This is a genomic window from Luteimonas sp. MJ250, from assembly GCF_039548455.1.
Classification (GTDB): Bacteria; Pseudomonadota; Gammaproteobacteria; order Xanthomonadales; family Xanthomonadaceae; genus Luteimonas.
This window is the reverse complement of sequence record NZ_JBCLVB010000003.1, coordinates 169,285-225,839: the sequence shown is the minus strand read 5'-3', so window position 1 is coordinate 225,839 and position 56,555 is coordinate 169,285. Positions and strand designations below refer to the sequence as shown.

Sequence of the window (56,555 nt, the reverse complement as noted above, 5' to 3'; positions counted from 1 at the left end):
TCGATCGCGGCCTGCCCGGCCTGGCCGAGCTCTGCGGCGGCGTCGCCTTCCTCGAAGCCTTCGCCCGCGAGGACGCCGCCGTAGGCGACGAAGACGGCTTCATCGGCCGTCCCGGGGCCTTCTACCGGCGCCGCTTCGAGGCCGTGGGCTTCCGCGCACTGGGCTCGCACTGCTGGCTGGCCCCCGGCCTGGCACCCGGGGCAACCGCCCTCGAACTGGCCTGAACGGGGGCTCCGGCCATGTGACGAAAGGCCGACACGGGCCCAGGTCCGCCTGCGTTATGCTGCAGCGCGCAACAAACGAGCACGCCCGCCGATGATGTACCAGCTGCACGAATTCAACCGCACCCTGCTTGCCCCGTTCACCGAACTGGCGCAGGCCAACGCGAAGATCTTCGGCACCGACGGCACCTGGCTGTCCGCGGTCCCCGGCGCCGGCCGCCTGGCCGCGGGCAACGAACTCCTGCACCGCATCGGCAAGGACTACGAAAAGCCGCCCTTCGCCATCCACCAGGTGGTCAAGGACGGCCACGACGTGCCGGTGGTGGAAAAGGTCGCGCTCGACAAGCCCTTCTGCCGCCTGCTGCGCTTCAAGCGCTACACCGACGACGCCGAGAACATCCTGGGCATGAAGGACCAGCCCACCGTGCTGGTGGTCGCGCCCCTGTCCGGCCACCACGCCACGCTGCTGCGCGATACCGTGCGCACGCTCCTGCCCGAGCACAAGGTCTACATCACCGACTGGGTCGACGCGCGCATGGTGCCGAAGGAGGCCGGGGCCTTCACCCTCGACGACTACGTCGCCTACATCCAGGAGTTCATCCGCCACATCGGCGCCGAGCGCCTGCACGTGATGAGCGTCTGCCAGCCGACCGTGCCGGTGCTGGCAGCGGTCTCGCTGATGGCGTCACGCGGTGAAGAACTGCCGCGGTCGATGGTGATGATGGGCGGCCCGATCGACACCCGCGAGTCGCCGACCGCAGTCAACAACCTGGCGGCGAAGAAGCCGCTGTCGTGGTTCCAGAACAACGTCATCCACGTCGTGCCGCCCAACTACCCCGGCCACGGCCGCCGCGTGTACCCGGGCTTCCTGCAGCACACCGGCTTCGTGGCGATGAATCCCGAGCGCCACTTCATGTCGCACTGGGATTTCTACCAGGACCTGGTCAAGGGCGACCAGGAAGACGCGCAGTCACACCGCAAGTTCTACGACGAGTACAACGCCGTGCTCGACATGCCCGCCGAGTATTACCTGGACACCATCCGCGTGGCCTTCCAGGAGCACCTGCTGCCGCGCGGGGAGTGGGACGTCGCCGGCGAGCGCGTCAACCCCGCGGCGATCCGGGACTGCGCGCTGATGACCATCGAAGGCGAGCTCGACGACATTTCCGGCCTGGGCCAGACGCGCGCCGCGCATGATCTGTGCAGCGGCATCGCCGATGCCGATCGCGCGCACCTGACCGTGGACGGCGCCGGCCATTACGGCATCTTCAGCGGCCGCCGCTGGCGCACACAGGTGTATCCGCAGGTGCGTGACTTCTTCCTGGCGCATGATGCGGCGCCGGCCAAACCGGCTGCAGCGGCCAGGCGTCCCGCGCCGGAACGCGCCGCCAAGGCGGTACGCAGCGGTGCCGAGCGCCGCTGAAGCGCGGCGCCGACCGCTCAGGAATACCGGGCGGTCTTGACCAGCAGGTGCTTGGCCAGCAGCCCGTGGCCACGACCGATGGCGCGAGCAAGATGCAGGGTGGCGAACAGCAGCAGCACGCCGCCGAGCAGCATCGGAAGCAGTAGCGCGCCCTCCACCGGTACGCCGTCGAGGCCGTAGAGCACCACGTGGTTGCTGTGCAGCCAGGCGTCGCCGATGCCGGTCCACGACGCGATCGGCGCGAGCACGAAGCTGATCCCGATCGCCAGCAGGGTGGTGGCCAGGGTGAAATAGATGATGCCCAGCGGCAGCATCAGCAGCATGTACAGCATCGTGCTCCAGGTGCGCGGGTCGGTGAACATGTCGCCAATGCGCTGCCAGATGCTGCGCCCGCGCGCCGTGTACAGCGGCCGCCGCGGCATGCGCTCGCCCAGCATCACTTCCACGATCCGGCCCTCCACCAGCGACAGCACCCGCACCGAGCCGAAGAACAGGATCAGCAGCGGGATGCCGATGATCGTGATCGACAGGCCCAGCGTGGTCGAGAAGCCGGCCACCACCCAGGTGAAATAGAAGATGCCGGTGGCCAGCGCCAGCACCATGTAGAACAGCGAGGCATAGGTGCGGGGATCGGCGACCACGCCGAAGAAGCGGCCGAACGCCGACTTGCGCCGCGGCGGTACCGGCGAGCGCAGCGCGGTCTGCACCGTGGCCTCGGTATCGCGATAGATGTCGGCCACTTCATCCGGGGCGCCGTAGCTCGATGCGACCGCGGCGATGACCTCGGCCTCCGACCTGTCGGGGTTCTCGGCAAGCTCGGAGCGCAGGTATTCCTCGGCGTCGTACAGCGCGTCCTGGACCATGGCCGGGTCGGCGCCGGCCAGTGAGCGCCGCAGCTGTTCGAGGTACTCGGGAATGGTGCGCGGCAGGCTGTTCATCACGGGGTCCCCTCCAGGACGGTATCGACGGAATCGCGGGTTGCGCGCCAGGCGGCGGCCCATTCGCGCAGGGCGGCCTGCCCTGCCTCGGTCATGCGGTAATAGCGCCGCGGCGGCCCCGACTCCGAGGGCCCGACGTGGCTGGACAGCAGCCCGGTCGCCTCCAGGTTGCGCAGCACCGGGTACAGCGCGCTCTGCTTGCCGCTGAGTACGCCCTCGCCGAAGCGCTCCAGGGTCTTGGCGATCTGGTAGCCGTACATCGGCTCCTCGGCGCGCGAAAGCACCGCCAGCAGGGCCAGGGCGACCACGCCCGAACTCAGCTCGCGCTGGAACTTGCGCATCGCGGCGTCGATGTCGGGCGGGGGCGGCTGTTCGACCATGGGGGGATGCTAGTGCGAACTTCCATATAGTGAATGTGCCGATAGTCAGGACCACCAGCGGATGCGCAACAATCGAGGCCACCCGACCGGAGCCACGACGTGCACCCAAGCCACCGCATCCGCCCCCTGGCCCTGCTGGCCGCCCTGCTTTGCAGCGCTGCCGCGTCCGCCGGCTCCGACCCGGCCAACCGACCATCCGATGCCGGCCCGGCTGCCCCGACCGCCCGGCCCGCCGCGGCGCAGGCCGAAGTCCAGGCGCAACGCCCGAGGACAACGCAGGAGCTGCTCGATGCCTCGCTGCCCGCCGACTGGCGGCGCCCGGATCCCGCGAACACCCTGTACATGGAGCTGGCCGGCGGCCGGGTGGTGATCGAGCTCGCGCCGGACTTCGCACCGGAGCACGTCGCCAACATCCGCACGCTCGCCAAGGAAGGCTTCTGGGACGGGCTGACGATCTACCGCTCGCAGGACAACTTCGTGGTCCAGTTCGGCGACATCACCGACGAAGGCGGGGTGCCGAAGCCGCTGGGCGGCGCGAAGGCGGCATTGCCCTCGGAGTTCTCGCGCCCGAGCGAAGGCCTCGCCTTCCACGCCCTGTCCGATCCCGACGGCTGGGCGCCGGAGACCGGGTTCGCCGCCGGCTTTCCCGCCGCGCGCGATCCGACTGAAGGCCAGGCCTGGATGGCGCACTGCTACGCCACGCTCGGCGCCGGCCGCGACATGGCCGCGGATTCCAGCAACGGCACCGAGCTCTACGTGGTCATCGGCCAGGCGCCGCGCCAGCTCGACCGCAACATCACCCAGGTCGGCCGGGTGCTGCAGGGCATGGAGCTGCTGAGCGTGGTGCCGCGCGGCACCGGCCCGCTCGGCTTCCACGAGCAGGCAGCACAACGCGTGCCGATCAAGGCCGTGCGCCTGGCGTCCGAAGTCCCTGCGGCCGAACGCACCGAGCTCCAGGTGCTGCGCACCGACACGCCGCTGTTCGACGCCGTTGTCGAGTCGCGCCGGAACCGCCGCGACGACTGGTACCTGAAGCCGGCCGGCCACATCGACCTGTGCAACATCACCGTGCCGGTGCGCACGCCGCCGGCGACCTGAGCGGGGCGCCCACCCGGCACGTCCGTGGCGGCGTGCCCGGTGCATGGCCCGTCACGCGGCCTTGGCCCGCGGCTTCCTAGCCTGCAGTCCCGGCCCCCCACGGCCACCGACCCCCAGAGGATCCCCCGCGATGGCCCTGCTCAGAATCCGCCTCACCGGCAGCGACGACACCACCCGCGCTGTCATCAACCTGCTGCAGAGCCTTGACGGAATCGAGCACGTCGAAGAGATCGACGATCTGATGCCCCAGCTCGACGACGCCGACTCGAGCTCGGCCGGCCTGAGCGACGTCGGTGGACCACAGGGACATACGATCGAAATCGACGCCCCCAATCCGTCGACCGCGCGCCGCGTGCGCGAAGCGGTCGAGGCACTGGCGTTCGACCTCGACGCACTGGTCGAGTTCGAGGAAGAAGACGAGGACTGAATCCGGCAGGATCGCCGCGGGAGCGGCCACGGCTGCTCCCGCAAAAAGCGGTCAGTCGGAAACGGGCGCCAGCCGCAGGTCGTGGAAGTCGAAGCTGAAATCGGTCAGCGGCGACACCGCTTCCATCCGCGCCTGGCGCACCTTGCCGTCGTGGTCGAGGCTGAAATCGACGAAGGCATCGGCGTTGAGCGTCCGGTCGCGCCAGCGCACGATGAAGCTGTCGTGCTGCCAGTGCTCCAGGTCGCCGACCAGCTGTGGGGTACGGCTGAAGCGCATCTCCAGGCCCTGGCGGCCTTCGGCCACGATGACGTCGCCATACCAGGGATCGCGATAGGTGTCGGCATAGCCGGCCAGCGGCAGCGAAGGCTTCGAACGCGCATCACGGGCGGCCTGGTGCTTCGCCCAGTCCTCTTCGGCCTTGTCGCCGCCCTTGGCGATCGCCGCGGAATAGGCCGCGACCCAATCGGTCTCCGGCGCCTGCATATAGGCATCCAGCACGTGCATCGTGATCGCATTGAACGCAGCGCCGACTTCCTGGTTGGTCAGCACCACCACGCCCAGGTCCAGCTCCGGCACCAGGGTCAGGCGCGAGACCATCCCCGGCCAGCCTCCGGTGTGCCAGACCAGGCGCTGCCCGCGGTAGTCGCTGAGGCTCCAGGCCTCTCCGTAGCCGGCGAAGTTGGGCTTCGTGGCGGCGAGTTCGGGCACCGCCGGTTCGCGGACCGGGATCGGCGTCACCAGCGACCACATCGCCTCGTGGCGCTTGGCGCTGAACAAGCGCCTGGCATCGTCGCCATCGGCGGCACCGTCTCCGGGCACGCCTTGTTCAAGCACGCCGCCGTCCAGCTGCACCCGCATCCACTTCGCCATGTCGTTGACGCTGGAATAGATGCCGCCGGCGGCGGTGTTGTTCGACCACGACATCGCCGGCACCGGTTGCGGATCGCCGGCAAAACCCGGCCGCGCATGCCCCATCGCGACGTTGGTATCGCTCGGGCGCAGCGCGTTGCTGTCGATGCGGGTATCGGCCATGCCCACCGGCGTGAACAGCCGTTCGCGCACGAAGTCGGCATAGGGCTGGCCGGACACATCCTCGATCACCAGCTGCGCCACCGCGTAGAGCACGTTGTCGTAGGCGTAGCGGTCGCGGAAGCCGCCTTCGATCGGCACCTGCGCCAGGCGTTCGACCACGTCGCGGGTGCTGTAGTCCGAGGGCGGCCAGAACAGCAGGTCGCCGGCCCCCAGGCCCAGGCCGCTGCGGTGCACCAGCAGGTCGCGGATGCGCATCTCGCGGGTGACGTAGGCGTCGGACATGCGGAACCACGGCAGGTGGTCGATCACGCGGTCGTCGAGCTTGAGCTTGCCCTCGTCGGCCAGGATCGACAGCGAGGCCGAAGTGAAGGCCTTGGTGATCGATGCGATCGAGAACAGCGTATCGGCGTCCACCGCTGCGGGCTTGCCGACCTCGCGCTGGCCCCAACCGCCGGCGAACACCACCTCGCCATCCTTCACCACCGCCACCGCGATGCCGGGGACCTTGAAGGCCCCGCGCACCGCTTCAACCTGCGCATCAAGGCCGCCAAGCGGCGCGGGCGGCGCCTCCTGCGCGGCCGCGGCCGGTGACAGGAAGAGGGCCGAAGACAGCAGCAGGGAGACGACGAGGACGGGGTCTGGCGTGCGCATGGACGGGGCTACCGGCGTGGACTGCCCTGCAGTATCGGCCACTGCGACCTGCACCGGAACACGCGGGGCTATGATCGCGCTCCGGTCGGGGCGCTCCGGCGCAAGGCACCGCTGCGATGGATTCCCTGTTCGAGAACGCGGTCGCGCCGGTCGACCGCATCCATACCGGCATCGGCGGCTGGACCTACGCGCCCTGGCGCGACAATTTCTATCCCAAGGGCCTGGTGCAGCGACGCGAGCTGGAATACGCCAGCCGCAAGCTGTCGGCGATCGAGATCAAGCCAGGCCACAGCGGCGCCCCGCGACGTCTTCGTGTACTTCATTTCCGCGGCCAAGGAACGCAACCCGGCGGCGGCGATGACCCTGCACGAGCGGCTGGCCGACAGGAGTTGATCGCAGCAGCCTCCGGACCCTGCAGGCATCCGCGATAATCGCCTCCCCGTCCGCGACGACGCACCATGACACCGACCACCAGGGCCCAGCTGCAGGTCCATCTCTGCGTACTGCTGTGGGGCTTCACCGCCATCCTCGGCAAACTGATCACGCTGCCGGCGCTGCCTCTGGTCTGGTGGCGGATGCTGCTGGTCGCCGCCGCCCTGGCGCTGGTGCCGCGGGTATGGCGCGGGGTGCGCGCGATGCCGCGCCGGCTGCTGCTGTCCTACGCCGGCATCGGCGTGCTGGTGGCGCTGCACTGGCTGACCTTCTATGGCGCGGTCAAGCTGGCCAACGCCTCGGTGGCCGCGACCTGCATGGCGCTGGCCACGGTGTTCGTGGCGATGATCGAGCCGAGGCTGGCGAAGCGGCGCTTCTCGCGCGCCGAACTCGCGCTGGGCGTATCCGTGCTGCCGGGCGTCGGGCTGGTGGTCGGCGGCATCCCCGACGGCATGCGCATCGGCGTGGCGGTGGGCGCGGTGTCGGCGCTGTTCGTCGCGCTGTTCGGTTCGCTCAACAAACGCCTGGTCGACCATGCGGACCCGCTGGTGGTGACCGCCATCGAGCTCGGCGCCGGCGCGATCGCGCTGACCCTGCTCGCGCCGGTGATGCCGCTGCTGTTCCCGGCCTTCGCCGGACCGCTGTTCGTGCTCCCGGGCGCGGCCGACGCCGGCTACCTGCTGCTGCTCGCCTTCGCCTGCACCCTGTTCCCGTTCGCGCTGTCACTGGTGGCACTGCGCCACATGAGCGCGTTCTCCGCGCAGCTGGCGGTCAACCTGGAGCCGGTCTACGCCATCGTGCTGGCGATCGTGCTGCTGTCCGAACAGCAGGAGCTGAGTCTGCCCTTCTACCTGGGGGTGGTGATCATCCTGGCCGCGGTGCTGGTGCACCCGATGCTGACCCGCCCGCGGCGCATCACCCATCCCGAGGCGCTGGCGGTGGCGGAATCGCGCGACGTCACCGACTGATCCGTGGCAGGCTGGCGGCCCCGTCCCGCCGCGCAGCGCATGTACCTCGAGCATTACGGGCTCACCGAGCCGCCATTCTCGATCACGCCGGACCCGCGTTTCGTCTTCCTGGGCGAGCGCCACCGCGACGCGCTCGCGCACCTGCTGTTCGGCATCACCCAAGGCGGCGGCGGCGGGTTCGTGCAGCTCACCGGCGAGGTCGGCACCGGCAAGACCACGCTCAGCCGGCTGCTGCTGAACCAGATTCCCGACAACGCCCGCGTGGCCCTGGTGCTCAACCCGCGCCAGGATCCGGTGCAGCTGCTTGAAACCGTGTGCGAAGAGCTGCGCATCGACCTTGACGGCCGCCGCGGCAACGCCAAGGCACTGGTCGATGCGCTCAACGTCCACCTGCTCGAAGCCTATGCGCAAGGCCTGCGCGTCGTGCTGCTCATCGACGAAGCGCAGGCGCTGCCGGTGGACACGCTGGAGCAGGTGCGCCTGCTGACCAACCTCGAGACCGACACCCAGAAGCTGCTGCAGGTCATCCTCATCGGCCAGCCCGAACTGCGCGACATGCTGGCCGAGCCGGGCCTGCGCCAGCTGGCGCAGCGCATCACCGCGCGCTTCCACCTCACCCCGCTCGATGCCCCCGGCACCGCGGAGTACCTGCGGCATCGCTTCCGCATGGCCGGTGGCCAGCACTTCCCCTTCGATGCCGGCGCGGTGCAGCGCATCCACCTGCGCAGCGGCGGCATCCCGCGCCTGGTCAACGTGCTCGCAGAACGCGCCCTGCTGGCAGGCTATGCGCGCGATCGCGCCACGATCGATGCCGCGCTGGTCGAAGAGGCCGCACGTGAAGCGCTGCCGCCCGCGGTGACGTCGGGCGCGCGGCGCACGGGCCGGCTGCTTGCGGTCGCCGGCGTCGGCGCCGTGGCGGTGATGGCGATCGCCGTGGCTGCGCTGTGGCCGCGGGGGGCCGACCGGGACGCCGTCGCCTCGGCCGGGATCGGATCCGCGGCGCCCCGCGGTCCGGCGACGGGCGCTGCCTCGCTCGCGAGCATTTCCACCGTCGAGGCACCGATGTCCGCGGCAGCGGCCGCCGTGGACGCCGCCGGCCTTGCCACCCGCATCGCCGGCGCCGCGGACCAGGCAGCCGGGAACGCCGCGTGGCAGGCCCTGCTGCTCGCCTGGTCGCTGCCGCACACGGCCGAGGACGCGCGCGCCGCGAGCGGCTGTGCACCGGTGCTCGCCGCCGGTACGTACTGTGTCCGCGGCAGCGCGCACCTCGACCGCCTGGTCGCCATCGGTCGTCCGGCACTGCTCCAGCTCGACGCCGCCAATGCGAGCGCCTGGGCGCTGCTGCAGGGCTCGGACGGTCGCCATGCGCGCCTGCTGCTGGGTGATGCGGTCATCGACGTCGACCGAGCGACGCTGCAGCAGGCATGGAGCGGGCGCTATTCCGCCGTTTGGCGCTCCTCCGCGGGACTGCTGCCGGCGCCCGCCCGCGGTGCGGCTGGCGCATCCGTCGACTGGCTGCGCGAGCGCCTGGTGCGCGAAGGCGTAGCGGCCGCGGCGGCGCCGGGCACGGGATTCGATGACGCCCTGGTGGACTCCGTGCGGCGCTTCCAGCGTGCGCGCGGGCTCGCGGTCGACGGGGTGGTCGGCCCGGAAACGCTGTTCGCACTGGCCTCGGGCGACGCCGGCCCTCGCCTGCTCCGTCGGCTGGACTGAGGCACGCGCATGTCACTCATCCTCGAAGCCCTGCGCAAATCCGAAGCCGAGCGCCGCCGCGGCGAAACACCCGGCCTGCGTGCAGAGCTGCCGCCCGTCGCGCGCGCGGCCCGGCGCAGCCTGCCGCCCTGGATCTGGATCACCTGCGCAGCGCTCGTGCTTGCGCTGCTCCTGGTCGCGCTGTGGCTGCGCGGCAACGGAACCGCGATCGAGGATGGCCTCGGCGACCATGGCGCACGTGCAACCAAGGCCCCGGCGGCGTACGCGGTGTCCGCAACGCCATCGGCCAGCATGCCAGCGGCCGGCGATTCCGATCCCTTCCCGCGGGTCGACAGGATCACGCCGCCGGAGCCGCCGTCGCGCATGCCGCCTGAGCCGGACGCGGCAGCCCCATCGCCACCCGCCGGACCGGCGCAAGCCGCGCCCCCGGCGGCTGCCGGCGACACCGTGGCTGCCAGCGACACCGCGGACACCGCCGACACCGCCCCGGCCCCGCGCCCTGTCCTGGCGCCTGCCAGCGGTGCGGTGCGCATCACCCAACTTCCGTCGGCCCAGCGCCAGCGCCTGCCGGCAATGAAGCTGACCATGCACATGTGGAACGAGGATCCGGCCCGCCGGTTCGTGGTCATCGACGGCCAGCGCAAGTCCGAGGGCGATCGCGTGGGCGAAGCCGGCATCACCGCCATCGATCGCGACGGCGTCCTGCTCGAACTCGACGGCCGCCCGATCCGCGTTCCCCTGCCCTGACCCGGCCTACCCCCGGCCGCGCCCTGGATGCGTGACAAACCTCCTCCGCCCGCGAATCACTCCCTGTCACGCAGAATCAGGGGATCCGCTTCCGGGATGGACGCCATCAGCAGCCACCGCCAACACGATGGCGCCGAAGAGTTCTCGGCGCTGCTGCAGCAGCATCGCGGCATCGTCTTCAAGGTCGCAGGCACCTACGCACGCGACGCGGACGATCGCGAGGACCTCGCACAGGACATCGCCGCCCAGCTCTGGCGTGCCTGGCCGCGCTACGACCCGTCCCGCAGCTTTTCCACCTGGATGTACCGGGTGGCGCTGAACGTCGGCATCTCGCACCTGCGCGGCGACGGCTCGCGCCGCCACCTGGTGCCGCTGGAGGAGGGACTCCGCGAATCCGTCGCCCCCGACACGGTCGACCACGAACGCGACCAGCAGTCGCGCTTGCTGCACGGCTTCATCGCCACGCTCGAACCGCTGAACCGGGCGCTGCTGCTGCTCTACCTCGAGGACCGCAGCACGCGGGACATGGCCGAGGTGCTCGGCATGTCCGAAAGCAACGTCACCACCCGCATCAGCCGCCTCAAGCGGCGCATCCGCGACCACGTCGCACCCACCGGCACCCCTTGAATGGACATCACCATGGAACTCGACGAACTCAAGCAGGCCTGGCAGGCGCTCGGGCGCCAGCTGGAACGCCACGATGGCATCCAGCTGCAGATCCACCGCGAGCGCCGGCTGGACGCCGCGCGTCGGGGACTGCGCCCCCTGGTCTGGGGACAGGTGCTGCAGGCGGCCCTTGGAGTGGCGCTGGTGGTGCTTGGCGTCGCCTGCTGGACGCGCAACCTGGATGTCCCCGGACTGCTCGCCGCCGGCATCGCAGTCCATGCCTTCGGTCTGGTGAACATCGTCTTTGCTGCAATCACCATCGCCCTGGCAACGCGCATCGACTACGGCGCGTCCGTGCTCGACATCCAGCGGCAACTGGCACGCCTGCTTCGCGTCCACGGCCTGGGCGCCGCGATCTGCGGGCTGCCGTGGTGGATCATGTGGGTCCTGGTGGTGGTCGCAGTGGCCGGACTGGGCGACGTCCGCGCCGCTGGCGGGACGCCGGGCTGGATCAGCCTCAGCCTGGGCGCGGGCATTGCCGGTCTGATTGCGACGGCGCTCTATGCCTGGCTGAGGCCACCCCGCATGGACGACCCCGCGGCGCCGCGCTGCGACGGCGGCGACGGCATCCGCCGCAGCCGGCGCATCCTCGACGAGGTCGCCGGCTTCGAAGGCCGCTGAGCGCGATCAGAACAGCGCGACGAGGACCAGCAGGATGCCGACCAGCGACACGCCCCAGATCAGGCTGCGTACGTACGGAATGCCCGAGGCATACGCGGGGATGTAGGCCAGCCGGGCCCAGAAATACAGCTGCGCACCCAGCGCGGTCTGGTCGCCGGTGCGCTCCGCGAGCACCACCGCCAGCACGGCGGCAGCGAACATGGGGAAGGTCTCGAGGAAGTTCTTCCAGCCGCGGTTGACGCGCCCGGCCACCGGGCCGAGCGGCTTTGACTGGCCATCGCGCGCGCTGGCATTCCAGGCCAAGCCGCGTTCGGAGGTCTTCATCGCGGCGTCCAGCACCAGGTGGACAAGGCCGAGCGCGATCGCCCAGGCCAGCATCTGCAGTTCAGTGCCCATCGGTCTCTCCCTCGTGCGCCGGCGGCGCGTCCCGGCCGAGGTTAACGCCATTCCACGCACTGCGTTACGCTCCTTCCTCCATGCGACAGGGCACCCGGATGCAGCACATCGATTTCGAACTCGAGGGCGACTACGTCGAGCTCAACCAGCTCCTCAAGCTCGCCGGCCTCTGCGACAGCGGCGGCGCCGGAAAGGCCCTGGTGGCGTCGGGCGCCGTGCGCGTGGATGGCGTGCAGGAGTCGCGCAAGACCGCGAAGATCCGCGCCGGGCAGGTGGTGGCCCTGGGCGACGCCGAGGTCCACGTCGGCGCCGGCACGGCACCGTGACCGCACTGGTGGCCACGGTCCTGCTGGCGGCCGCGGTCGCGGCCTGGGGCGTGTTCGCCTACAACCGCCTGGTGCGCCTGCGCAACCAGGTCGCGACGGCCTGGGCGGACATCGACGTGCAGCTGCAGCGCCGACACGACCTGGTGCCGCAGCTGGTCTCCGCCGTGCAGGGCTACGCCGTACACGAAGGCGCGGTGCTCGAGGCGGTCACCGCGCTGCGCACGCGCGCCCTCGGCCTGCAGGACCCGGGCGAACTGGGCCACGTTGAAGCCGAACTGGAACAGGCGCTCGGCCGCCTGCTGTTGCTGAAGGAGGCCTACCCCGACCTCAAGGCCAGCGAGAACTTCGCACGCCTGCAGACGGACCTGGTGGAGGTGGAAGAGCACCTGCAGTACGCGCGGCGGTACTACAACGGCGCCGTGCGCGACCTCAACGACACCGTGCAGCGGGTCCCCGACGTGCTGGTTGCACGCGGCTTCGGCTTCCGCGAAGCGGCGTTCTTCCAGGCCGGTGCCGACAGCCGCGCGGCGCCCGTCGTGGAGCTGTCACGGTGAACCGGCTGGCCGCGGTCGCCTCCACCTGGCTGCTGGCGGCGTCCGTGCTGCTCGCGCCCGCACCGGCCGCGGCCGACGAGCGGGTCCTCGCCTATGACAGCGTGGTCGAGATCCAGGCCGACGGCAGCCTCGACGTGACCGAACACATCCTCGTGCGCGCGGAGGGCACCCGCATCCGCCGCGGCATCACCCGCGATTTCCCCACCCGCTACAAGGACCATCGAGGCAACAACGTCGTGGTCGCCTTCGAAGTTGAAAGCGTCGAGCGAAACGGCCACGAGGAACCCTGGTTCACCGAGCGCGTGGCCAATGGCGTGCGCGTCAACACCGGCAACGACGACCTGCTCCAGGTGCCGGCCGAATATACCTACACCCTGCGCTACCGCACCGATCGCCAGCTGGGCTTCTTCGAAGACCACGACGAGCTGTACTGGAACGCGATCGGCCAGGGATGGGATTTCCCGATCGAAAACGGGACGGTCGAGCTGCGGCTGCCCGAGCCCGTGGCGATGGCCGACCTGGCCGTGGAAGGCTATTCCGGTTCCCGCGGCTCACGCGGACAGGATTTCGAGGCGGTCATCGCGGCCCCCGGCGTTGCGCGCTGGACGCTGACCCGGCCGCTGGCGCCGGGCGAAGGCCTGACCACGGTGCTGTCGTTTCCCAAGGGCATCGTCGCACCGCCGTCGTCGACGCGCGACGCGTTCTGGTTGCTGCGCGACAACCTGTCGATCCTGGTCGCGCTGGCCGGGCTTGCGGGGCTGCTGCTGTTCTGCGTGCGGCGCTGGCGCAAGATCGGACGCGACCCGTCACCTGGCGTGGTGATCGCACGGTACGAGCCGCCCCGTGGCGAGTCACCGGCGGCGCTGCGCTACATGACGCGCCGCAGCCACGATGCCCGCGGATTCTCCGCCGACCTGCTCGCCTGCGCGGTGCAGGGCGCGGTCGGAATCCATCGCGACGAAGGCATGCTCGGCGACAAGTGGAAACTCGAGCGCAGCGACGACGGCGCGCCGGGGATCGACAACCCGGACCAGCGCGGGCTGCTGGAGGCCCTGCTGCCCACGCCGGGCGCGATGCTTTCCCTGGACAAGAAGAACGCCACCCGCATCCAGCGTGCGATGCAGGCGCATCGCAAGGGCTTCGACGATCGCTTCCAGCCGGCGATGTTCACCCATAACGCCGGCAGCATCGGCATCGCGGTCGCGATCCTGTTCGCGACGTTCGCGCTGGCGATGGTCGCGATGGTGTCCACCGACGGCGGCGGCCTGCCCTGGGTCTTCCTGCCGCTCGGCCTGATGCTGGCGACAACGATCGCGTTCGCGCTGGTGATCGGCGCGCCGACGCCCGCCGGGCGAGAACTGCTCGACGAGATCGAAGGCTTCCGCCGCTACCTGGGCGTGGCCGAGCAGCACGATATCGCGCGCGTGCAGGCGCCGGAGGCGGCCGGGGGCGATGCGTCCGAGCCGGCGCTCGACGCCGGGCGCTTCGAACGCCTGCTGCCCTACGCGGTCGCGCTGGACGTCGAGGACGCGTGGACGAAGAAGTTCACCATCGCCGTCGGCAGCGCCGCCGCGGCCGCCGCCACCGCGGCCATCACCTGGTACCACGGCCCCGGCCTCGGCAACATCGGCAACCTGACCAGCGCCGTCGGTGGCGCGCTCAGCTCGCAGATCGCGTCGTCGTCAACACCGCCCGGAAGTTCGTCTGGTGCGGGGGGCGGCGGCTTTTCCGGCGGTGGCGGCGGTGGTGGAGGCGGCGGTGGGCGCTGACGGCCGGCGGCGGCGCGGGCTGTTCGCCTGGTTCGAATCCCGCCTCGAGCCATTCCCCGACGCGCCGCCCCAGCAGCCGCCGCGCGGGCTGGTCGCGTTCTGCCTGCACTACACCCGCGGCGCCGGCGGCTGGCTGGCGCTCATGGGCGTGCTTGGCGCACTGATCGCGGTCGCCGAACTTGGCATGTACGTCTACCTCGGCGCGCTGGTGGATCGCCTGGGCGAACATACGCCCGCCACCTTCCTCGCCGCAGAGGGCACGCGCCTGGCGTGGATGGCGGCGCTGGTCGCGATCGGGCTGCCGCTATTGGTGTTCCTGGACAACCTGGTGCAGCTGCAGGTGCTGCTCGGCAACTTCCCGATGCGCATCCGCTGGAACGTGCACCGCTACCTGCTGCGGCAGTCGATGGGCTGGTTCCAGGACGAGTTCGCCGGGCGCATCGCCACCAAGCTGATGCAGACCTCGCTCGCGGTGCGCGAGACGGTGGTCAAGCTGCTGGACGTGGGCGTGTACGTCCTGGTGTACGTACTCGGCGCGATGCTGGCCGCGGCGGCGGCCGACTGGCGGCTGATGCTGCCCTTCGCCGGCTGGCTGGTCGGCTATGTGCTGCTGATGGTGTACTTCGTGCCGCGCATGGAGCGGGTCTCGCGCGAGCAGGCCGACGCGCGCTCGGACATGACCGGGCGCATCGTCGACAGCTACACCAACATCGCCACGGTGAAGCTGTTCTCGCACTCGCGGCGCGAGCAGGCCTATGCGCGCGAGGCGATGGACGGCTTCCTCGGCACCGTGTACCGGCAGATGCGCCTGGGCACGCGCGTCGGCGCCGGCAACTACGCGCTCAACATGGCGCTGGTGTTCACGGTCGCGGCGATCGGCCTGTGGCTGTGGCTGGGCGGCGCGATCAGCGCCGGCGCGGTGGCGGTGGGCCTGGCGCTCGCGCTGCGGCTGGTGGGCATGAGCCAATGGATCATGTGGGAGCTGTCGGCGCTGTTCGAGAACATCGGCACCGTGCAGGACGGCATCAATTCGATCTCGCTGCCGCCGACCGTCGACGACGCGCCCGATGCGCCGGAGCTCGCGACGGTCGAAGGCGACATCCGCTTCGAGGGCGTGGGCTTCCACTATGGCAAGGGCTCGGGCGTGATCGAGCACCTGGACCTGCACGTGCGCCCGGGCGAGCGCATCGGCGTGATCGGGCGCTCCGGCGCCGGCAAGTCGACGCTGGTGAACCTGCTGCTGCGCTTCCACGACGTCGAGACGGGGCGCATCCTCGTCGACGGCATCGACATCGCCAGCGTGCAGCAGGACAGCCTGCGCGCACGCATCGGCGTGGTGACCCAGGACACGTCGCTGCTGCACCGCTCGGTGCGCGAGAACATCCTCTACGGCCGTCCCGACGCCAGTGAGGCCGAGATGCTGGAAGCCGCGCGCCAGGCGGAATCGCACGAGTTCATCCTCGAACTGTCGGACTCCAAGGGCCGGCGGGGCTACGACGCCCACGTCGGCGAGCGCGGCGTGAAGCTGTCGGGCGGCCAGCGCCAGCGCGTCGCCATCGCCCGCGTGCTGCTGAAGGACGCGCCCATCCTGGTGCTGGACGAAGCGACCTCGGCGCTGGACTCGGAGGTCGAAGCAGCGATCCAGGGCAATCTGTACCGGCTGATGGAAGGCAAGACGGTGATCGCGATCGCGCACCGCCTGTCGACCATCGCGGCCATGGACCGGCTGGTGGTGATGGACCAGGGCGCGATCGTAGAGCAGGGCACGCACGACGAACTGGTGGCCCGCGGCGGCATCTACGCCCAGCTCTGGCGCCGCCAGTCCGGCGGCTTCCTGGCCGATTCCGAGGCCTGACTTTCGCCCCTCAGCTGTAGCTGCTCCTACAGGAGGGTTACAGCGAGCCGCTGGCACCGGAGCCGGACGTGGCTTCGATGCGTGCTGATGCCGACTCGTTGTCCCGTGTAGCGTCGTCCGCCTTCTCCGCCGGCGCGCGACGCTGGAAGAAGGCGCTGCGGACCACGTCGAATTCGCTCATCGGGCTGTCGTCCGGACAGGTCGCGTCGGGGAATCCGAACTCTTCGCGCAGGGCCAGGCCGCAGTCGTTGAGCTCTTCGATGTCGCGATCCGGCATCTTGCACTGGCGGTCGAAGTTGCGCTGGAAGCCGTCGCGGCGGCGCACGAAATCTTCGCCGCACTTGCGCATCAGCTGCAGCCGGTCCAGGTCGTCCTGCGCCGGATTGGTGCCGTCCAGGCCGTATTCCAGCAGCTCGTCGGCGCTGAGCAGGCGCAGGTTGCGGTTGGGCACCGCCATCATCATGTCGGCCACCGCCACCGCCACGCCGTTGCGCGCAAGGTACTCCTTCACCCGTCCGTAAACGGCCTGCAATTCCTCGTTGAGCTGAGCGCGCGAAGTCGCGGTGGAGCTCATGCGGATGATGCGGTGGATCCCCACCGGGCCCGAGATCATGCGCACGTCGCCGGCGCCGAGGATCAGCACGCAGGCACTGTGGCAGTTCGCGCCCTCGCGCACCCAGATCGTCCAGCCGGAAGCGCCGATGGCGTCGCCGGCCTTGATCGCGTCCTCCACCTGGCCGCCGGTGGAATTGATGTCGAGCACGCGCTTGCCGATGTCCATGCGGTCGGCGATCGCCGCCACGCGTTCGACCAGCGCGGTGAAACCGGCGTTGATCTTGCCTTCGTAGCGCAGGCGCAGCAGGCCGACGTCCTGGCAGGGCTGGAGGGTATCGGCGACGTTGAGGAAGGACAGGTCGGTGAGCGGCTCGCCGTCGCCAATGGTCGCGTAGTCGAGTTCGCAGCTGATCGAGGCGTCGCCATCAACCAGGGCCGCCTCGGGCCAATCGGTCCCCTTGCTGACGTCGTAGGGCTTGGGCGGTGCTTCCACCGGGGCGCTGATGAATTCGCCCATGCCGTTGGCCTCGGCGATCGCAACGGAGTCCGGTTCAGGGGCGGGTTCGGGCGACTGGGCGCTGCAGCCGGCCAGCAGGGCACAGAGGGCGAGCGCGCGGAACAGGGTGGGCATGGGCGGGCGTGGTCGGGGTCCATCCCCAGTCTAGGGCCAGCCGGCGCACGGGAAGGGAATGCCGCGTGAACCCGGGCGCCGCGGTCAGCAGAAATCCCGGGATTCGGCGTGCAGGCCGCCGAGCAGCGGCGACAGGTCCTCGAGGTCGCCGGCGATCAGGTGCTCCACGCCATCCACCCGCTCCCAGCGCCCGCGCACCGCCAGCAGGGTCGAGCCCAGCAGCGCCTTGCGCCGGCGCTCGGCCACGCGCGGCCAGACCACCACGTTCACCATGCCGTGTTCGTCCTCCAGGGTGACGAAGATGGTGCCGCTGGCGGTCTGCGGCTTCTGTCGCTGGGTGACGATGCCGGCCACCGCCACGTGGCTGCCGTGGCGGCGGCCCTGCACTTCGTGCGAGCCCAGCAGGCGGCGCGCGCGCAGCTGGTCGCGCAGCAGTGCCAGCGGATGCGCGCGCAGGCTCAGGCCGATGTTGCGGTAATCGGCAAGGACGTCCTCGCCGGTGCCGGGGGCCGGCAGGGCCACCGCCTCCTCCACCGGGCTCCCCGGCAGCAGCGGCCGCTGGCGTTCGATGCCGGCGACCTGCCAGCGCGCGTCGTTGCGATGGCCGGCGATGGACTGCAGCGCACCCGCTTCGGCCAGCGCGGTGCGCGCCTTCGCGTCGAGCCCGGCGCGGCGGCAGAGGTCGGCGACGTCGCGGAACGGGCGGCGACCGCGGGCGGCGACGATGGCCTCGCACATGGGCCGGGAAAGGCCCGCGATCTGCCGCAAACCGAGGCGGATCGCCGGCTGATGTGACAACCCCGACTGTGGGAGCGGCCATGGCCGCGATGGCATCGAAGCACGGGCATCACCGTGATTACGGGACTCCGGATCGCGGGACGCCGGAGCTTCGACGAGGGTGCTGTCCCAGTCGCTGTGGGCCACGTCCACCGGCAGGAACTCCACGCCGGGCCGCGCGGCCTTGCCGCGCCGCGCGTCCTGCACGATCTGGCTCGACGAGTAGAAGCCCATCGGCTGCGAGTTCAGCAGCGCGCAGGCGAAGGCCGCGGGCTCGTGGCGTTTCAGCCAGCAGCTGGCGTACACCAGCTTGGCGAAGGACGCGGCGTGGCTCTGCGGGAAGCCGTAGGAGCCGAAGCCCTTGATCTGCTCGAAGATCTGGTCGATGAACTCCGACGAATAGTTCTTCTTCTCCATCAGCTCGCGGATGCGCAGCCGGTGCGGCTCCATGTCGCCGCCGTGGCGCCAGGCGGCCATCGAGCGGCGCAGGCCGTCGGCTTCGCCGGGCGAATAGCCGGCGTGGATCACCAGCTCCATCACCTGCTCCTGGAACAGCGGCACGCCCAGGGTGGCACCGAGGATCTCCTCGATGCCCGGCGAGGGATAGGTCACCGCTTCCTGGCCCATGCGCCGGCGCAGGTAGGGATGCACCATGCCGCCCTGGATCGGCCCCGGCCGCACGATCGCCACTTCCACCACCAGGTCGTAGAACCGCTCCGGCTTCAGCCGCGGCAGCATCGTCATCTGCGCGCGCGACTCGATCTGGAACACGCCAACGGTGTCGGCGAGCTGGATCATGTCGTAGGTCGGCCTGTCCTCCTTCGGGATGGTGGCCAGCTCCAGGTCGCGGCCACGGTGCGCGCGCACCAGGTCCAGGGCCTTGCGGATGCAGGTCAGCATGCCCAGCGCCAGGCAGTCGACCTTGAGCAGGCCGAGCGCCTCCAGGTCGTCCTTCTCCCACTGGATGATGGTGCGCTCGTCCATCGCCGCGTTTTCCACCGGCACCATCTGCCACAGCGGCGCATCGGAAATCACGAATCCGCCGACGTGCTGCGAGAGGTGCCGCGGCCTGCCGCGCAGCATCGCGGTGACCGCCAGGATGCGCGCGATGAGCGGGTTGTCGATGTCGAAGCCCACGTCCGCCAAGCGCCTGTCCATCGGCGTCTCGCCGTTGCCCCGGCCGAAGCAGCCGGCCAGCAGCGTGACCTGGTCGGGCGGCAGGCCGAAGGCCCTGGCCACGTCGCGCACCGCGCTTTTTCCCCGGTAGCGGATCACGGTCGCGGCCAGCGCGGCGCGCTCGCGGCCGTACTTGCGGTAGACGTACTGCATCACCTCTTCGCGCCGCTCGTGCTCGAAGTCGACGTCGATGTCGGGCGGCTCGTTGCGCTCCTTCGACAGGAAGCGCGCCATCAGCAGGCGGCTCTCCGCCGGATCGACCGCGGTGATGCCGAGCGCGAAGCACACCGCCGAGTTGGCGGCCGAGCCGCGGCCCTGGCAGAGGATTCCCTGGCCGCGCGCGAAGCGGACGATGTCTTCGACGGTGAGGAAGAAGGCTTCGTAGGCCAGGTCGGCGATCAGCGCGAGCTCGTCCTCGATCTGCGCGGCGATCTTCGGCGGCACGCCCCGTGGCCAGCGCGTGCGCATGCCGGCTTCGGTGAGCGTGCGCAGGTGGCTGGCAGGCGTCTCGCCCTCGGGCACGAGTTCGGCGGGATAGCTGTACTTCACCTCGGCCATGGAAAAACGGCAGCGGCGCGCGAGCGTGACGGCGTTGTCCAGCAGCACGCGCGGATGGATGTTGCCGAGCGTGTAGCGGTGGCGCAGGTGGCGTTCGCCGTTGCGGAACAGGTGCGCGCCGGCCTCGGCCAGCGGCAGGCCGTGGCGGATGGCCACCAGGGTGTCCTGCAGCACGCGCTGGCGGCGCGTGGCCATGTGCACGTCGCCGGCGGCGAGCGGCGTGATGCCGAGGTCCGCGGCCATCGCCAGCAGCTGCGCGAGGCGCAGGTCATCGTCCTCCTCGCGGTGCAGCTCGATGGCGAGGTGGGCGCGGTCGCCAAAGACGCGTCGCAGCCAGGCGCCTTCTCCCGCATCGGGCACGCGGCCGGGCAGCCACAGCGCGAACAGCCCCCCCGCGCACGCCAGCGCGGCCGCAGCCACTTTACGGGGCAATCCAGGCTTGCAGGGCAGGCTTTCAATGTCGGCGCGGGAGAGACGGTATTCGCCCTTCGGCGCCGCGCGGCGGGCGATGGTGATGAGCCGGCACAGCTGCGCATAGCCCGCGGCATCCTCCACCAGAAGCACCATGCGCAGACCGTCGGCAAGGCGGAACTCCGCGCCCACCACCAGCTTCACACCGGTGAGCTTCGACGCCTCGTGCGCACGCACGATGCCCGCCAGCGAGCACTCGTCGGTGATCGCCAGCGCTTCGTAACCGCACTGCGCGGCGCGGGTGAACAGCTCTTCGGCGCTGGCCGCGCCACGCAGGAAGCTGAAGTCGGACAGGCAGTGCAGCTCGGCATAGGACGGCAGCTCCGCCGCCGCTTGTGTGGCAGCGGCTACAGCCGCGATATGCGTTCGACCAGCATCGCGGCCATGGCCGCTCCCACAGGGGCCAGCACCGCCGGGATCGTTGGCGGCATCGGCCGCAGATTCGAATTCCATCCGCAGCTGCATCTGGCGCTGCATGCGCACGATGCGCGGCGGACGCGCGCCCGGAGTATCGGGCGCGACGCCGGGTGGCAGGTCGCGGTGGTCGTCGTCGCGGCTCATGCGAACCATCCGTGCAGCATCCAGTCGCCCTGCACGCCCGGCGGGGCGAAGGCCCAGGCGCGCTGGCCACGCGAGGTTTCCAGCACGTAGTAGTCGCGGCGCGCGTCGTCGCCGTCCCACCAGCCGCTTTCCAGGCGTTCGGGGCCGGAGACGATGCGCAGCCGCGGGTCGCGCAGCGGCACCGGGCGCGGCAACAGCCAGGCGGGACGCGGCGGGCGCAGCGGTGCGGGCGTGGCGCAGGCCGCATCGCCATCCTCGCCCGAACCGGCGTGTCGCCAGGCGCGCTCGGGACGCGGGTCACCGGAAGGCGCGACGCGATGCACGGCCTCGTCGCCAAGCCGGGCGCGCAGTCGCTCACGCAGTCGTGGCCAGGGCACCGCCTGCGCCGGGCGGCTATCGAACAGGTCGCGTTCGGCCGGCACGAAGGGCGGCAGCTCGCGCGCCAGCAGGCGCACCGCCACCACCGGTGCCGGCAGCGCCACCTGCTCCAGGCGATTGCGGGTGAGCTCGAACAGCAGCGCCGCATCCCGCTCGGCCGCGAGCAGGCCCACCGGCACCTCGGTGAAGCGCACCGCGTCCTGCTGGACCTGGTCGGCCTCGTGCGAGGGCAGCGCGTGCCGCGCCTCATGCTCAAGGCGCAGGGTGAAACGCTGCACGCCACCATCGCGGGCGGACAGGTAGGTGGCCAGGTCGGCGATCAACCGGCGCAGCGGGAACAGCAGCGCCTGATGGCTCTCGACTTCGAAACCGAGTTCGACGCGACTGTCGAAGCGGTCCGGCGGCGCGTACAGCTCGAGCGGATCATCGGCCTCGCCGTGCAAACGGTCGAGGTGCTGCAGCAACTCCACGTCGAAGCGCCGCCGCAGGCTGTCGCGCGGCAGCGTGCGCAGCGCGCCGAGCGTACGCACGCCCATGCGCTGCAGGCGCTCGCCGGCATTTCCCGGCAGCGCCGCGCGGCGCACCGGCACCCGTGCCAGCGCATCGCGCATCGCGCCTTCGGCGGTGACCGCAAAGCCGTCGCGCAGCCCTGCGAACACGAGTGCCGCCCGCGGCGTCGGCGCCAGGGCGATGCGGTGGCTGAAGCCGAGGCCGTCGAGCTCCGCGCGCAGCCGCGCTTCGAAGCGCGGCCACGGCCCGAACAGGCGGAAGCTGGCGCGCGCCTCGAACACGATCGCCCCCCGCCACTGTGCGCTGACCTGCGAGCTGTGCCGATACGCCCAGGCGGCGAGGAAGCGCTGCCAGCGCGCCTCCGACGCCGGCTCGTATTCGACCATCGCCACGTCGGACAGCAGCGCGTGCGCCGCCGACAGCCGCATGCCCGGCTTCAGCCCGGCGTCGGAGGCGCCCGCGTTGACCGCATGCAGATGCCGCAGCTGCGCCGGCCCCGAGACCAGCGCCAGCGGTCGCGACGGATCCGGCATCCGGCGAAGAACGGCGTCCAGCGCCAGCCGCGGCAGCGCGATGCAGGCCCAGAGCACGGCGCTTCCTAGGCCCGGAGGCCCGCAAAAGCCTGCGATGGCACGTTGCCGCCGCGGCATTTGCGCACGTGCCAAGCGTTGCCGTCGGCTCCCGCCGCGACGTACTCCAGCCGCAGCGCCGCCGGCGAGGGATTGACCGCGTGCTTGGCATCGCGGAACGCGAACCCCAGGCAGTCGCCGCTGTCGGCGGCCACCTGCAGCCGGCGCAGCGCCTGGGCATCGGCCTGCAGCGGCCAGCCGAGCACCGCCGCGCAGGCCGCGCTGCGCAGGCACTGTTCGAAGGCCCACAGCGCGCCGCGCGCATCGGCCTGGATGATTTCCAGATGCCGCAGGTCCACGCCCGCCGCCTGCCACGCCGGCGCGTACGGCAGGTAGGGCGGCGCCACCAGGGCCACGATGCCGCCGGCCTGCGTCAGCCGCGCCAGCGTGGGCAGCAGCAGCGACAGCTCGCCGACGCCGTCTGCCGGCAGCAGCAGTTCGGTCAGCGCGGCCCGCGGCCAGCCGCCCTGCGGCAGCAGCGCATCGAGCACCGCATGACCGGTGGATTCACCGTCTGCCGCCACCGCCGGCGCACGCCCGGCACGCCACACCGTACGCGCCGAAAGCATGGCGTCGATGTCGGGCAGCGCCCCGATGGACGGCGGCACGATGGACGGCAGCGCGCTCATTCCGTGCGCACCAGCCCGCAGTACAGGCCCTCGATGGCGAAGTCCGAGCCCGGCGGCACCTCGATGGGTGCGTAGTCCGGATTGCGCGGCAGCAGCCGCAGCCGCGAACGCGTGCGCTCCAGGCGCTTGATGGTGATCTCGCCGTCGATGCGCGCCACCACCACCTGGCCGCTGCGCGCATCGCTGGCGCGCTGCACCGCCACCAGATCGCCGTCGAAGATGCCGTCGTCGCGCATCGAGTCGCCCCTCACCCGCAGCAGGTAATCGGGCTTGCTGGAGAACAGCGCGCGGTCGAGCAGCACGTGGCGCTCCACTCCGGCATCGGCCCCGATCGGCGAACCCGCGGCCACCCGGCCCAGCACCGGCAGCTCCAAGCGGTCGTCGCGGACCTTCAGCCGTGTACCCGGGACGTGGCGCGTGCGCCCTGCCCGGTCCGCCGCGCCGATGCCCTGCGCCATGCCGCCCACCACCCGGATGCCGCGCGCCTCGTTCGGCCGCACCTCCAGGTAGCCAGCCTGCTGCAGCCGGCGCACGTGCTTGTGCGCCGCGCAGGCCTGGCGGAAGCCGAAGGCGTCGGCGATCTGCTGCAGCGTGGGCGGCGCGCCCTCGGCCCCGGAATGGGCCTGGATGAAGCCGAGCACGTCGCGCTGTCGGGGAGTGAGGTCGTCGGTCATGGGTAAAAATCTATTTACCTTGGCGGGCATAAGCAAGCCCGGCTGTCGGACGGATTCCAACCGGCTTCGGTCTCAGGGAGCGAGACCTCCCCGGGATCAACGACTTGGGCGAGACACCTCAGGCGGCGCGACAGATCCTCAACAGCCCGCGTACTTCCAGTTCCGCGTCTTCCCCTCCGCGATCCACTCCACCGCTTGCGCCACGCGCCGGGCAGGCCGCATGCACGCGCCGGCGCAGTTCCTCCAGGATCGGCCGGGCGAAGTCCGCCTGGCGGGCGATGTAGGCATCGATGCGCGGGTCACGGCTGGTCATGGTGATTTCCGGTCGGCGGGCTGGCCTGGTCCCGCAGCGCCAGCCGCTCCGGCCTGAGCGCACCGCTGCTGTAGGCCAGCTGGATCATTTCCTCGAAGAAATCCACCTTCGCCGCAGTGCTCAGCGCCACCCACTGCTTCAGCTGGAGGCGCTCGAGCGCGGCGAAGTCCAGGGACTCGTCAGCGGCCATACATAACCCCGGGGTCCTGGTCGCGGATTGTCCGCAGTTTGGCGATGTCTTCACGATCACGCTCCCGCCCCGTCTCCTGCTTCATCCGGATGAGGTGTTCGATGCTGGCGACCGGCACGGACACACCGTCCAGATCCTTTCGCACGGCATCCCGGAGAAGATCGCCGAAATCGACAGGCTCATGGATGAACACGTCCACCGACCGGAGCGGGTTCGCCGGATCCCAGAGGGGGAACACCAGCATGTTCCGCTGCTGCCATTCCGCGCGCTTTCCCGGATCGCAGAAGTCCTCCATTGCCACCGGCAACCTCGGCCGCAGACCGATGCTCCCCAAGGCTGTCATGGCCCGTCCGGCGTTGACCGGTGACAGACCGACCGCCAAGTCCAGGTCCGCCGTGGCCCGCAGATAGCCATGCAAGATCACGGCAAGCCCGCCCACGACCACATAGTCGGCCCCGGCGTCGTTGAGCGCACTGAAAATCTGGCGGACGTTGAAAGCCATGGCCGAACTATAAATGAGCGAGCTGACCGCGGTGTCCGGATCACCTCGCCCCAAACCCCGCCAGCTTCAGCCCCAGCCACACCGCGGCGATCCCCAGCACCACGCTGCCGCCGGCGTACAGCGCGGCGGTCGCGACCTCGCCCCGGCGGAGCAGATACACCGCCTCCAGGCCGAAGGCCGAGAACGTGGTGAAACCGCCCAGCAGTCCGGTGAACAGGAACAGCCGCGCGTCGGGCCCGAAGGCCTCATGGCGTTCGGCCAGGCCCGCCAGCACGCCCACCGTCAGGCAGCCGAGCACGTTCACGGCGAAGGTGCTGAACGGGAAGCGCTCCTGCACCGTCAGGTGCAGCACCAGCCCGCCGAGCTTGTAGCGCGCGACCGCGCCGAGGAAACCGCCGAGGCCGACCAGCAGGACCGGATGCATGTCAGCGCTCCACCGCCAGCGGCCGCACATGTTCCAGCAGCGCCAGCAGCGTCCGCCCCGGTTCCTCCCACGGGATCATGTGCGCGGAGTGCTCGAACCACACCGCGCGCTTGTGCGGCGCCTGCACCTGGTCCAGCCACTCCGCGGTCGGCACCGAGGGCGTGGTGTAGTCGTGGCGGCCGAGGAACATCAGCACCGGGATCGGGAACTCGTGCACGCCGCTGAAATCCACCTGCAGGAACTCGTCCAGTACGTGCTTGAGCGTGAACACGTTGCCGGCGAAGAACGCGCGCCGGTCCTCGCAGTCGTAGGCGGGCGACAGCAGCGAGGCACCGTAGTAGTAATCCTGCTCCGCGTCGCGGTAGGCATTGAGGCCGCCGTAGTGCTGCGGCCATTTGCGCGCAATGATGATCCGTTCCCGCGTGATCGGCGCATCGCCCGGATACGGCGCGATCGACTCCAGCTCGGCGACTGCCTCGGCATTGCCCTCCGCGCGCGCCCGCTCCAGCCCGTACTCGAAGCTCAGCCGTTCGTTGCGCCGGGTGTCGATGACCTGGCCGATGCCGACGTAGGCGTGGAACAGGTCCGGCCGCTTGAGCGCCGCGTGCATCGCCACCACCGTGCCCCAGCTGTGCGCGGCCAGCACCAGCTTGTCCTTGCCGTAGCGCGCGCGCAGGTGCTCGGCCACCTCGATGGCATCACTGACGAAGCGGTCGATCGCCATGTCGCCGGCGACCACGTCCGGATCGTTGGCGCGGTGGGTCTTGCCGGCGCCGCGCTGGTCGTAATGGGCGACGGTGAAGAACTCCTCCACCGGCCGCTGCCACTGCCAGGCGCTGGGCATCGCCGGCGACGACGGCCCGCCGTGCACGAACAGGATCATCGGGTTCCCGCGGTCCTTGCCGCGCACCTGGATCCACTGCTCGATGCCGCCGATGCGCTCGGCGTAGGTGTCCTGCACGCCGGCGGGCGTGACGATGCGCTGCAGGTCGGCGACCACCGCGCGGGCCTTGTCGAAGGACTCGCCGGAGGGGCAGGCCGGCTGGGCGTTGGCGAGGACAGGGAGTGCGAGCAGCAGCAAGGCGAGCAGTCGCGTCATGGCGGGGCTCCGTGCGGTGGAGTGCAAAGCGTACTGCGTCATCCCGCCTTCGCCCCAGCGTTGCCGCCTGCTATCCCGTCGCGCGCGGCGGCGACCAGACCATGTGCAGGGTGCCGTCGGTCTCCGCCTCGATCGTGAAGCCGAGGCGCGCGTAGAGCCGCCGCGCAGGGTTGTCCGCGTAAACCCGCAGCTGCAGCCGCGGATGGCCGCGCTGCAATGCGATTGCCTGTGCCTGGCGCAAGGCCCAGCCCCCCACGCCTTGGCGCTGGTGCGTTGGCACGATCTGCAGGTCGCGCAGCGCCAGCACCTCGCCTTCGGGGAGCAGTCGCAGCAGACCGATGGCCTCGCCGCCGGCGACGATAATCAGGTTCTCGAACTCCGTCCAGCTGGCGCGGAAGCGCGCCGGATCCCAGGCGATGCCACGCGTTGCGCGGTAGCCGGCCATGTTGGTGCGGCTGAGGTGCTCGCAGAAGGCGAAGTCGTGTGCAGTGGAGGGACGGAGCGTACAACCGGCCAACGACGTTTCGGACATCGGCTCAGAACTCCGCGGCCAACTGCGCCAGCAAGCGCTCCATTGAGCCACCCACGGCGCTGTGCATCCGCCGGAGATTGCCGATCACATTCACGCCATCGCGCTCGGCGCTTGCAATGCGGCCGGTCGCGATATCCACCAGCAGCCCGCGCCCTTCCAGATCAGACAGGTTCGCTACGGGGCATTCATCCGCGGCACGATGGATCAACACGAGTCGGGAGAGGCGGTCATGGGCGTCGGGCGTGAGGTCGCGACCCGGACCTGGCGCGTCGAACTCGACACCCATTGGCACAGCCCAATCCGCTGCGGCATCGCCGTTGTGTGCTCCGTAAGCGCCGAGCGTGGTGCGCCATCCCTGCCGATCGAACACCCGGCCTTCCGCCAGCCCCGCAACGACGCGCACCGAGAGTCCCTCCGTCGATGACGCCGGCAACATGCCGCGGAAGGGTGGCAAGCCCGTGGCTGCCTCGATGCGGTCGATCACGGATCCGGGCTCCGGCTCGAGCAGGGCAAGAAAGCTGCCCTGCGCTCCTGAGCCGGTACTCCAAGTGCCCGACGGCCCGCCCAGGTTGAAATCGATCGCCGGCAGTGCCCGACCGGTCGAGGTGCAATGAAGCTGCAGCTCGAGCAGGCCCCTGATCGAGATTCCGGGATGAACCTGACGCAGCTTGAAGGCATGCGTTGCATGGCGCCGGCGGACGATTTCGACAATCGCACGCCACGCGAGCGCAGTGACCAAAGTCACGCGGGACTTGGCGGGGTCGAGCATCGGACTATCGGGCATTTGCTTCAGGCCGCTTCCTGCCCGCCAAGAAATTCGTTGAGCCTTGCCGCGATCCTCTGGCGCCGCTCGTCGAGAAACCTCCTGTAGGCATCCACATGAAGAAGGTCATCCGTAGTCGGGATGCACTGTGCTTCAAGCCCGGCCGCGCCGGCGCCGGCCCGATACTTCACCAGGTACTCGGCCGGCGCCTTGTCGCTGATCTGCCGGTTGGTCTTTCCGGAGATGAAAGACAGATTGGCGATGTCATCGGCCTCACGCGCGCTTCGGCCGGCGGCCCGGAGCACGGCCTTCGGGAAGATGTGGTGGAACTGCAGCCGGTCCTGCGTGCCCTTGTGGTCGAGCGAGATGCGGAGATTGGAACGCCAGTCCGTGGCACCCGCAGCATGAAACGCGAGGAACATGGTCTTGAACAGCGCGCTGCGCTGGTTGCGTCCTTCCAGCTCTTCGGCGGTGATATCCAGCCGGCCGAACTGCAGCCGCACGCGGTCGATCATCTCCCGGACCCCGCCGCCCTGGCGGATCGAGCCGAGGTCCTGGTCGAGGATGGTCTCGCTGGAGCCACGGGAAAAGCGGCCCTTGGCATTGGCTACGAGCGTCCAGTAGCGCAGCTGCGCGGATTCCTCCGGTGAAAGCGTGTAGTCGCGCCGGTGACCGTACGAGGCGATCGCGATCAGGATGAAGGGCGACGACAGCAGCGCCGGGCTGCTGATGCCGACGTTGCTGCGCATGAAGTTGAGTGCGAACTCCATGCCGCGCCTGCACTCCTTCCACGCCGCCTGCAGCGTCGCGACGTCCACATTGCCGACCGTCTGGAAGCGCGACTGACCGGTGGCGAACGCCACCAGGTTCTTCAGATGGATGCCCAGGTCGAGGTCGAAGCCCATGGCGGCGCAGGCCTTCTGGAACGCCTGGAACTCGGCCAGCGAGTTGCGCCACTTGGCCGTGATCTGGGCCAAAGCGAGATCCGAGCTGCGCAGCTTCGCACCGAGAGAATTAACCCGGACGAAGATCTCGGTGACCTCGTCGTAGCCCATCGAGCTTTCCAGCACGTCCATGCGATAGACGTACTTCCTGATGTCACGAAGGCGGGCTAGCCGTTGGCTGTACTTCTCGCCTCGCGGGTCATCGAGGTCGGTGACCCCGGCCTTGCGCAGGAACTCCCGGTCGCTGGTGCTTCGGAACACGTCGGACACCTTCACCCAGTGCGGAAGCTGCTCCAGCTTCCGGGTCGCCACCACGAAGGCCATCTTGTTGAAGCGCTGCATGAGTTCGTCGGCGCTGGAGTCGGCCGAGTCCGGATCGTCCTCGCCGCCCTCCTCGTCCACGTCGGCCTCTTCATTGACCTCGGTGACGAATGCAAGCTTTTCGGGATGTTCGAGATTGAACAAAAGCTCGATCGGACGCTTGCGGCCGCGGACCATGACCGGCTCGCCGCGGATGACCGCGGACAGCGAGGTCAGGCGCTGCTGTCCGTCGAGCAGCAGCTGCGTGGTCTGGTAGGGGTTCGCCTGCTGGCTGATCGCGAACTCCTGCAGCGGCACGTCCTCGGTGGTTTCCCAGAGCAGGATGGCTCCGGACGGATAGCCGCGATACAGCGAGTCCATCAGGTCACGCACCCGCGGCGACCGCCAGACGTAGCGACGCTGCATCCCGGGCAACCGCAGCCGCCCGCGTTCGATCATGTTGACGAGTTCTTCCACCGTGGCGTCCGCCCTTGCCATCCTTACTCCCCCTTTCTGCTTGCATTGCCGGCAGTACGCCGTCGGCCGAGAAAAATGTGTCGCGAGGAAGCGCTCGACCGCGTCCAAATCCACTGCTTGTCGAACGGCTCACCGTCCACCGCGGATTTCACGAGGCTTCTCGATTCAGCTGGCCGGCCATCGAGGCGGCATCTTCACGGCGCAGGAACAGATGCCGGACCTTGCAACTTCCGAACTCCCTTTCCAGCTCGTGCATGCGTACGGGATGGTTCCCGTATCGGAACCTCCTCGTCCCGGTCGTCGACGCTGGCAGCTCGTACACCCCGAAGCTTCGAGGCGAGGTCAACAAACCGTCTGGCCGGACCGCGTGCGAGGGGATCGCCCTGCTCTCCAACGTATCCAAGGCAGGGTCGCCTACTCGGAGACTACGGGCGGGCGATGCCGTGGGTCGGCGATGACCCTCGCCGGATTCCCATACAGCACAAGAACGCGCTGCCCCACACCAAGCGCTGGCTCATCACCCTGCACGATCGTCATCAGGGCGCCATTGGACGTCTCGACCACGTACTCCCGCCCAGCCTGCGAAGACGCGCTACGTTCCATCGCTGCGCCGGCAACCGCGCCAACCACCAACCCGCCAATGGCACCCACGGCTCCTGCGGCATCGCTGCCGCCAATCTGGGAACCGGCCACGGCACCTGCCGCGCCGCCCGCCATGGCACCCCCGCCTCTGGAGCCGTCGATATGGACAACCCGGGAACTGACGATCACGCCGCCGACGGACCGGTTGACCTGGCCGACGCTTCCCACGGAATAGCTGTCCGGTCGCACGTTGGGTGTACATGCCGAGGCCAGGAGAACGCACAGCACGATTGCAACGAACCTCACGGCGAGACAGCCGCTTCGCTTGTCGGAAACATGGGCCGGCTCACATCAACGGTTTCGAGCGCCTGCAGGAACTGTCCGATGTTGTTCTGGACGGAGCGGTTGATCGACTCACGCGCCCGGATCACACCGGCGAAGGCGTAGCCTGCGGGCACGACGCCGGCAGCGGACACGTCCTGGGTATAGATGATCGAACCGTCCTTGCGGTCGATGAGCTCATACCGCGCCGTGGTCCGGGTCGTCATGGAAGCTCCGAAGGCAGGGACATCGAGCTCAAGCACCTTCACCGAAAGGCTGACCTTGCGCGCCGAATCGTCGGTGAAGATCGCCATCCGGTTCAAGGCTTCCGTCAATGCGGCCTGCCACATCTGCGGAACCTCATGCTGGGCGGCGGCCGGGATCTTTCCCGTCGCCTCGTCCGGACGCGCCAGCGACACCGTCAAGGACCTCATGTCCGCGTCGATCTTGGTTGGCACATGGCCGACATTCGGTACCGAGAAATTGAGCGGCGGGTTCGACGCACAGCCCGTCATGAACAGAGCCACCAGAACAACCCAGAAATACTTCTTCATTGCTACTCCCCCTTATTGGATCAACGTGGTCAATCAACCCTTTTACGGAATCGCCGACGGCGCGATTCACCCGGATACATAGTTCCCGTCCTGCTCCTGCGCACGCCCCAGCGCCACCAGCATTTCCACCAGCTTAGGCAGGCGCTTCTTCCACGGGCCACGCGCAGTAAACCGCGTGGCAATCTCATCGAGTGAGAGCGGTACCGGGCTGGCGGTGAGGACCTCGGCGACGGCGCGAACCTGATCCACCGTGTCCTTGGGCCAGGGCTGAGGCTTGCTGGCCGGGATGGACACGGCTTCGTCGCCGGCATCAAGCTGATCCGCGTCGCTGCCAGTGGTCAGGCGCGCCTGTTCGGGTTGGCGCTCACGGGCGACGTCGGGATTCTGGAACTCAGGGCGCAGCCAGCGGATGTGGCCGCGGGCTTCCTCCGCGGCGCGCTCGGCGTTGAGGGCGACCAGGCGCTCGAGGACGGCTTCATCCAAGGCGCGCTTGGCTTCCTCGCGCGTGTATGCGGGGCCGCCATCGACATGGCGCTCGGTCGGCCGCAGGTCGCGTTCGCTATCGGCGAGCCGCTGCAGCGTGTCGGGCGACTCGTTGCCGTGGGCGACGCGCAGCAGCGGCAGCAGGTCGCCCCAGCTGTAGGCGTAGAGCACGGCCTCATCGAGCTCGTCGTGCAGCTGGCGCAGCACGGAGACCAGGCCCTGCTCGTGGATGGTGCGCTCCTTGGCGGTCAGCACCTCGCCGCTGCGCAGCTTGTCGAGCACGTTGTACATGCCGGTCAGCGTCAGGCCGGGATGGGTGGCCTGCTGGCGCTTGCGGTGGGCGTCGACCTGTTCGGCGAGGTTGCGGATGCGGTCGGACGGGTATTCGCCGAGCGTTGTGAACTCGCCCCGGCGGCCGTGTTCGTCTTCAAGGGCGTAGCTGATCGGGCCACCAATCTTGTCCGCGGCCTGGAGGTCCGGGAAGGGGAAGGTCTCGAAGCAGCGGGACTTGTTGTAACGCGGATCATTCCCGACACCAAGACGACCGCCAGCAGCCAAAGCCCAGACGACGTGCGCCACGCTCCCAAGCACGCCATGCGCGACAGCGTCGTCCAGAGCTATGCACACAAGCATGTTGTCCGGTGCAATATCAGCGTCCAAAAATTGGAAAACACGGTGCTTTGCGGTCTCTACAGTGACGATGTAGCGGGTGAGGCCGGCGAGTTGGTTGCGAAGTTTTTGATTTGGCTCACCGAACACCCACCAGTTCCGTCGCCGTGACTCACGATTGTTCGTGTCGCGCTCAGGCTTTACTCGTTCCAGCACGTGCTGATACACGGCCGGGAACCGACGTCGTGCCTCATCGGCCTCTAAACCGAATAGGTCAATGACATAGACACCCCGCGACACCTGCGTGAGATCACGTCCATTCCTGTAAGGGCGAAGGTGAGGCTCCAACCCTTCCACCGTTCCCAATCCCAATGCTGCCACTTCCTTCTGGTCCACGATGAAGCCAGCACCAAATAGACAAAACCCGCGGTTGCTAACATCGGAGTTCGAGCGCAAGGAGGATGCCTTGGCCACATTAGGGCCGACACGCAGATCTTGATGAATCAAGCCCCGGCTTTCGCTCAGAGTGACAGCGACCTCACCGTGTTCAGCCTCAGACTCATCCGCTGCCAGCAGTAAACGACCGCGCTCTGATTCGGATGCACCCACGGTCATCGCAATGCGCACCGCAGCGCCATCGGCCGTGTCCACCCACGGGTGATCCGGAATGGCGAACACCAGCGACAGCGGCTGCTTGGAGTCCGAGAGATGCGATTCCAGTATTCGCCGGTTGAAAGTCTGCCTGATGGAATTGGTGGTGATGAAGCCGAAACGCTCGGCCGCGCCACGCCGGGTCAGCAAGGCGGCGTGATGCCACCAGTACATGACGAAATCGGACGATTCCGGAACCTCCGGCCACGCGCCACGCAACGCTTCCACATAGCCATCTCCGAGCGCGGCGCGCATGGTGCTGGCGCCGATGAACGGCGGATTGCCGACAACAAAATCCGCCTCCGCCCACGCCGCCTTCCGCGGATTCCGATACCGCTCCACCGGCTTCCGCGCCGTCTCGTCCGGCACCATCTCCCCCGTCACCGGCGACACCTTCATCGTCTCCCCATCCCACCGCGTCACCGGCACGCCGCGCTCATCGGTTACGAACTCCACGCCGTCATGCGCCAGCACCGCGTCCCGGTTCTCGATATTCCGGAAATCCCGGATCACCGGCTGCGGCGGATGCACGTCGCCGCGCGTCCGGTAATGCCACTGCAGGTAGCCGATCCACAGCACCACTTCGGCAATCGCCGCGGCGCGCGGGTTGAGCTCGATGCCCAGCAGGTTGTGCGGGTCCACGGTCTCGCCGGCGGCGGCGTCGGCGCGTTCGCCGCCCAGGGCCAGGCCGGTCTGGCGGTCGCCGAGTTCGTCCAGCGCATTGAGCACCTCGCCTTCCAGGCGCTTCAGGTGTTCCAGCGTCACGTACAGGAAGTTGCCCGAGCCGCAGGCGGGGTCGAGCACGCGCACGGTGCACAGGCGGTGGTGGAAGCGCTTGAGCGCGGCGATCGCCTCGTCCGCCTTGCCTTCGTCGGCCAGAGTGCCGGCGGCGGCCTGGGCGTCGCTCCATTCGCGCCGCAGCGGTTCGATCACGGTCGGCAGCACCAGGCGCTCGACGTAGGCGCGCGGGGTGTAGTGGGCGCCGAGCTTGTGGCGGTCCTTGGGGCTGAGCGCGCGCTCCAGCAGGGTGCCGAAGATGGCGGGTTCGACGTGCTTCCAGTCGGCGCGGGCGGCGTCGAGCAGCAGGGCGATCTGGGCCGCGTCCAGCGGCAGGGTGTCGGGCTGCTTGAACAGCTTGCCGTTGAAGCGCAGCACGTTGCCGGCCAGCACGGCGGAGAAGCCGCCGGCATCCATGTCGCGCCACAGCTGGGCGAGCATGCGCATGGCGACGTCGGGCTGCCCGGCATGGCGCGCCAGCAGGTCGCGGAAGCTGTGCGCCGGCAGCAGCTTCACGTCCTCGGCGAACATGGTGAACAGGCAGCGCATCAGGAACTGGGCCACCGCTTCGGCATCGAAGCCGCCCTGCTCCAGGCTGCGCGCCAGCGTGGCCAGGCGGTCGGCGATCTGGCGGGTGACGCGCGCGGATTCGCGGCTGGGGTCCAGGCCCAGCGGATCGGTCCAGACGCGCCGCAGGCGCTCGCGCAGCTCCGGGCGGCGCAGGTCGGCCAGGGCGATGCGGTGGCTGCGCGGGTCCGGGAACGGGACGTAGGTGCCGCCGGAGCGGCTGAACTCGGAGTACAGCTCGATGCGCTGGCCCACGTCCACCACCACCACGAACGGCGGCCGGCCCTCGTCGGCAGGCAGCGCGCGGGCATAGCCTTCGGCCTGGCTGCGGGCGCGCAGCAGGGCGTCGTCGAAACCCTTGGTGTGCACGCCCAGGCGCACCTTCTTCGACTCGAGCACGAATGCGCCGCGGCGGTACAGGTCGATGCGCCCGGCGCTGCGGCTGCCGTCGCCGTGGCTGAAGGTGATCGGTCGCTCGAACATGTAGTCCTGCTCGGGCGTGGGGTGCGGTGCATCCACGTCAAGCAGGCGGCAGAGGTCGATCAGGAAGCTCTGCGAGGTGGACAGCTCGGAGGCGGCGACGCCTTGCCAGCGGTCGATGAAGGCATCCGTGGCAGCGTTGCTGGCTGCGGGCGAAAGGTTGCTGTCGTCCGGCACCGGGGCCCCCCTGCCCTGCGCGTCCTGCGATGCCGCAAGCATACGGCAAGCAAAGGCCCGACAATGCGTGCCGGCCGCACCCGCGTCACGGCCCAGCGGGCACACGGAGTCGAACGCACTTGGACATCCTGAAAATCCTCGGCCTCTTCATCGCCACCGCGCTGGCCGAGATCATCGGCTGCTATCTCCCATACCTTTGGCTCAGGCAGGACCGATCGGCCTGGCTGCTGCTGCCGGCGGCGCTCAGCCTGGCGTTGTTTGCGTGGCTGCTCACCCTGCATCCGCAGGCCGCGGGGCGCGTGTACGCGGCCTATGGCGGCGTCTACATCAGCGTCGCGCTGGCGTGGCTGTGGGCGGTGGATTCGGTGCGGCCCACGCTCACCGACTGGGTCGGCGTCGGCTTCTGCCTGGTCGGCATGGGCATCATCATGCTCGGCGCGAGGCCCGCCTGAGCGCTCACCGGACCGCGGTACCGCCTGCTTCTTCAACGGCACCGGACTCGCGGGCCAGGCGACGCGCCTCGTCCGCACCCTTCCGCTCGCTGTAGCGATCGACCAGGTAATCGCTGCGCCCGCGCACCATCAAGGTGAACTTCACCAGCTCTTCCATGACGTCCACGACGCGGTCGTAGAAGGGGGACGCGCGCATGCGGCCGGCGTCATCGAACTCCTGCCAGGCCTTGGCCACCGATGACTGGTTGGGGATGGTCACCATCCGCATCCAGCGCCCGAGCAGGCGCAGCGCGTTGACCACGTTGAACGACTGCGATCCGCCGCAGACCTGCATCACCGCAAGCGTGCGGCCCTGCGTCGGCCGCACGCTGCCGTCCTCGAGCGGAAGCCAGTCGATCTGGTTCTTGAACACGCCGGTGACACTGCCGTGCCGCTCGGGCGACACCCACACCTGGCCTTCCGACCACTGCGACCACTCGCGCAGCTGCCGCACCTTGGGATGGTCACGGTCGACGCTGTCCAGCAGCGGCAGGCCGTGCGGGTCGAACACCCGGGTTTCGGCGCCGAGGTGCTTCAGGACGCGCTCGGCCTCCAACGCCAGCTTGTGGCTGAAGGACTGGGGCCGGAGCGAGCCGTAGAGCAACAGGATGCGGGGTGGATGCGCGCCGGCGTCCGCGCCCAGCGCGTCGTGCTGCGGGCCGGGCAGCAGAGCCGTATCGACGTGCGGGAGGTCCAGGATATCGGGGCGTTGCTGGTCGATATTCATTCGACTATTCTATAAAAATGGAAACAAACCAGGCAATAGCGGCACTGACCGCGCTGGGCCAGGCGACGCGGCTTGCGGCCTTCCGGCTCCTCGTCGAAGCCGGGCCGGAAGGGCGCATGGCCGGCGAGATCGGCGAAGCGCTCGGCGTGCCAGCGGCCACCCTGTCCTTCCACCTGAAGGAGCTGGTGCATGCGGGCCTGATCAGCGGCGAAAGCCAGGGGCGCAACGTCTGCTACCGCGCCCGTTTCGACGCCATGAACGCGCTGGTGGGCTACCTGACCCACAACTGCTGCGCCGGCTCCGGCGCCGATGCCTGCGCGCCCGGCACGCCGGCATCGCGCGGCTGCTGACCCAGGGCACGCCGACCTGCCGCCCAAAGACCTGCACATGAGACCTCGCGTCGTGCTCACCTGCGGCGGCAAGCCAGCCCACCGCGTGCGTGTCGATGCGTGCACAAGGCCCGACCCATGCTCACTGCACTGCTGATCTTCATCGCCACCATCGTGCTGGTCATCTGGCAGCCCAGGGGCCTGGGCGTCGGCTGGAGTGCCACCTTCGGCGCGGTGCTCGCCCTGCTGACCGGTGTGGTCGAGCTTTCCGACATCCCCACCGTCTGGGGCTTCGTCTGGAACGCCACCTTCACCTTCATCGCCCTGATCGTGATCAGCCTGATCCTCGACGAGGCGGGCTTCTTCGAATGGGTGGCGCTGCACGTGGCGCGCTGGGGCAAGGGCGATGGACGCCGGCTGTTCGCCCTGCTCGTGCTGTTCGGCGCCGCGACATCGGCCCTGTTCGCCAACGACGGCGCGGCGCTGATCCTCACGCCCATCGTGATCGCCATGCTGCTGGCGCTGAAGTTCAGCCCGGCGGCCACGCTGGCCTTCGTGATGGCAGCGGGCTTCATCGCCGACACCGCCAGCCTGCCACTGGTGGTGTCCAACCTGGTCAACATCGTTTCGGCGGACTACTTCGGCATCGGCTTCGCGGACTACGCATCGGTCATGGTGCCGGTGAACCTGGTCGCCGTCGCGGCGTCGCTGGGCATGCTGATGTGGTTCTTCCGCCGCGACATTCCGGCGAGCTACGAGGCTGCCGGGCTGAAGGCGCCGCGCTTGGCGATCGTCGACGCCATGACCTTCAAGGCCGGCTGGGCGGTACTGGCCCTGCTGCTGGTGGGCTTCTTCGGGCTGGAGCGGATCGGTATTCCCATCAGCGCGGTAGCGGGCGCCGGCGCCCTGCTCCTGTTCGGCGTGGCGGCACGCGGGCACCGGATATCGACGCGGAAAGTGATCAGGGAAGCGCCGTGGCACATCGTGGTGTTCTCGCTGGGCATGTACCTGGTGGTCTACGGCCTGCGCAACCAGGGGCTCACCGACCACCTGGCGAAGCTGTTGGATCTGTTCGCCGGATACGGCGTGTGGGGCGCGACGTTCGGCACCGGCCTGCTGATCGCCCTGCTGTCCTCGGTCATGAACAACCTGCCGACGGTGCTGGTCGGCGCGCTCTCCATCGACGCCAGCCATGCAGAAGGCACCGTGCGCGAAGCGATGGTCTACGCCAACGTGATCGGCAGCGACCTGGGGCCGAAGTTCACCCCGATCGGGAGCCTGGCGACGCTGCTCTGGCTGCACGTGCTGGCGCGCAGGGATATCCGGATCACCTGGGGGTATTACTTCAAGGTCGGCGTGGTGCTGACGCTTCCGGTGTTGCTGGTTACCCTCGGGGCCTTGGCACTGCGCCTGGGGCCGGGGTGAGCGGCGGTCCGGCGCGCGCTCACCGCCGCACGTTCTGAGCGTCGACCTTTTTGCTTGGCACGCGGTGTAGCACGTTGCGGGGAGGCGCTGCGAGCGATGCCGGCTGGCGGGGCGTAGTTCCGGATCACGTCCTGAGAGTGGCGACCGGATGCACCGTTCGGGAGTACTTCCTCGCCGTCCTGTGACGCCTTTACTGTCCGGCTCGTGATGTCGCCTATCGGCCAGAAGCGGACGTTCTGGCTGACCCGAACTGCCGCTTCGAATCCACTCTTTCAGAGGGTCGGCAGGGATTCGTGTAAAAAACGGCCAAAGGTGAGCTAACTGCCTGTCATAGCTGACTTTCTTGGCCGCTCCAGCCACGCTTCAGAACGGAGCATTTCTTCTTCGAGGACCGGACAACGGGCCGTAACTCGTTATTTCACCTCGTCCCGGTAACTCCGCCAAGCCATGCGGAGTACCCGAGCGGAGGACCGCAGAAACATCAGCAACAGTCCACCGGCGATGACCAGATCGGGCCAGCCGGCATCGAACAGCCACACGCCGGCGGCTGCCAGCAGCACCGCAACACCCTCGTACAGGTCATTGCGCGAGCACTCCCAGGCCGATGACATGTTCACGTCGCCAAAGCGGTACGGGGTAAGCAGCCACAGGCACAAGGCGTTGAACGCAAGATTGATCACGGCGGCGATGCCGATGGCCTCGAAGATCGGCACCTCCGGGTGGGCCAGGCGCCAGCCGATCTGGATGGCGACCGCAACCGCGGCACCGAGGATCAGCAATCCCTTGAACAACGCCACCCTGGCCTTGGCGCGCAGGCTCGCGCCGATCACTGCCAGGCTCAGCAGATAGGTCAACGCATCACCGAGGTTGTCGAGGCTGCCCGACAGCAACGAGGACGAGCCGCTGTGGAGAGGTCGCGGAGCGCAGCGGGTGCCATCCCGAAACCGTGCGCTACTACGAGCGCATCGGGTTGTTGCCTGCCCCGCCGCGCACGGCGGGCGGGTATCGCGACTACCGTCCCGCCGACGCGGATCGGCTGCGCTTCATCAGCCGCGGACGCGAACTGGGCTTCTCGCTGGAGGAGATCCGCAGCCTGCTGGGCCTGGCCGAAGACGACGGGTTGTCCTGCCAGGATGTCGACCGTCTTGCCCGCGGGCACCTGCTGGACATCCGGAACCGGCTAAACGACCTTCAGCGGATGGCCTCGGAGCTCGAACGGGTGATTGGCAGTTGCAGCGGCGGCGAGCGCGGCCAGTGCGCCATCCTCGACACGCTGCGCCACCCGCCATCCTAGGTCGGCACTCAAGCGTCCTCTTCGCCACGGGCATCCTGCAGGATCTCGATGCCCCCTTTCAGGGCGATCGCCGCCACTGCGAGCCCCACGACGAGGTCGGGCCAGGCCCGCCCGGTCCACAGCACCAGTCCGCCACCCACGAGCACGCCTGCGTTGGCGATGAAATCGTTGGTGCTGAAGGTCGTCGCGGCACGCACGTTCACATTGGCCTGCCGGATTTTCTTGAGCAGCCACACGCATGTCGCGTTTACCAGGCCGGCCCCCAGCGCCATCACCATCATCGTCGTACCAATGGGCTCGGCGTCACCCAGGAACCGACGGCCCACGTCGACCAGGATCCCAGCGGCGAACAGGATCAGCAGCCAGCCGGACACTTTGGCCGCCGACCGTTTCCAGGCTTGTGAGCGACTGAGTGCGAGCAGGGTGATGATGTAGACGGCGCTGTCGGACGCATTGTCCAGTCCATTTGCGATCAGAGCGCTTGAGCCGGCGGCGACGCCCGTGACCCCGAACCCCGCGGCAAGCGCGAGGTTCAGGGCGAGGACGATCAACAGGATCCGGCGCTGGTGCGCGTCGTGTATCTCGATCTTCTCTTCACTCAACTCAGTGGGCCTCCAGTTGCGGCTTCGCTGCGTCGCCGCGATGCAGAAGACGGTAAAGGGTGGGCAGGACAAGCAGGGTGAGCAGCGTTGAAGACACGATCCCGCCGATCACGACGGTGGCGAGCGGACGCTGCACCTCCGCGCCCGCGCCGACATTGAGCGCCATGGGGACGAAGCCGAGCGACGCGACCAGGGCGGTCATCAGCACGGGCCGCAGCCGCCCGAGGGCGCCGTTGAAGACCGCGTCGTCCAGCGACTGGCCTTGTTCGCGCAGGTTGCGAATGAAGGCGATCATGACCAGGCCGTTGAGCACGGCCACGCCGGACAGCGCGATGAAGCCGACGCCTGCGGTGATCGACAACGGGATGCCGCGCAGTGCCAGTGCGGCCACACCGCCCGTCAGGGCCAGCGGCACCCCGCTGAACACGATCACCGCATCCCTGGCCGAACCGAACGCCATGAACAACAGGCCGAAGATGAGGACCAACGTCACCGGTACCACGACTGCGAGCCGTTGGCTGGCCGAGATCAACTGCTCGAACGTGCCGCCGTAGTCGATCCAGTAGCCCTCGGGCACGTCCACCTGCTGCCCGACGCGCTGCTGCAGCTCTTCGACAAAGCTACCCAAGTCGCGATCACGCACGTTGGCGGTGACCACCACCCGGCGCTTTCCATTCTCGCGGTTGATCTGGTTGGGCCCCAGCAGGCTTTCGATCTTCGCGACCTCCCGCAGCGGTACGGTCCGCGCGGTCGCCCAGCGTGGCTCCAGGCTCGACCGGTCCGCGTTCGCAACGTCGGGCAAGGGGATCGGCAGATCCTGAAGGGCAGTCGGATCGACACGCATCTGTTCCGGCAACCGGACCACGATGTCGAAGCGGCGGTCGCCCTCGAACAGCTGGCTGGCAACCTGACCACCGACCGCGGTGGCAATGGTCTGCTGCACGATCCCCGGATTCAGGCCAAAGCGCGCCAGCGCCGCACGATCCGGGATGATCGTCAGCAGTGGCAAGCCGGTCGCCTGTTCGGTCTTGACGTCCGCCGCGCCATCGACCTGCCTGGCAACCGCCTCGACCTGTTCGGCGACCTCGATCAGCATGTCCAGATCATCGCCGAACACCTTGACCGCCACGTCCGCACGCACGCCGGAGATCAGCTCGTTGGTCCGCATCTCGATCGGCTGCGTGAACTCGTAGTTGTTGCCTGGAAGCGTCGCCACCGCCGCCTCGATCTCCTCGAGCAGCACGTCCTTGGGCTTGCTCGGGTCGGGCCACTGCGCGCGTGGCTTCATCATCAAGAAGGTGTCCGCCACGTTCGGCGGCATCGGGTCGGTGGCCACCTCCGCCGTGCCGATCTTGCTGAAGACCCGCTCCACTTCAGGAACCTGCTGCAGGCGCTCCTCAACGGCGAGCTGCATCTTCACCGACTGCTCCAGGCCCGTGCCTGGGATACGGATCGCGTGCATGGCGATGTCGCCCTCGTCCAGGCTGGGAATGAACTCGCTGCCCAGGCGCGTGGCGACCAGCAGGGACACGGCAACCAGGGCGAGTGCCCCGCCAAGGACCCAGTTCTGCCGGCGGAGCGACCAGGCAAGCAAGGGCTCATAGCGGCCTCGCGTCCACTGGACCAGCCGGTTCTCCTTCTCCTGGACGCGATTGCCCATGAAGATCGCGATCGACGCGGGAACGAAGGTCAGCGACAGCACCATGGCGCCGGTGAGGGCCAGCACCACCGTGATCGCCATGGGATGGAACATCTTTCCCTCGATCCCGGTCAGGGCGAAGATCGGCAGGTACACCGCGGCGATGATGAACATGCCGAACAGGCTGGGCCGGATGACCTCGACCGTGGCGGTAGCCGTCAGGTCGTTGCGTTCTTCACGTGTCAGCGTCCGGCCAAGCCGATGCTGCATCTCGCCAAACCGGCGCAGGACGTTCTCGATGATGATGACCGCGCCATCGACGATCAGCCCGAAGTCGAGTGCACCCAGGCTCATCAGGTTGCCCGAGACGCCTCCGCGCACCATTCCGGTGATCGTGAACAGCATGGCCAGGGGGATGACGGCTGCGGTGATCAGCGCGGCGCGGAAGTTCCCCAGTAGCAGGAACAGGACCACGATCACCAGCAGGGCGCCCTCGACCAGGTTCTTCGAGATCGTCTGCATGGTGCGTTCGACCAGCCCGGTGCGGTTGTAGACCGCCGTTGCGATAACGCCTTCTGGCAGGCTCGCGTTCGCGTCCTGCAGCTTCGCCGCCGCGGCCTGCGCGACGCTGCGGCTGTTGGAGCCGACCAGCATCGACACGGTGCCCAGCACGACCTCTTCGCCGTTCTGGGTGGCCGCGCCCGTACGAAGCTCCGGGCCTTCACCCACCTGCGCCACGTCGGCAACCCGGATCGGCAGGCCTTCGCGCCGGTCCAGCACGATGTTGCGGATCTCGTCGATCCCGCCGACCTGGCCGGGCACGCGCACCAGGTACTGCTGGCCGTTGCGCTCGATGTAACCGGCGCCCATGTTCTGGTTGTTGGCCGCCACCGCGTCGACGATGTCATGCAGCGTGAAGCCGAGTGCGACCAGCCTGGACGGGTCCGGCGTGATGTGGATCTGCCGCTCGAAGCCGCCCATCGTGTTGACTTCGGTCACGCCCGGCGTGTTGCGCATCTGCGGCCGGATCACCCAATCCTGCAGGGTGCGCAGGTCGGTGGCGGTCCACGGCGTGCCGTCCGGTTTGACCGCCTCGGGCGCGGCATCGATGGTGTACATGAAGATCTCGCCCAACCCGGTCGAGATCGGCCCCATTTCGGGTTCCAGTCCCTCTGGGATCTGCGAGCGGATCTGCTGCAGGCGCTCGGCCACCTGCTGCCTGGCGAAGTACAGGTCGGTGCCGTCCTCGAACACCACGGTGACCTGCGACAAGCCGTAGCGCGACAGCGAGCGCGTGTAGTCGAGCCGGGGCAAGCCGGCGAGTGCCGTCTCGATCGGATAGGTGACCCGCTGCTCGGACTCCAGCGGAGAGTAGCCGGGCGCCTCGGTGTTGATCTGCACCTGGACGTTCGTGATGTCCGGCGTTGCATCGATCGGGAGCCGGGTGAAGCTCCAGATGCCTACTCCGATCAGCCCGAGGGTCAGCACCAGCATCATCCAGCGATGCCGGATCGAGAACCGGACGATCCGCTCCAGCAGGCCCGGCTGGCGGCCTATGGCGTCAGTGGTCATGCGCCGCGCCTTCCTTGCCGATGTCCGCCTTGATCAGGTAGCTCTCCGCGACGACCACCTCCTCGCCTTCACTCAGGCCCGAGAGGATCTGCACCTGCGTGGCATCGCGGGCACCGAGTTCGACGTGTCGGGTCAGGTACGTCTCGCCCTCACGTACGAACACGGACTCCTGGCCATCCATCGACTGCAGCGCGGTCAGCGGCACCATCAGGTCCACCGGTTCCTGTGCGACCGTGATCCGCGCCTTGACTGCTGTGCCCGGCCGCCATTGGTTGTCGGCGTTGTCGATCGTCGCGCGTGCCACCGTGCTCTGGCTGGCGGTGGCCATGCCCGGCAGCACGCGTTCGAGCGTGGTTCGGACGGTCTCGCCATCGCTCATGCGGGTGACCGCCACCGGCACGCCGGGCTGGATGTGCTGGGCGTCCGCGCCAAAGATGTGGAGGTCGACCCAGAGCTGCGAAAGATCGGCGATTTCGAACAGGGGCGCACCTTCGCTGGCCAGGCCGCCGACCGAGGCACTGCGCTCGACGACCACGCCGGAGATCGGCGCGGCGACGCTGTAGGTGCTCAGGCTCAGGTTGCTCTCGATCGTCGCCAGCACCTGGCCGGCGCGGACCGGGTCGCCGACGTTGGCGCGCAGCGAACGGATCGGGCCCGGGAAACGGGCGGTGACCTGCGCAACGCGACCCTCGACCGGGGTCAGCAGGCCTTGCACCTCATGCTCGTCGGCGATCACGCCGGGGCCGGCGGGCTGCGTCTTGATACCGGACTTTTCAGCGACTTCCGCAGCGATGACCGTGCTGGCGACTTCATCCGCCTCATGGCCGTGTTCGTCGGCCTCCGTTCCGTGGTCGGCGGCGTCGTTCGCATGTGCGTCCTTGGCCGGCTGGTCCGGCTCGCCACCGCAGGCTGCGAGGACCAAGGCCAGCGCCAGTGCCGGGATCAGGTGGACAGGCTTCATGGGGTTGCTCCTTGGTTGTGTTGCAGGCCCGGGCCGGCGACGAATGCCTGGCCGGTCAGCCGCTGGATCTCGATCAGGGCGCGCTGGGCTTCCAGCGCCGCCGCCAGCTGTTGCTGCCGTGCGGCGGCGTGCTCCGCCTGCAGGCTCGACCACTCCAGATAACTGGCGGCGCCTGCGCGGTACGCGGTGGCGGCCGCGGCTTCGGCCTTGGCCAGACGTGGAAGCACGTCCTCACCTAGCCGCTGTGCTTCCAGGCGGGCCACCCCGAAACGGCCATGCGCCTCAGCGAGGGTGGAGTAGAGCGACAGCCCCATGGCCTCCCGTTCGATTTCCAGCGCTGTCAACTCGGCGCGTGCGGCACGGATGCCCGGCTGTGCCCGGCGAGTGGTGCCCAGCGGGATAGAGACACTGCCGACCAAGCCGAAGTCATCGCCCTCCGCCATCCGTCGCACGCCCACCTGCCAGTCGAAGTCGGGGGTCGCTTCGCTGCGTGCCAGCTGCAGGCGCGCCTCGCCAATGCGCTGCTGGTCGACGAACTGCGCCAGCTCGGGAGTGCGTTGCAACCAATCGGCGAGTACCGCGAAGTCCGCGACCTGGGGCACATCCAGCGGATCGCCGCCGACGATCTCAAATGCGGGATTTCGCTCGCCCCACAGGGCCGCGAGGTGCTGGCGGGCGGCCGCCTCACGTTGCCGGGCACGGGCGCTATCCAGTTCGGCCCGCGCAAAGGCCGCCTGGGCGGTGAGTACGACCGACTCGGGCGAAGCGCCAGCCTCGTGACGCCGGCGCGCCGCAGCAACGGTGCGATCGCGCTGGTCGACGCCCAACTGCGCAAGCTCGCCTTCGCGTTGCGCACCGACGACTGCTAGGTAGCGGCGGGCCACTTCGGCCAGGAGATCCAACCGCCGCGCCTCGCGCCCGATGGCCAGCGCATCGATCCGGCTTTGCGCGAGCGTGCGGCGGGCATCGAGCTTGCCGCCGCGCTCCAGCACGGAGGCGAGGCTCAGCGTGATCTCGGCGCCATCCAGGCCGCTGGCCGGGCCGGTACCGAGCACGTTCTCGACCTCGGCTCCAGCGACCAGCGCCGGGCGCAACGAGGAGCGATCCAGTTCGGCTTTCAGGGCCTCATGGCGGGCGCCAAACAGGCGCAGATCGGGGTGTGTATCGGCAACGCGGAGGAAAGCGTCGTCCAGGGTGAGGGGGTCGGCGGCGTGCGTGGGGAATGCCACGGCACACACGGCGACGAACGCGGCCAGGGCCGCTGATCGCAAACGCATGGGGGTTGCTCCGATGAATCGAATTGACGGGAGTCGGCATCAGGCCGACGGCGCGGTCATCCGAAGATCGGAGGCTTGAATGGGCTCGGCAGACGCAAGGCGGCCGGGGGCGACGCTTTTTCGACCCCCATTCGACCGGCGACCGGTTGAGTGGAAAATGAATCCAGAACCGGCAAAACGGCCGCGGCTGAACCACAGCAATGGGCGAAATCCAGCAACAGGTGCAACGTCTCCGATCCGTCCTGATCGTGCGCGTCCGCCGCGGCGAACTCCGGGTCCAGATCGTTGGCATGCGGGCCGTGGCTGTGCGCGCCAGACGGATCGTGCGCGAGCTCATGCATCTCGCCGGCGGCTGTCATCACCGGTTGGAACGCCAGCCCCAACGCAAGCACACCCAGCACGACGACGCGCAGGAGCGGCAACAAGAAGCGGGGATGCAGGCGGGTCATGGCCGCGCAGGGTACCTGCGGATGATGGGGTTATACAATTCCGCTGAATGCGTCGAGAGGGCTACAGGGAAAAGGCGCGTTCCAGTTGTCGGCCATGGCACCGCTTGTACTTGTTTCCGCTGCCGCACTGGCACGGCTGGTGATCGCGCAGCCCCGACGACAGTGCGTGTCCAGGAACTGGTGCGCCTGCTGCAGCGGTTCGATTTCATGCGCGGGGACACTGACCTCGCCGGGAGCCGCCGGGATGCCCCGGCTCAGTCTCTTCCTAGGGGCTCTTGCCGTTGCATGGGCTGCTAGCCCTTCGATGGCAGACAACAATACCCGGACTGCGCTCTACGAGGTCATGCGGTCGGGCTTGGCTGCCTGAGTGATCCGTGGGACGAAGTGGTGCGCGATGTTCCAACGAGACGTCCGCTTTGGGTCGAGAGCGGACGTGGCGCGAGCGCGTGCTCACGGCGACGGTACTGAGCGCTTGACGGCCTTGACAGCCTCTCGCGGTGACGTACCATGTAGTTAACGAATTAGTTAACTACATGCCATGGACCGCGTCTTCGAAGCCCTAGCCTCCGGTGCCCGCCGCCAGATCTTGGCGTACCTCAATGCCGGGGAACTTACGGCCGGCGAGATCGGCGAGCGTTTCGACTTCAGCAAGCCCGCGCTGTCGAACCATCTGCGCATCCTCGAAGATGCAGGACTGATTGAGCGGGAGAAGCGCGGCCAGTTCGTCTACTTCCGCCAAGTGCCGGAGCGGCTGACCAACACGCTTTTCGCCTGGGCGGCTGAAGTCTGCCCCGTCGCCGGGCCGCTCAAGCGCGAGAGCCGGGCGCGGGCCCGCTCGAAGCCGGGGGGCTGAGCCCGTGGCGGCGTCCTCCCGCACCGTGCAGACTTTCCCGTCGGTCAGCCTCCCATCCGCCGCCGGAGGCGCACCGGTCGAGGTGGCGCTAATCGCCCAGCTTGGGATCGGTGCTGGTGACCGGCTGATCGCTGACGCCGGGGCCCGGCAGGCATCGCATGCGGAGTTCCTCCATGCGCTCGACGAGCCATCAGCCCGTCTGGGTGCGATGCACCTCATGCATGGCGACGCGTCGTCGCTGTACTCGTTCGTTGTCGGACCTGGCGGCCACCCGTTCCATCGCCATGCGACGCCACGCACATTCATGGCCGTTTCGGGGAGCAGCGGCGCGGAGCTGCGCTTCTCGACAGTCGGCGCGGCAGATCTCGATCGGGACCTAGGGGAATTCGTCGACGCGCTGCGCGTCGTTACGGTCCCGCCGGACTGTCTCTTCACCGTTCGCTTCGGGAGTGGGACGTGGCACCAATTCCGGCCTCGTAAAGCGGACCACCCCGCACTGTTCGCGCTGTCCTGCCATACCAATGAGCTTGGGGGTGATCTCGACCCGCTGCAGCGTAACCTGATCCTGGCCAACGCAGCATCGATCCCGGCGTTGACCGATGTGCTGCCCGAGGCGGTCCAGACGCTGCTCGACGGCACTAGCCGCAGCGAGATCCCCACCGTCGCGCTCACCCTGCATGCCGGGCACGCTTCGATGGCGACTGCGGCCTGCTCGCTGATCCGGGATCGAGTGGGGCGCTTGCGTCGCCGACTTCCCGGCCGCACCGATGGCTACTTGGGTCGCACGGAGTCGCGGCGGACGGTCACTTCGCACCGCAAGCAGCCGGCGGGCTCGCTTCTCGACGCTGCCTTGCCCGTGAGCCGTAGCCACGACGACTGCGTGTGCGTGATCCTGTCGCCGCGCGAGGTTCGACTTGCAACGTCTGCTGGACTGCTCGCCCAGGTGCTCGAGGGATTCATCGAGAACCGGCCTACGGGGGTCAGCCGGCTGATGGCGCTGCGCAACCTGTTAATCGCGCCCTTGAAACTCCGAACGTCCCCGATGGGCTGCCCGGTCTCGTCGCTGCTTTCTACCGACCGGAGCTGTCTCTACGCCGGACGCTTCCCCGTCTTGGCCCAGCAGTCGGATGCGTACAGTGCCCAAGTGCTCCTCGGTGCGGACGATCGGCACCTGGTATTCCGCTCATGCGTCCGCGTCAACATCCACAGTGACGGGTCGGCGCACGTCAGCCTCGGTACGCGAGTGAGCACCCGAAACCTGTTCGGGTGGCTGTACATGGCGGCCATCGACCTGGCCCATCGCCGCTACGTCGCGCCCAGCTTGCTGCGAATGGCGGTTGACCACGCCGTCGCACCGGAGTTGGCCAAGCCTTGCTCAACGCTGAGCAACCCGCCGCTAGCGACTCGATAGAGGTCTAGCTAGCCCTGTTCCTCCGTGTCCGCTATCGGCCAGGTGCGGACACTGATTGATCCGACGTCCCCCCGCCTTCAGTAGCGGTCGGCTTTAGAGTCCGGGGTTAGGGTATCCGAGCCCGCCAGGGTTTTGGCATAGGCTTCTGGGGTCAGCCCGCCGAGCGCGTTCTTTGGCCGTTCTTCGTTGTATTCGCGGCGCCAGGTTTCGATGACCGTGCGGGCGGGAAGCAGGCAAAGCCGATCGTCACCGACAGCCCCGGGTGATCGCCCTCGCCCTCCTCTGGTTCCACAACCCCGGCCATGGCCGTGCGAAGGCGCTCTGCGATCTGCTGTGCCCGCACCAGGTCCAGCTGCCTGCATCCGACGAGGAACTCCTCGCCGCCCCAGCGCGCGACGATGTCATCCGGGCGACAGCACGCGCGCAGGCGCCGTGCGACCTCCGCAAGCGCGGCATCGCCGGCGGCATGGCCATAGCGGTCGTTGCGGGCCTTGAAATTGTCGATGTCGATCAGGAACACCGCATCCCTGCGGTCGCCGTCCCCCGCGGCCGCAGCGTCGGTCTGCAGGCTGTGCGACGCCGCGCGCCTGTTGAGCAGGTCGGTCAGCGGATCCACGCGGCTCAGACGGCGGAGCCTCCGGTTCACCCCGCGCTGGTACCAGGCGAACGCGCCGCCAAGCACCAGCAGCGCGATGAAGGCGGCGATGGACACATTGCGCAGCTTGCGTGCGTTCTGCAGGCGCAGCGCCTCGATGCCCTGCTCGTCCTGCAGCCGCTGGAGCTCGCGCTCGCGCTCGGTGTCCTGCAGCCTCGCCTGCAGTCCGGCCAGGTTGTCCAGGGTCTGCCCGCGCAGGGCCGACACCTCCATCGCGCGCAGCGCCTGCACGCCGTCATGGGCGCCGCGCCAGTCGTCGCCTGCAATCAGGGCGGCCACCGTGGCAGTCAGCGCCTCATGCTGCTCGCTGCGGAATGCGGGTCCTTCCACCAGGGCCGCCGCCTGCTGCGCCTGCGCAAGCGCCGTGTCCGGGTCCCCGGCCTTGAGCGAAAGTCCGGACAGCCGCACCAGGGTCGTGGCCTCTCCTGTCGGATCCCCCAGGCGTTGCTGCTCGCGCGCGATCGTGGCCAGCGCGTCCCTGGCGGCTTCGATGGCCTCGTCACCGGACGCCTGCAGCGTGATGCGCTCGACGCGCGCGCGATGCGCCATGACCTCCTCCCCTGGCGCCGCGGCACGCTCCGCATCTTCGAACCGGGCCAGCGCATCCGCTTCGCGGCCCATCCGCAGCAGGTTCCGGCCGCGGTTGTACGGCAGCAACGGGCTGTCGACGCCGGCGCGCTCGAAGGCCGCCTGCCCCTGGGCGAACATCGCCTCCGCCTGCTCGTACGCGCCAAGGGTTTCGCTGTAGATGCCCGCGACGTTGTTCAACGTGGTTGCCTGGGCTATCTCCGAATCCCCATCCCGGGCGGCCTCGTAGACGCGGATGTAGTAGTCGAGCGCACGGTGGGACCAGCCGAGCGTGTGCAGGGTCGCGCCGGAATTCGAAAGCGCCCGGAGCACGAACTCCGGCGGCATCGGATGCTGGGCGAGCAGCGCATCCACGCGTTCGACTTCCGCCTCTGCACGCGGCGCATCACCGGTCAGCGCAAGCGAACGACCCAGGCAGGTGCGCAGCTTGATCTCGACCCCGGGCTCGAGGCCATCCGCTTCCAGCGTCTCGTCCGCCAGCGCCACGGCCGCGGCGGGATCACTGTCGCGCAGTTCGAAGCATCGCATGGCGATCGCGTCCGACCCGGCGGCCGGGGCGGACGCGATCGCGAAGACCAGCCAGGCGGTGCAGGCGAACTGACGGAATCGGCTGGGCATCGCCTGGTTTTCAATTAGGTGCAGTGGAACCGGCAGTCTACCCGCGCCATGCCGGCCCGATGGCCGCCCGGAGCCCTGTCTTCCGGCACGACCTCGCCGGCCCGGACCGGATCATCGGCGCGCCCGGCGCAGGGCGCGCCCTAGTACGGCTCCACCGGCCCCAGCGGCACGATCCCGGTCGGATTGATGGTCGCGTGGCTCTCGTAATAATGCCGCTTGATGTGGTCGAAGTGCACCGTGTCGCGGACCCCGGGGAGTTCCATCATCCGCGCGGTGAACGCATGCAGCGCCGGATGGTCGGCGATCCGCCGCAGGTTGCACTTGAAGTGGCCGTGGTAGACCGCGTCGAAGCGCACCAGGGTGGTGAACAGGCGGATGTCGGCCTCGGTCAGCTGCCCGCCGACCAGCCACTCATCGCCGGACAGCCGCGATTCCAGCCAGTCCAGGGTCTCGAACAGCGGCCGCACGGCCTCTTCATACGCGGCCTGCGTGGTCGCGAAGCCGGCACGGTACACGCCGTTGTTGACCGTGGGATAGACGCGCGCGTTGACGGCGTCGATGTCCGCGCGCAGCGCTTCAGGATAGAAGTCCCCGGACTTCGCGCCCAGTCCGTCATACGCGGTGTTGAGCATGCGAATGATCTCGGACGATTCGTTGCCGACGATGGCGTCCTTGGCCTGGTCCCACAGCAGCGGCACCGTGACCCGGCCGGTCATGCCGGGCTGCGCGCGGGCGTAAAGCTGGTGCAGGCAGTCCGCGCCCATGACCGGGTCGGGGGTGACGCCGGGGCCGTCCTCGAAAGTCCAGCCGTGCTCGAGCATCCGCCAGTGCACCACCGAGACCGGCAGCATGTCTTCCAGCCCCTTCAGCGCGCGCACGATCAGCGTGCGATGTGCCCACGGGCAGGCATAGCTGACATACAGGCGATAGCGGCCGGCTTCGGCGCGGTGCCCGGCCTGGCCGTCGGGTCCGGGACCGCCGTCGGCGCTCAGCCAGTCGCGGAAGCTCGCCTCCTCGCGCTTGAATTCGCCGTCGCCGGCGGTGTCATACCACTTGTCGTGCCACTTCCCGTCGATCAGCAGTCCCATGGGGTGTCTCCCGTGCGCGTTGCGCAAAGCGATGGAGGCAGCCTAACGCCCGCGGCGAATGGATGCCGTGGCCGCCACCTTGCGCGCGCGGGCACCGCGTCGCACCGGCGTGGTGGGACGCTACGTTGCCGCAGCCCGTGACTAAAGACCGGCGAACCGGAGCGCCTGCTGCCGATAAAATCACCGGCTGCATGCGCCCCACCGCGGCGCGAAAGGACGTCCCGATGTTGAAGCGTTGCGCACTGGTGGCCGGCCTGGCCCTACTCAGCGGCCTGGCCGTGGCGAACGAGCCCGTTGACCTGGACATGGTCAGCCGGATCCGCCAGGAGGCCTTCCACAACTCGCAGGTGATGGCGACCTTCAGCCACCTGACCGAGAACATCGGCGCGCGGCTGACCAACTCTCCGCAGATGGCCGAGGCCAATGCCTGGACCCGCGGCAAGTTCAACGAATGGGGCCTGGCCAAGGTCCACGACGACGCCTTCGACGACTTCGGCCGCGGCTGGGAATTCAACTCGGCCAGCGTGGAGATGCTCAGCGACCGCGCGCAGCAGCTGCACGCCCTGCCCAAGGCCTGGACCCCGGGCACCAACGGCCCGGTGGAAGGCGAGCTGGTGCACGTCGAGATCAAGAAGCTGGCCGACATCGAGGACTATCGCGGCAAGCTGGGCGGCAAGATCCTGCTGCTGGGCGAGGCGCGCGAGTACAAGCGCGGCGAGGAGCCGGACTCGCACCGCCACGACGCCACGTCGCTGGAAGGGCTGCAGCAGTTCACTGTGCCGAAAACCGCGGCCGCCGACCGGGCGAAGCGGGTCAAGGAGTACGGCGAGCGCCAGGAGCTCAGCCGGGCGGTGAACACCTTCTTCGCCGAAGAAGGGGCGCTGGCCGCGATCAGCATCAGCAGCTGGGACAACGGCATCATCCGCGTGGCCGGCGGCGGCTCGCGCAAGGCCGGCGAGCCGGTGGGCATCCCGGAGCTGGCGATGATCGCCGAGCACTTCAATCCGCTGGTGCGCGCGCTCAAGGCCGAGCAGAGCGTGCGCCTGCGCGTCAACGTCGATGCGCGCTTCATCGACGAGGCCAACCAGCCCGGCTACAACACCATCGCCGAGATCCCCGGGCGCGGGCGCAAGGCCGCCGAGATCGTCATGCTTGGCGCGCACATGGATTCCTGGCACACCGGCACCGGTGCCGCCGACAACGCCGCGGGCGTGGCGGTGATGATGGAAGCCATGCGCATCCTCAAGGCCGTGGGCGCGCAGCCGGAGCGCACCATCCGGGTGGCGCTGTGGAGCGGCGAGGAGCAGGGCCTGGTCGGCTCACAGGACTACGTCGCACGCAACTTCGCCGCGTACCCCGAGCCCACTGATCCGGCGCAGAAGGCGCTGCCCGCCTCGCTGCGCGAACCGACCGGCGCGCTGCAGAAGCAGCGCGACTACGAGCGCTTCTCGGTCTACTTCAACATGGACAACGGCTCCGGCCGCTTCCGCGGCATCTACGCTCAGGAAAACCTGGCGGCGATGCCGATCTTCGAGGCCTGGCTCAAGCCCTTCCACGATGTCGGCGCCACCACGGTCGCCACCCGCAACACCGGCAGCACCGACCACATCGCCTTCGACCGCGTCGGCCTGCCCGGCTTCCAGTTCATCCAGGACCGGCTGGACTACTTCACCAACGTCCACCACACGCACCTGGACACCTGGGACCACGTCGAGCCGGAAGACCTGAAGCAGGCGGCGGCCATCGTGGCGTCGTTCGCCTACCACGCGGCGATGCGCGACGAGCGGATGCCGCGCAAGGTGCTGCTGGAGCCGAAGTAATCCCCCCAACAACACCGGTCAGCTTCCGGCCTGGTACTGCTTTTCCTCGACGAACGCGGAGCCCGACAGGCGGTTGATCTCGTTCTTGATCGCCACCCGCTCGCCGTTGCGCACGGCCACCGCGCGCGCGAGCTCGATGAATTCGTGGTCGAAGGCCTTCGCCGCCTCCCTGGCGCGGAGGCCGTCCTGCACGTCCCACATCAGTTCGTTGGCCGCCTTCAGGCGGTCGTAGCATCCGGCCAGTTCCGGCTGCCGATCGACCAGCCCCTGCCAGATGGGCCGCAGGCCACCGAGTTCGACTTCGACATGCGCGCGCTTGGCGGCGTCATTGATCCGCTCATGCTTGATCTGCAGGATCGAGATCTTGTCGGCCAGCTCGCCGACCGAGACCGGCACGTTGATGGTCTGCATGGGGAACTCCGTCCGTTCGATGGCCGCCATCGTGGAACGCCCCTCCGCGCAGGGCAAGCGGCCGGCTGAAACAGTGCATGCCCTACACTCGCATTCGTCCCTGCACCGGTATGGATGCCATGACCGCACTCGCCCCGCCACTGCTGTTCATCAGCGCGGCATTCGCCCTGCTCGCCCCGTCCGCCACCTTTGCGCAGGCGCGCATCCCGCCGGCACCGCAGTGCCTGGATGCCCGCGAAGTGCGCGAAGTGTTCCAGTCCGACGACCGGACCCTGGCCATGGTCCAGTCCGACGGCCGGCGCTTCCGCGTGGGGCTGGGCGCGGACTGCTCGGGTGCCACCGATACCAGCAATGCGCGGCTGCTGGCCGCCGACGGCTGGATGTGCGGCACGGGCAATGAATATGTGGCGATGGATGGGCGGAACTGCCCGGTCAACGAGGTCGAACCGATCACATCCGCGGAATATGCCCGGCACGCGCGTGCCAGCCAGACCAGCGCCGACGGCAGCACCACGCTGACCACGGTCGTGGTCAAGGGCGAGCGCCGGCACGGGTTTGCAGCCTCCCACAACTATTGCTTCAACCCCCGGCACGTGCGCGGCTGGTCGGAGGATCCAAAGGGCGTTGTGGTGGAGGTGAACCCGCGCCGCTCCGGCGGCAACCGCTACTACCGCGTCGAACTGGTGCGGTCCTGTCCGCATCTTGCGGGCCCGGTCGAAGTCGCATTCCATTCGGGCATGGGCATCGGCCTGATCTGCGGGAACCCGGGTGACGACATCAGGACCGGTGTCGTTGGCGGCGGCGCGGGCGGCCGCGGCCAGCCGCTGGTCGCGCACGATGGCCGCCCCGCGGATTTCCTGATGACCGGCTCAGCGCGCCTCCAGATCCTTGGCGCCAGGTTTGGCTGCCCGATACGCGCGGTCTATCCGTTGGACGACGCCAGCTGAGCCTGTGCAGGGCATGACGCTGCTTGAACGTCTGCCGGGGGACACTGCCTGCAGCGGGCCCCGCGCCCGCGACTTCCCCCGATGGAGACATTCCCATGACCCGATCCACCACAGGCCCCGCCACCGACGAATTCCGCGACGTTGCGCGCGACGCGATGAAGCTGGGTAGCCGCTGCGTCGGCGCCGCCCGGGACTGGCTTGGCGAGAAGCGTGAAGAATTCAACATGGGCCGCGCAGCCGGTGCTGCCGGTGCTGGTGCCGGCGCGAGCGTGCACGGCTACCGCGGCATCGGCCCGCGGGGCTACCGTCGCGACGACGGGCGCGTGCGCGAAGACGTTTGCGACGCCCTCACCGACAGCGACGCCCTGGACGCCAGCGACATCACCGTCACCGCGCAGGACGGCGTGGTGAAGCTGGCCGGCACCGTGCCGCACCGCATGATGAAGCGCCTGGCCGAAGACCTCGCCGATGACTGCCGCGGCGTGCGCGACGTGGAAAACGCACTGCGGGTTGGCCCGCCGCCGTCGGTTGGCACCGCATCGGCCACCGGATCGTCGACTGCTGGCGCGGCAGGCACCGGCACATCCACTGTCGGGACCTCGAGCGCGGGCACGTCCACTGCGGGCACGTCTACCGCCGGCGGAGCATCCGGACCGTCGGCAAATCTCTGAGGGCCGGAACGCTGTTGCAGGAGCAGCTGTTGTGGGAGCAGCTATAGCTGCGATCGTGATGATGGCTGCGGCCCTGGAGCCGCCTGCTTCTGCGTCTCGATGAACGCGCGGACTTCCTCGTCCAGCACCGGCAGCGGCACCGAACCCAGGCGCAGGATGGTGTCGTGGAAGGCCTTCTGGTCGAAGCCGGAGCCCAGCTCGCGCTCGGCTTCGGCGCGCAGGTCGCGGATGGTCTTGTAGCCGATGTAATACGACAGCGCCTGGCCCGGCCAGGAGATGTAGCGGTCGACCTCGTTGACGATGTCGTGCCTTGCCAGCGCGGCGTGGCTGGCGAGGTATTCGATCGCCTGCTCACGGCTCCAGCCGTATTCGTGGATGCCGGTGTCGATCACCAGGCGCGCCGCACGCCACATCTCGAAGCTGAGCCGGCCGAAGTCCTCGTACGGCGTCTCGTAGATGCCCATCTGCGTGCCCAGCCACTCGGTGTACAGCGCCCAGCCTTCGCCATAGCCCGAGAAATACGTGCTTGAGCGGAAGTCCGGGCGCTCGGGCGCTTCAAGCGCCAGCGCCGCCTGCAGGCTGTGGCCGGGCGAGCACTCGTGCAGCACCAGCGCCGGCAGGTTGTACAGCGGGCGCGACGGCAGGTCGTAGGTATTGAACCAGCACGCGTCCAGGCCGCCGCGACCGGCGGTGTAGTTGGGCGCGATGTCATCGGCCACCGGCAGGATGGTGAAGCGGTAGCGCGGCAGCGTGCCGAGCACGTGCTTGAGCTGGCCATCGACCTTCTTGGCGACGTAGGCCGCAGTGGCCAGCAGTTCGCGCGGCGTCTGCGCGTAGAACTTCGGGTCCGAGCGCAGATACGCGAGGAACTCCTCGAACGTGCCCTCGAAGCCGGCGCGCGCCATGACCTCGCGCATCTCCGCCGAGATCCGCGCAACCTCGGCCAGTCCCAGCTCGTGGATCGCGCGCGGGTCCATGTCGCGGGTGACGTATTCGCGGACCTGGGTGCGGTAGAACGCGGCCCCGTCGGGCAGCGCGCTGGCCGCGATGCTGGTGCGGGTGCGCGGCAGGTAGTCCTCGCGCATGTACGCGAGCAGGCGGCGGTAGGCCGGCACCACTTCATCCAGCACCACCTGCCTGCCCTCTTCGCGCAGCTGCGTGCGCGCGGGTTCCGGCACCGTGGGCGGGATCGCGTCGAATGCGTCAAGGACGGGGTTGCCCGCGCCGGCAAGCGTGTAGCTCTCGATCGTCTTGTCGCGGTTGTCGAGCGATGCCCGCGGCACGCTCCAGCCGCGCTCAAGCCCGCGCTCCATGTTGTCGATGTGCTCGCCGAAATGGCGCGGCAGGTCGCGCAGGCGGCCGATGTAGTTGCGCCACTCGGCCTCTTCGCGCCAGGGTTCGCGCGGGGCGAAGCCGGTCCAGAAGAAGGTGTCGCTGTTGAACGGCGCTTCCCAGGTGCGGCGCACGGCGTTTTCGCGCTCCGCCGCCATGCTGGCGCGGAACACCGCGAGGTTGACCTGGTCCTCGCGCGAGAGCGCGTCGGCCGGGATCGCGTCGAGCTTCGCCAGGGTGTCGGCCCAGTAGGCCGCGCGGCGCGCCCAGGTGTCGGGTGTGTTCGACGGCAGGCGGTCGGATGCGCGCCAGCGGCCGTCGACGCGCGTATAGCCGTATTCGCGCCGGCTCCACTCGCCGTCGGCGGCGAACAGGGCGTGCAGGCGCGTGGATGCATCGTTTGCCGGCACGGCTTCGGCCTGCGCTGCGGCGACATCGGCGGCCTGCGCGAACGCGGCGGAAGGTGCTGCCGTGGAGAAAGCCAGGGTCAGGACGCAAAGCGTGGAAAAACGCAGGCGCGCGCAGCCTGTCAGGATCATGCGGGACTCTCCGGTGCGATGGGATCGACGCAGGCCGGGCGCCCCGGCGTCTCGACCGCCGAGTATGCCTGCTCTCGCCCCGGGTTCGAATACGCGCCGTTGCCGGGCCCGGTGCCGCGGCGGCGTGGCGCCAGGGTCAAAGCGCTGGCTGCACCCGCCACGCACCGTCCATGTGTCCGGCCAGCTCGCCGCCGGCGCAGGCGATCCAGCTGCGGTCGTGCTCCAGCTCCCGGCCTCCGGTGAAGGCGGAGAACGCCGGCAGGATGGCCTGGTACGGGTCCAGCGCAAGCGCGGGATGACGGCCGGGCAGGCCCGGCAGCCGCACCACCGGATGCACGTGGCCGC

52 protein-coding genes and 4 pseudogenes (2 of these 56 only partly in view) are annotated in these 56,555 nt (G+C 68.9%); 23 read left to right on the top strand and 33 right to left on the bottom strand.

Features of this window, described 5'->3' with window-relative positions; translation table 11 throughout:
• Together WCE37_RS01575 and phaZ are read left to right on the top strand one after the other, a co-directional pair.
• A protein-coding gene (locus WCE37_RS01575; protein ID WP_343277826.1) for a class I SAM-dependent methyltransferase crosses the window boundary here: on the top strand, positions 1–224 show its end. Its footprint begins 367 nt before the window's first position; 224 of the gene's 591 nt are visible here — the last part of the coding sequence; its start codon lies beyond the left edge, outside the window; it ends in the stop codon at positions 222–224.
• A gap of 91 nt (positions 225–315) precedes the next feature.
• Complete coding sequence (phaZ, locus tag WCE37_RS01570) at positions 316–1,644, top strand: polyhydroxyalkanoate depolymerase (RefSeq protein ID WP_343277825.1); 1,329 nt, start codon at positions 316–318, stop codon at positions 1,642–1,644.
• Positions 1,645–1,661: 17 nt separating this feature from the next.
• Here phaZ and WCE37_RS01565 read toward each other — a convergent pair whose 3' ends face one another.
• Both WCE37_RS01565 and WCE37_RS01560 read right to left on the bottom strand, forming a co-directional pair.
• Positions 1,662–2,582, bottom strand: coding sequence for a sensor domain-containing protein (locus WCE37_RS01565; protein ID WP_343277824.1), 921 nt, complete (start codon positions 2,580–2,582; stop codon positions 1,662–1,664).
• Positions 2,582–2,962, bottom strand: coding sequence for a PadR family transcriptional regulator (locus WCE37_RS01560; protein ID WP_343253692.1), 381 nt, complete (start codon positions 2,960–2,962; stop codon positions 2,582–2,584). The genes WCE37_RS01565 and WCE37_RS01560 overlap by 1 nt, the downstream gene beginning before the upstream one ends.
• 282 nt (positions 2,963–3,244) lie before the next feature.
• On the opposite strand from WCE37_RS01560, the gene WCE37_RS01555 reads away from it, so the two are divergent.
• Both WCE37_RS01555 and WCE37_RS01550 read left to right on the top strand, forming a co-directional pair.
• Positions 3,245–4,060 (top strand): peptidylprolyl isomerase, encoded by an 816-nt coding sequence (locus WCE37_RS01555; RefSeq protein ID WP_343277867.1) that lies wholly within the window; start codon positions 3,245–3,247, stop codon positions 4,058–4,060.
• Between the two features lie 130 nt (positions 4,061–4,190).
• A complete protein-coding gene (locus WCE37_RS01550; protein WP_343253693.1) occupies positions 4,191–4,487 on the top strand; it encodes a hypothetical protein in 297 nt (98 codons plus the stop codon).
• A 51-nt stretch (positions 4,488–4,538) separates the two neighbouring features.
• Here WCE37_RS01550 and WCE37_RS01545 read toward each other — a convergent pair whose 3' ends face one another.
• Positions 4,539–6,170, bottom strand: coding sequence for a serine hydrolase (locus tag WCE37_RS01545; RefSeq protein ID WP_343277823.1), 1,632 nt, complete (start codon positions 6,168–6,170; stop codon positions 4,539–4,541).
• Between the two features lie 116 nt (positions 6,171–6,286).
• Between WCE37_RS01545 and WCE37_RS01540 the strand changes: the two are divergent.
• The 6 genes and pseudogenes from WCE37_RS01540 to WCE37_RS01515 form a co-directional block, all read left to right on the top strand.
• Positions 6,287–6,448, top strand: a pseudogene (locus WCE37_RS01540) (DUF72 domain-containing protein); the annotation flags it as partial.
• A gap of 180 nt (positions 6,449–6,628) precedes the next feature.
• Positions 6,629–7,570, top strand: a complete 942-nt coding sequence (locus WCE37_RS01535) for a DMT family transporter (RefSeq protein ID WP_343277822.1) — start codon at positions 6,629–6,631, stop codon at positions 7,568–7,570.
• A 3-nt stretch (positions 7,571–7,573) separates the two neighbouring features.
• Positions 7,574–9,283 (top strand): AAA family ATPase, encoded by a 1,710-nt coding sequence (locus WCE37_RS01530; protein ID WP_343277821.1) that lies wholly within the window; start codon positions 7,574–7,576, stop codon positions 9,281–9,283.
• 9 nt (positions 9,284–9,292) lie between these two features.
• Positions 9,293–10,030 (top strand): general secretion pathway protein GspB, encoded by a 738-nt coding sequence (locus WCE37_RS01525; protein WP_343277820.1) that lies wholly within the window; start codon positions 9,293–9,295, stop codon positions 10,028–10,030.
• Positions 10,031–10,126: 96 nt separating this feature from the next.
• Positions 10,127–10,657, top strand: coding sequence for a sigma-70 family RNA polymerase sigma factor (locus WCE37_RS01520; RefSeq protein WP_343277819.1), 531 nt, complete (start codon positions 10,127–10,129; stop codon positions 10,655–10,657).
• Positions 10,658–11,317, top strand: a complete 660-nt coding sequence (locus WCE37_RS01515) for a hypothetical protein (RefSeq protein WP_343277818.1) — start codon at positions 10,658–10,660, stop codon at positions 11,315–11,317.
• Positions 11,318–11,323: 6 nt separating this feature from the next.
• Here WCE37_RS01515 and WCE37_RS01510 read toward each other — a convergent pair whose 3' ends face one another.
• Positions 11,324–11,713 carry an MAPEG family protein gene (locus tag WCE37_RS01510; protein WP_343277817.1) on the bottom strand — a complete coding sequence of 130 codons (390 nt, stop codon included), beginning with the start codon at positions 11,711–11,713 and terminating at the stop codon, positions 11,324–11,326.
• A gap of 98 nt (positions 11,714–11,811) precedes the next feature.
• Between WCE37_RS01510 and WCE37_RS01505 the strand changes: the two genes are divergently transcribed.
• Genes WCE37_RS01505 through WCE37_RS01490 form a run of 4 tightly spaced genes read left to right on the top strand, consistent with a single transcriptional unit; the run spans position 11,812 to position 16,217 of the window.
• Positions 11,812–12,039: an RNA-binding S4 domain-containing protein gene (locus WCE37_RS01505; RefSeq protein WP_343253721.1), complete on the top strand. Its 228-nt coding sequence runs from the start codon at positions 11,812–11,814 to the stop codon at positions 12,037–12,039.
• Positions 12,036–12,593, top strand: a complete 558-nt coding sequence (locus tag WCE37_RS01500; protein WP_343277816.1) for a LemA family protein — start codon at positions 12,036–12,038, stop codon at positions 12,591–12,593. The genes WCE37_RS01505 and WCE37_RS01500 overlap by 4 nt, the downstream gene beginning before the upstream one ends.
• Positions 12,590–14,362: a DUF2207 domain-containing protein gene (locus tag WCE37_RS01495; RefSeq protein WP_343277815.1), complete on the top strand. Its 1,773-nt coding sequence runs from the start codon at positions 12,590–12,592 to the stop codon at positions 14,360–14,362. The genes WCE37_RS01500 and WCE37_RS01495 overlap by 4 nt, the downstream gene beginning before the upstream one ends.
• 19 nt (positions 14,363–14,381) lie before the next feature.
• Positions 14,382–16,217, top strand: a complete 1,836-nt coding sequence (locus WCE37_RS01490; protein WP_343277866.1) for an ABC transporter ATP-binding protein — start codon at positions 14,382–14,384, stop codon at positions 16,215–16,217.
• A gap of 37 nt (positions 16,218–16,254) precedes the next feature.
• On the opposite strand, the gene WCE37_RS01485 is transcribed toward WCE37_RS01490, so the two are convergent.
• The 16 genes from WCE37_RS01485 to WCE37_RS01410 form a co-directional block, all read right to left on the bottom strand.
• Positions 16,255–17,403: a hypothetical protein gene (locus WCE37_RS01485; RefSeq protein WP_343277814.1), complete on the bottom strand. Its 1,149-nt coding sequence runs from the start codon at positions 17,401–17,403 to the stop codon at positions 16,255–16,257.
• Between the two features lie 84 nt (positions 17,404–17,487).
• Complete coding sequence (locus WCE37_RS01480) at positions 17,488–20,946, bottom strand: error-prone DNA polymerase (RefSeq protein WP_343277813.1); 3,459 nt, start codon at positions 20,944–20,946, stop codon at positions 17,488–17,490.
• Complete coding sequence (locus WCE37_RS01475) at positions 20,943–22,424, bottom strand: DNA polymerase Y family protein (protein WP_343277812.1); 1,482 nt, start codon at positions 22,422–22,424, stop codon at positions 20,943–20,945. The genes WCE37_RS01480 and WCE37_RS01475 overlap by 4 nt, the downstream gene beginning before the upstream one ends.
• An 8-nt stretch (positions 22,425–22,432) precedes the next feature.
• Entirely contained in the window at positions 22,433–23,092 is a 660-nt protein-coding gene (gene imuA, locus WCE37_RS01470) for a translesion DNA synthesis-associated protein ImuA (RefSeq protein ID WP_343277811.1), read from the bottom strand.
• Positions 23,089–23,766 carry a transcriptional repressor LexA gene (lexA, locus tag WCE37_RS01465; protein WP_343277810.1) on the bottom strand — a complete coding sequence of 226 codons (678 nt, stop codon included), beginning with the start codon at positions 23,764–23,766 and terminating at the stop codon, positions 23,089–23,091. The genes imuA and lexA overlap by 4 nt, the downstream gene beginning before the upstream one ends.
• Before the next feature lie 118 nt (positions 23,767–23,884).
• A complete protein-coding gene (locus WCE37_RS01460; RefSeq protein ID WP_343277809.1) occupies positions 23,885–24,079 on the bottom strand; it encodes a hypothetical protein in 195 nt (64 codons plus the stop codon).
• A complete protein-coding gene (locus tag WCE37_RS01455; RefSeq protein WP_343253732.1) occupies positions 24,066–24,269 on the bottom strand; it encodes a hypothetical protein in 204 nt (67 codons plus the stop codon). Before WCE37_RS01455 ends, WCE37_RS01460 begins: the two co-directional genes overlap by 14 nt.
• Positions 24,259–24,771 (bottom strand): hypothetical protein, encoded by a 513-nt coding sequence (locus WCE37_RS01450; RefSeq protein WP_343253733.1) that lies wholly within the window; start codon positions 24,769–24,771, stop codon positions 24,259–24,261. The genes WCE37_RS01455 and WCE37_RS01450 overlap by 11 nt, the downstream gene beginning before the upstream one ends.
• Before the next feature lie 40 nt (positions 24,772–24,811).
• Positions 24,812–25,195, bottom strand: coding sequence for a fluoride efflux transporter CrcB (gene crcB / locus WCE37_RS01445; protein WP_343253734.1), 384 nt, complete (start codon positions 25,193–25,195; stop codon positions 24,812–24,814).
• A gap of 1 nt (position 25,196) precedes the next feature.
• The gene (locus WCE37_RS01440) at positions 25,197–26,294 is read right to left on the bottom strand and encodes an alpha/beta hydrolase (protein ID WP_343277808.1); all 1,098 of its coding nucleotides are present in this window, start codon (positions 26,292–26,294) and stop codon (positions 25,197–25,199) included.
• 70 nt (positions 26,295–26,364) lie between these two features.
• Positions 26,365–26,826, bottom strand: coding sequence for a GNAT family N-acetyltransferase (locus WCE37_RS01435; protein WP_343277807.1), 462 nt, complete (start codon positions 26,824–26,826; stop codon positions 26,365–26,367).
• Positions 26,827–26,830: 4 nt separating this feature from the next.
• Positions 26,831–27,595, bottom strand: coding sequence for a hypothetical protein (locus WCE37_RS01430; protein ID WP_343277806.1), 765 nt, complete (start codon positions 27,593–27,595; stop codon positions 26,831–26,833).
• Positions 27,596–27,615: 20 nt separating this feature from the next.
• Complete coding sequence (locus WCE37_RS01425; protein ID WP_343277805.1) at positions 27,616–29,331, bottom strand: DUF262 domain-containing protein; 1,716 nt, start codon at positions 29,329–29,331, stop codon at positions 27,616–27,618.
• Between the two features lie 393 nt (positions 29,332–29,724).
• A complete protein-coding gene (locus tag WCE37_RS01420; protein WP_343277804.1) occupies positions 29,725–30,198 on the bottom strand; it encodes a hypothetical protein in 474 nt (157 codons plus the stop codon).
• Complete coding sequence (locus tag WCE37_RS01415; RefSeq protein WP_343277803.1) at positions 30,195–30,767, bottom strand: UDP-N-acetylglucosamine acyltransferase; 573 nt, start codon at positions 30,765–30,767, stop codon at positions 30,195–30,197. Before WCE37_RS01415 ends, WCE37_RS01420 begins: the two co-directional genes overlap by 4 nt.
• A 66-nt stretch (positions 30,768–30,833) precedes the next feature.
• Positions 30,834–34,511, bottom strand: a complete 3,678-nt coding sequence (locus WCE37_RS01410) for a DNA methyltransferase (RefSeq protein ID WP_343277802.1) — start codon at positions 34,509–34,511, stop codon at positions 30,834–30,836.
• A gap of 119 nt (positions 34,512–34,630) precedes the next feature.
• On the opposite strand from WCE37_RS01410, the gene WCE37_RS01405 reads away from it, so the two are divergent.
• Complete coding sequence (locus tag WCE37_RS01405; protein WP_343277801.1) at positions 34,631–34,963, top strand: YnfA family protein; 333 nt, start codon at positions 34,631–34,633, stop codon at positions 34,961–34,963.
• Between the two features lie 4 nt (positions 34,964–34,967).
• Here WCE37_RS01405 and arsH read toward each other — a convergent pair whose 3' ends face one another.
• The gene (gene arsH, locus WCE37_RS01400; protein WP_343277800.1) at positions 34,968–35,729 is read right to left on the bottom strand and encodes an arsenical resistance protein ArsH; all 762 of its coding nucleotides are present in this window, start codon (positions 35,727–35,729) and stop codon (positions 34,968–34,970) included.
• Between the two features lie 17 nt (positions 35,730–35,746).
• On the opposite strand from arsH, the gene WCE37_RS01395 reads away from it, so the two are divergent.
• The gene (locus WCE37_RS01395; RefSeq protein WP_343277799.1) at positions 35,747–36,079 is read left to right on the top strand and encodes a metalloregulator ArsR/SmtB family transcription factor; all 333 of its coding nucleotides are present in this window, start codon (positions 35,747–35,749) and stop codon (positions 36,077–36,079) included.
• A 117-nt stretch (positions 36,080–36,196) separates the two neighbouring features.
• Positions 36,197–37,483 carry an arsenic transporter gene (locus tag WCE37_RS01390; protein ID WP_343277798.1) on the top strand — a complete coding sequence of 429 codons (1,287 nt, stop codon included), beginning with the start codon at positions 36,197–36,199 and terminating at the stop codon, positions 37,481–37,483.
• Positions 37,484–37,896: 413 nt separating this feature from the next.
• Here WCE37_RS01390 and WCE37_RS01385 read toward each other — a convergent pair.
• Positions 37,897–38,394, bottom strand: a pseudogene (locus WCE37_RS01385) (cation transporter); the annotation flags it as partial.
• Between the two features lie 35 nt (positions 38,395–38,429).
• On the opposite strand from WCE37_RS01385, the gene WCE37_RS01380 reads away from it, so the two are divergent.
• A complete protein-coding gene (locus WCE37_RS01380; RefSeq protein ID WP_343277797.1) occupies positions 38,430–38,777 on the top strand; it encodes a helix-turn-helix domain-containing protein in 348 nt (115 codons plus the stop codon).
• 8 nt (positions 38,778–38,785) lie between these two features.
• Here the strand turns inward: WCE37_RS01380 and WCE37_RS01375 are convergent, their stop codons facing one another.
• The 5 genes from WCE37_RS01375 to WCE37_RS01355 are packed head-to-tail and all read right to left on the bottom strand — an operon-like array spanning position 38,786 to position 45,277.
• Positions 38,786–39,379, bottom strand: a complete 594-nt coding sequence (locus WCE37_RS01375) for a cation transporter (RefSeq protein ID WP_095208872.1) — start codon at positions 39,377–39,379, stop codon at positions 38,786–38,788.
• Position 39,380: 1 nt separating this feature from the next.
• Positions 39,381–42,557, bottom strand: coding sequence for a CusA/CzcA family heavy metal efflux RND transporter (locus tag WCE37_RS01370; protein ID WP_343277865.1), 3,177 nt, complete (start codon positions 42,555–42,557; stop codon positions 39,381–39,383).
• A gap of 22 nt (positions 42,558–42,579) precedes the next feature.
• Entirely contained in the window at positions 42,580–43,551 is a 972-nt protein-coding gene (locus WCE37_RS01365; RefSeq protein WP_189495807.1) for an efflux RND transporter periplasmic adaptor subunit, read from the bottom strand.
• Positions 43,548–44,828: a TolC family protein gene (locus WCE37_RS01360; RefSeq protein ID WP_189495809.1), complete on the bottom strand. Its 1,281-nt coding sequence runs from the start codon at positions 44,826–44,828 to the stop codon at positions 43,548–43,550. Before WCE37_RS01360 ends, WCE37_RS01365 begins: the two co-directional genes overlap by 4 nt.
• Before the next feature lie 56 nt (positions 44,829–44,884).
• Positions 44,885–45,277, bottom strand: coding sequence for a hypothetical protein (locus WCE37_RS01355; protein WP_162202221.1), 393 nt, complete (start codon positions 45,275–45,277; stop codon positions 44,885–44,887).
• A gap of 538 nt (positions 45,278–45,815) precedes the next feature.
• On the opposite strand from WCE37_RS01355, the gene WCE37_RS01350 reads away from it, so the two are divergent.
• A complete protein-coding gene (locus tag WCE37_RS01350) occupies positions 45,816–46,130 on the top strand; it encodes a metalloregulator ArsR/SmtB family transcription factor (protein ID WP_343277796.1) in 315 nt (104 codons plus the stop codon).
• Between the two features lie 4 nt (positions 46,131–46,134).
• On the top strand, positions 46,135–47,541 hold the full coding sequence (locus tag WCE37_RS01345) for a DUF2867 domain-containing protein (protein WP_343277795.1): 1,407 nt from the start codon (positions 46,135–46,137) through the stop codon (positions 47,539–47,541).
• A 77-nt stretch (positions 47,542–47,618) separates the two neighbouring features.
• Here the strand turns inward: WCE37_RS01345 and WCE37_RS01340 are convergent.
• From WCE37_RS01340 to WCE37_RS01330, 3 genes and pseudogenes are all read right to left on the bottom strand, one after another.
• Positions 47,619–47,774: pseudogene (locus tag WCE37_RS01340) on the bottom strand (integrase core domain-containing protein); the annotation flags it as partial.
• Positions 47,775–47,809: 35 nt separating this feature from the next.
• A pseudogene (locus WCE37_RS01335) lies at positions 47,810–48,409 on the bottom strand (GGDEF domain-containing protein); the annotation flags it as partial.
• A 1,133-nt stretch (positions 48,410–49,542) separates the two neighbouring features.
• The gene (locus WCE37_RS01330; protein ID WP_343253745.1) at positions 49,543–50,490 is read right to left on the bottom strand and encodes a glutathione S-transferase family protein; all 948 of its coding nucleotides are present in this window, start codon (positions 50,488–50,490) and stop codon (positions 49,543–49,545) included.
• Between the two features lie 224 nt (positions 50,491–50,714).
• Between WCE37_RS01330 and WCE37_RS01325 the strand changes: the two genes are divergently transcribed.
• Positions 50,715–52,310, top strand: coding sequence for a M20/M25/M40 family metallo-hydrolase (locus WCE37_RS01325; RefSeq protein ID WP_343277794.1), 1,596 nt, complete (start codon positions 50,715–50,717; stop codon positions 52,308–52,310).
• A gap of 18 nt (positions 52,311–52,328) precedes the next feature.
• On the opposite strand, the gene WCE37_RS01320 is transcribed toward WCE37_RS01325, so the two are convergent.
• On the bottom strand, positions 52,329–52,721 hold the full coding sequence (locus tag WCE37_RS01320; protein WP_343253747.1) for a hypothetical protein: 393 nt from the start codon (positions 52,719–52,721) through the stop codon (positions 52,329–52,331).
• Between the two features lie 119 nt (positions 52,722–52,840).
• On the opposite strand from WCE37_RS01320, the gene WCE37_RS01315 reads away from it, so the two are divergent.
• The gene (locus WCE37_RS01315; protein WP_343277793.1) at positions 52,841–53,668 is read left to right on the top strand and encodes a hypothetical protein; all 828 of its coding nucleotides are present in this window, start codon (positions 52,841–52,843) and stop codon (positions 53,666–53,668) included.
• Between the two features lie 95 nt (positions 53,669–53,763).
• Positions 53,764–54,339 carry a BON domain-containing protein gene (locus WCE37_RS01310; RefSeq protein ID WP_343277792.1) on the top strand — a complete coding sequence of 192 codons (576 nt, stop codon included), beginning with the start codon at positions 53,764–53,766 and terminating at the stop codon, positions 54,337–54,339.
• Positions 54,340–54,380: 41 nt separating this feature from the next.
• On the opposite strand, the gene WCE37_RS01305 is transcribed toward WCE37_RS01310, so the two are convergent.
• A complete protein-coding gene (locus WCE37_RS01305; protein WP_343277791.1) occupies positions 54,381–56,210 on the bottom strand; it encodes a DUF885 domain-containing protein in 1,830 nt (609 codons plus the stop codon).
• Positions 56,211–56,346: 136 nt separating this feature from the next.
• Positions 56,347–56,555: the final stretch of a ligase-associated DNA damage response endonuclease PdeM gene (gene pdeM, locus WCE37_RS01300; protein WP_343277790.1), read on the bottom strand. 493 nt of this gene lie beyond the right edge of the window; the window shows 209 of its 702 coding nt (coding positions 494–702); the start codon falls outside the window, past its right edge; its stop codon occupies positions 56,347–56,349.

Bases quoted from the DNA above. Each gene is read 5' to 3' on its own strand.
- crcB (WP_343253734.1), bottom strand. From the start codon at position 25,195: ATGCATCCGGTCCTGCTGGTCGGCCTCGGCGGTTTCCTCGGCGCGGTC.
- WCE37_RS01315 (WP_343277793.1), top strand. From the start codon at position 52,841: ATGACCGCACTCGCCCCGCCACTGCTGTTCATCAGCGCGGCATTCGCC.
- WCE37_RS01365 (WP_189495807.1), bottom strand. From the start codon at position 43,551: ATGAAGCCTGTCCACCTGATCCCGGCACTGGCGCTGGCCTTGGTCCTC.
- WCE37_RS01355 (WP_162202221.1), bottom strand. From the start codon at position 45,277: ATGACCCGCCTGCATCCCCGCTTCTTGTTGCCGCTCCTGCGCGTCGTC.
- WCE37_RS01505 (WP_343253721.1), top strand. From the start codon at position 11,812: ATGCAGCACATCGATTTCGAACTCGAGGGCGACTACGTCGAGCTCAAC.
- WCE37_RS01510 (WP_343277817.1), bottom strand. From the start codon at position 11,713: ATGGGCACTGAACTGCAGATGCTGGCCTGGGCGATCGCGCTCGGCCTT.
- WCE37_RS01450 (WP_343253733.1), bottom strand. From the start codon at position 24,771: ATGGCTTTCAACGTCCGCCAGATTTTCAGTGCGCTCAACGACGCCGGG.
- WCE37_RS01330 (WP_343253745.1), bottom strand. From the start codon at position 50,490: ATGGGACTGCTGATCGACGGGAAGTGGCACGACAAGTGGTATGACACC.
- WCE37_RS01430 (WP_343277806.1), bottom strand. From the start codon at position 27,595: ATGCTCGACCCCGCCAAGTCCCGCGTGACTTTGGTCACTGCGCTCGCG.
- WCE37_RS01520 (WP_343277819.1), top strand. From the start codon at position 10,127: ATGGACGCCATCAGCAGCCACCGCCAACACGATGGCGCCGAAGAGTTC.
- WCE37_RS01535 (WP_343277822.1), top strand. From the start codon at position 6,629: ATGACACCGACCACCAGGGCCCAGCTGCAGGTCCATCTCTGCGTACTG.
- phaZ (WP_343277825.1), top strand. From the start codon at position 316: ATGATGTACCAGCTGCACGAATTCAACCGCACCCTGCTTGCCCCGTTC.
- WCE37_RS01440 (WP_343277808.1), bottom strand. From the start codon at position 26,294: ATGACGCGACTGCTCGCCTTGCTGCTGCTCGCACTCCCTGTCCTCGCC.
- WCE37_RS01415 (WP_343277803.1), bottom strand. From the start codon at position 30,767: ATGAAGAAGTATTTCTGGGTTGTTCTGGTGGCTCTGTTCATGACGGGC.
- arsH (WP_343277800.1), bottom strand. From the start codon at position 35,729: ATGAATATCGACCAGCAACGCCCCGATATCCTGGACCTCCCGCACGTC.
- WCE37_RS01545 (WP_343277823.1), bottom strand. From the start codon at position 6,170: ATGCGCACGCCAGACCCCGTCCTCGTCGTCTCCCTGCTGCTGTCTTCG.
- WCE37_RS01525 (WP_343277820.1), top strand. From the start codon at position 9,293: ATGTCACTCATCCTCGAAGCCCTGCGCAAATCCGAAGCCGAGCGCCGC.
- WCE37_RS01480 (WP_343277813.1), bottom strand. From the start codon at position 20,946: ATGAGCCGCGACGACGACCACCGCGACCTGCCACCCGGCGTCGCGCCC.
- WCE37_RS01395 (WP_343277799.1), top strand. From the start codon at position 35,747: ATGGAAACAAACCAGGCAATAGCGGCACTGACCGCGCTGGGCCAGGCG.
- WCE37_RS01485 (WP_343277814.1), bottom strand. From the start codon at position 17,403: ATGCCCACCCTGTTCCGCGCGCTCGCCCTCTGTGCCCTGCTGGCCGGC.
- WCE37_RS01360 (WP_189495809.1), bottom strand. From the start codon at position 44,828: ATGCGTTTGCGATCAGCGGCCCTGGCCGCGTTCGTCGCCGTGTGTGCC.
- WCE37_RS01550 (WP_343253693.1), top strand. From the start codon at position 4,191: ATGGCCCTGCTCAGAATCCGCCTCACCGGCAGCGACGACACCACCCGC.
- WCE37_RS01305 (WP_343277791.1), bottom strand. From the start codon at position 56,210: ATGATCCTGACAGGCTGCGCGCGCCTGCGTTTTTCCACGCTTTGCGTC.
- WCE37_RS01460 (WP_343277809.1), bottom strand. From the start codon at position 24,079: ATGACCAGCCGTGACCCGCGCATCGATGCCTACATCGCCCGCCAGGCG.
- WCE37_RS01325 (WP_343277794.1), top strand. From the start codon at position 50,715: ATGTTGAAGCGTTGCGCACTGGTGGCCGGCCTGGCCCTACTCAGCGGC.
- WCE37_RS01565 (WP_343277824.1), bottom strand. From the start codon at position 2,582: ATGAACAGCCTGCCGCGCACCATTCCCGAGTACCTCGAACAGCTGCGG.
- WCE37_RS01390 (WP_343277798.1), top strand. From the start codon at position 36,197: ATGCTCACTGCACTGCTGATCTTCATCGCCACCATCGTGCTGGTCATC.
- imuA (WP_343277811.1), bottom strand. From the start codon at position 23,092: ATGAGCGCGCTGCCGTCCATCGTGCCGCCGTCCATCGGGGCGCTGCCC.
- WCE37_RS01320 (WP_343253747.1), bottom strand. From the start codon at position 52,721: ATGCAGACCATCAACGTGCCGGTCTCGGTCGGCGAGCTGGCCGACAAG.
- WCE37_RS01560 (WP_343253692.1), bottom strand. From the start codon at position 2,962: ATGGTCGAACAGCCGCCCCCGCCCGACATCGACGCCGCGATGCGCAAG.
- lexA (WP_343277810.1), bottom strand. From the start codon at position 23,766: ATGACCGACGACCTCACTCCCCGACAGCGCGACGTGCTCGGCTTCATC.
- WCE37_RS01350 (WP_343277796.1), top strand. From the start codon at position 45,816: ATGGACCGCGTCTTCGAAGCCCTAGCCTCCGGTGCCCGCCGCCAGATC.
- WCE37_RS01425 (WP_343277805.1), bottom strand. From the start codon at position 29,331: ATGGCAAGGGCGGACGCCACGGTGGAAGAACTCGTCAACATGATCGAA.
- WCE37_RS01515 (WP_343277818.1), top strand. From the start codon at position 10,658: ATGGACATCACCATGGAACTCGACGAACTCAAGCAGGCCTGGCAGGCG.
- WCE37_RS01455 (WP_343253732.1), bottom strand. From the start codon at position 24,269: ATGGCCGCTGACGAGTCCCTGGACTTCGCCGCGCTCGAGCGCCTCCAG.
- WCE37_RS01435 (WP_343277807.1), bottom strand. From the start codon at position 26,826: ATGTCCGAAACGTCGTTGGCCGGTTGTACGCTCCGTCCCTCCACTGCA.
- WCE37_RS01310 (WP_343277792.1), top strand. From the start codon at position 53,764: ATGACCCGATCCACCACAGGCCCCGCCACCGACGAATTCCGCGACGTT.